Annotated in this window: 54 protein-coding genes; 31 read left to right on the top strand and 23 right to left on the bottom strand. The window is 55.3% G+C overall.

Annotated elements, in window-relative coordinates; all coding sequences use genetic code 11:
* Positions 1 to 153: 153 nt before the first annotated feature.
* Positions 154 to 1752 carry a solute:sodium symporter family transporter gene (locus BIS10_RS00275; RefSeq protein WP_253501142.1) on the top strand — a complete coding sequence of 533 codons (1599 nt, stop codon included), beginning with the start codon at positions 154 to 156 and terminating at the stop codon, positions 1750 to 1752.
* 96 nt (positions 1753 to 1848) lie between these two features.
* Here BIS10_RS00275 and BIS10_RS00270 read toward each other — a convergent pair whose 3' ends face one another.
* The 5 genes from BIS10_RS00270 to dctP all read right to left on the bottom strand — a co-directional run bounded on the left by BIS10_RS00270 (position 1849) and on the right by dctP (position 7672).
* Positions 1849 to 3372: a malonyl-CoA synthase gene (locus BIS10_RS00270; protein ID WP_253501139.1), complete on the bottom strand. Its 1524-nt coding sequence runs from the start codon at positions 3370 to 3372 to the stop codon at positions 1849 to 1851.
* Complete coding sequence (locus tag BIS10_RS00265) at positions 3369 to 4724, bottom strand: malonyl-CoA decarboxylase (protein ID WP_083024990.1); 1356 nt, start codon at positions 4722 to 4724, stop codon at positions 3369 to 3371. Before BIS10_RS00265 ends, BIS10_RS00270 begins: the two co-directional genes overlap by 4 nt.
* A gap of 13 nt (positions 4725 to 4737) precedes the next feature.
* Positions 4738 to 6072: a TRAP transporter large permease gene (locus BIS10_RS00260; RefSeq protein WP_253501136.1), complete on the bottom strand. Its 1335-nt coding sequence runs from the start codon at positions 6070 to 6072 to the stop codon at positions 4738 to 4740.
* Positions 6073 to 6074: 2 nt separating this feature from the next.
* A complete protein-coding gene (locus tag BIS10_RS00255; RefSeq protein WP_083024987.1) occupies positions 6075 to 6596 on the bottom strand; it encodes a TRAP transporter small permease subunit in 522 nt (173 codons plus the stop codon).
* Positions 6597 to 6676: 80 nt separating this feature from the next.
* Positions 6677 to 7672 carry a TRAP transporter substrate-binding protein DctP gene (dctP, locus tag BIS10_RS00250; RefSeq protein ID WP_159343310.1) on the bottom strand — a complete coding sequence of 332 codons (996 nt, stop codon included), beginning with the start codon at positions 7670 to 7672 and terminating at the stop codon, positions 6677 to 6679.
* Positions 7673 to 7826: 154 nt separating this feature from the next.
* Here dctP and BIS10_RS00245 point away from each other — a divergent pair, with 154 nt between their 5' ends.
* Entirely contained in the window at positions 7827 to 8510 is a 684-nt protein-coding gene (locus BIS10_RS00245; protein ID WP_253501133.1) for a GntR family transcriptional regulator, read from the top strand.
* An 8-nt stretch (positions 8511 to 8518) separates the two neighbouring features.
* Here BIS10_RS00245 and BIS10_RS00240 read toward each other — a convergent pair whose 3' ends face one another.
* The 6 genes from BIS10_RS00240 to BIS10_RS00215 form a co-directional block, all read right to left on the bottom strand.
* Positions 8519 to 8929 carry a hypothetical protein gene (locus BIS10_RS00240; RefSeq protein WP_083024983.1) on the bottom strand — a complete coding sequence of 137 codons (411 nt, stop codon included), beginning with the start codon at positions 8927 to 8929 and terminating at the stop codon, positions 8519 to 8521.
* A 91-nt stretch (positions 8930 to 9020) separates the two neighbouring features.
* The gene (locus BIS10_RS00235) at positions 9021 to 9467 is read right to left on the bottom strand and encodes an HAD family acid phosphatase (protein ID WP_253501130.1); all 447 of its coding nucleotides are present in this window, start codon (positions 9465 to 9467) and stop codon (positions 9021 to 9023) included.
* Positions 9468 to 9476: 9 nt separating this feature from the next.
* Entirely contained in the window at positions 9477 to 10559 is a 1083-nt protein-coding gene (locus tag BIS10_RS00230; protein ID WP_253501127.1) for an MBL fold metallo-hydrolase, read from the bottom strand.
* Positions 10556 to 11626 carry an ABC transporter ATP-binding protein gene (locus tag BIS10_RS00225; protein ID WP_253501125.1) on the bottom strand — a complete coding sequence of 357 codons (1071 nt, stop codon included), beginning with the start codon at positions 11624 to 11626 and terminating at the stop codon, positions 10556 to 10558. Before BIS10_RS00225 ends, BIS10_RS00230 begins: the two co-directional genes overlap by 4 nt.
* The gene (locus BIS10_RS00220; protein ID WP_253501122.1) at positions 11614 to 13314 is read right to left on the bottom strand and encodes an iron ABC transporter permease; all 1701 of its coding nucleotides are present in this window, start codon (positions 13312 to 13314) and stop codon (positions 11614 to 11616) included. The genes BIS10_RS00225 and BIS10_RS00220 overlap by 13 nt, the downstream gene beginning before the upstream one ends.
* A gap of 2 nt (positions 13315 to 13316) precedes the next feature.
* The gene (locus tag BIS10_RS00215; RefSeq protein ID WP_253501120.1) at positions 13317 to 14297 is read right to left on the bottom strand and encodes an ABC transporter substrate-binding protein; all 981 of its coding nucleotides are present in this window, start codon (positions 14295 to 14297) and stop codon (positions 13317 to 13319) included.
* A 58-nt stretch (positions 14298 to 14355) separates the two neighbouring features.
* On the opposite strand from BIS10_RS00215, the gene BIS10_RS00210 reads away from it, so the two are divergent.
* The gene (locus BIS10_RS00210; RefSeq protein WP_392567138.1) at positions 14356 to 15213 is read left to right on the top strand and encodes a DeoR/GlpR family DNA-binding transcription regulator; all 858 of its coding nucleotides are present in this window, start codon (positions 14356 to 14358) and stop codon (positions 15211 to 15213) included.
* Here the strand turns inward: BIS10_RS00210 and BIS10_RS00205 are convergent.
* A complete protein-coding gene (locus BIS10_RS00205) occupies positions 15210 to 15494 on the bottom strand; it encodes a YrhK family protein (RefSeq protein ID WP_253501117.1) in 285 nt (94 codons plus the stop codon). The genes BIS10_RS00210 and BIS10_RS00205 overlap by 4 nt on opposite strands.
* Before the next feature lie 200 nt (positions 15495 to 15694).
* Between BIS10_RS00205 and BIS10_RS00200 the strand changes: the two genes are divergently transcribed.
* Entirely contained in the window at positions 15695 to 16930 is a 1236-nt protein-coding gene (locus tag BIS10_RS00200) for a diguanylate cyclase (RefSeq protein WP_253501115.1), read from the top strand.
* Here the strand turns inward: BIS10_RS00200 and BIS10_RS00195 are convergent.
* Entirely contained in the window at positions 16878 to 17342 is a 465-nt protein-coding gene (locus BIS10_RS00195) for a DMT family transporter (RefSeq protein ID WP_083024976.1), read from the bottom strand. The genes BIS10_RS00200 and BIS10_RS00195 overlap by 53 nt on opposite strands.
* A gap of 13 nt (positions 17343 to 17355) precedes the next feature.
* Positions 17356 to 17784 (bottom strand): DMT family transporter, encoded by a 429-nt coding sequence (locus BIS10_RS00190; RefSeq protein WP_253501112.1) that lies wholly within the window; start codon positions 17782 to 17784, stop codon positions 17356 to 17358.
* 88 nt (positions 17785 to 17872) lie between these two features.
* Here BIS10_RS00190 and BIS10_RS00185 point away from each other — a divergent pair, with 88 nt between their 5' ends.
* Positions 17873 to 18805 carry a LysR family transcriptional regulator gene (locus BIS10_RS00185; protein WP_253501109.1) on the top strand — a complete coding sequence of 311 codons (933 nt, stop codon included), beginning with the start codon at positions 17873 to 17875 and terminating at the stop codon, positions 18803 to 18805.
* A gap of 144 nt (positions 18806 to 18949) precedes the next feature.
* Complete coding sequence (mtnK, locus tag BIS10_RS00180) at positions 18950 to 20212, top strand: S-methyl-5-thioribose kinase (RefSeq protein WP_083024971.1); 1263 nt, start codon at positions 18950 to 18952, stop codon at positions 20210 to 20212.
* Positions 20213 to 20415: 203 nt separating this feature from the next.
* Here mtnK and BIS10_RS00175 read toward each other — a convergent pair whose 3' ends face one another.
* From BIS10_RS00175 to mtnB, 3 genes are read right to left on the bottom strand one after another with little or no spacing between them, the layout of a single operon-like run.
* Complete coding sequence (locus BIS10_RS00175) at positions 20416 to 20964, bottom strand: acireductone dioxygenase (RefSeq protein ID WP_253501106.1); 549 nt, start codon at positions 20962 to 20964, stop codon at positions 20416 to 20418.
* A 37-nt stretch (positions 20965 to 21001) separates the two neighbouring features.
* Complete coding sequence (mtnC, locus tag BIS10_RS00170) at positions 21002 to 21688, bottom strand: acireductone synthase (RefSeq protein ID WP_253501103.1); 687 nt, start codon at positions 21686 to 21688, stop codon at positions 21002 to 21004.
* The gene (mtnB, locus tag BIS10_RS00165) at positions 21685 to 22275 is read right to left on the bottom strand and encodes a methylthioribulose 1-phosphate dehydratase (protein WP_253501100.1); all 591 of its coding nucleotides are present in this window, start codon (positions 22273 to 22275) and stop codon (positions 21685 to 21687) included. The genes mtnC and mtnB overlap by 4 nt, the downstream gene beginning before the upstream one ends.
* 104 nt (positions 22276 to 22379) lie before the next feature.
* On the opposite strand from mtnB, the gene mtnA reads away from it, so the two are divergent.
* Complete coding sequence (mtnA, locus tag BIS10_RS00160) at positions 22380 to 23399, top strand: S-methyl-5-thioribose-1-phosphate isomerase (protein WP_253501097.1); 1020 nt, start codon at positions 22380 to 22382, stop codon at positions 23397 to 23399.
* A gap of 45 nt (positions 23400 to 23444) precedes the next feature.
* Here the strand turns inward: mtnA and recQ are convergent, their stop codons facing one another.
* Both recQ and BIS10_RS00150 read right to left on the bottom strand, forming a co-directional pair.
* The gene (gene recQ, locus BIS10_RS00155; protein ID WP_253501094.1) at positions 23445 to 25565 is read right to left on the bottom strand and encodes a DNA helicase RecQ; all 2121 of its coding nucleotides are present in this window, start codon (positions 25563 to 25565) and stop codon (positions 23445 to 23447) included.
* A 58-nt stretch (positions 25566 to 25623) separates the two neighbouring features.
* Positions 25624 to 26565, bottom strand: a complete 942-nt coding sequence (locus BIS10_RS00150; protein WP_253501091.1) for an exopolyphosphatase — start codon at positions 26563 to 26565, stop codon at positions 25624 to 25626.
* A gap of 173 nt (positions 26566 to 26738) precedes the next feature.
* On the opposite strand from BIS10_RS00150, the gene BIS10_RS00145 reads away from it, so the two are divergent.
* Positions 26739 to 27845 (top strand): heparan-alpha-glucosaminide N-acetyltransferase domain-containing protein, encoded by a 1107-nt coding sequence (locus BIS10_RS00145; RefSeq protein ID WP_253501088.1) that lies wholly within the window; start codon positions 26739 to 26741, stop codon positions 27843 to 27845.
* 148 nt (positions 27846 to 27993) lie between these two features.
* Here the strand turns inward: BIS10_RS00145 and BIS10_RS00140 are convergent, their stop codons facing one another.
* Positions 27994 to 29136, bottom strand: a complete 1143-nt coding sequence (locus BIS10_RS00140) for a transposase (RefSeq protein ID WP_253501085.1) — start codon at positions 29134 to 29136, stop codon at positions 27994 to 27996.
* Between the two features lie 135 nt (positions 29137 to 29271).
* On the opposite strand from BIS10_RS00140, the gene BIS10_RS00135 reads away from it, so the two are divergent.
* The 8 genes from BIS10_RS00135 (at position 29272) to BIS10_RS00100 (ending at position 35365) form a co-directional block, all read left to right on the top strand.
* Positions 29272 to 30390 (top strand): serine hydrolase, encoded by a 1119-nt coding sequence (locus tag BIS10_RS00135; RefSeq protein ID WP_392567137.1) that lies wholly within the window; start codon positions 29272 to 29274, stop codon positions 30388 to 30390.
* Between the two features lie 56 nt (positions 30391 to 30446).
* Complete coding sequence (locus BIS10_RS00130) at positions 30447 to 30725, top strand: peptidylprolyl isomerase (RefSeq protein WP_016915098.1); 279 nt, start codon at positions 30447 to 30449, stop codon at positions 30723 to 30725.
* A 101-nt stretch (positions 30726 to 30826) separates the two neighbouring features.
* Entirely contained in the window at positions 30827 to 31762 is a 936-nt protein-coding gene (locus BIS10_RS00125) for an ABC transporter ATP-binding protein (protein ID WP_253501082.1), read from the top strand.
* Complete coding sequence (locus tag BIS10_RS00120; protein ID WP_054641238.1) at positions 31759 to 32520, top strand: ABC transporter permease; 762 nt, start codon at positions 31759 to 31761, stop codon at positions 32518 to 32520. The genes BIS10_RS00125 and BIS10_RS00120 overlap by 4 nt, the downstream gene beginning before the upstream one ends.
* Before the next feature lie 46 nt (positions 32521 to 32566).
* Positions 32567 to 33580 (top strand): nucleoid-associated protein, encoded by a 1014-nt coding sequence (locus BIS10_RS00115; RefSeq protein ID WP_253501079.1) that lies wholly within the window; start codon positions 32567 to 32569, stop codon positions 33578 to 33580.
* 73 nt (positions 33581 to 33653) lie between these two features.
* Entirely contained in the window at positions 33654 to 34154 is a 501-nt protein-coding gene (locus tag BIS10_RS00110) for a TerB family tellurite resistance protein (protein ID WP_083023499.1), read from the top strand.
* Positions 34151 to 34744: an exopolysaccharide biosynthesis protein gene (locus BIS10_RS00105; RefSeq protein WP_253501076.1), complete on the top strand. Its 594-nt coding sequence runs from the start codon at positions 34151 to 34153 to the stop codon at positions 34742 to 34744. Before BIS10_RS00110 ends, BIS10_RS00105 begins: the two co-directional genes overlap by 4 nt.
* A 57-nt stretch (positions 34745 to 34801) precedes the next feature.
* Positions 34802 to 35365: a YqhA family protein gene (locus BIS10_RS00100; RefSeq protein ID WP_083023496.1), complete on the top strand. Its 564-nt coding sequence runs from the start codon at positions 34802 to 34804 to the stop codon at positions 35363 to 35365.
* Between the two features lie 28 nt (positions 35366 to 35393).
* Here the strand turns inward: BIS10_RS00100 and BIS10_RS00095 are convergent, their stop codons facing one another.
* Positions 35394 to 36389, bottom strand: coding sequence for a serine hydrolase (locus BIS10_RS00095; protein WP_253501073.1), 996 nt, complete (start codon positions 36387 to 36389; stop codon positions 35394 to 35396).
* Between the two features lie 385 nt (positions 36390 to 36774).
* Positions 36775 to 37095 (bottom strand): hypothetical protein, encoded by a 321-nt coding sequence (locus tag BIS10_RS00090; RefSeq protein ID WP_253501070.1) that lies wholly within the window; start codon positions 37093 to 37095, stop codon positions 36775 to 36777.
* Between the two features lie 219 nt (positions 37096 to 37314).
* Between BIS10_RS00090 and BIS10_RS00085 the strand changes: the two genes are divergently transcribed.
* From BIS10_RS00085 to fliD (BIS10_RS00070), 4 genes are all read left to right on the top strand, one after another.
* Entirely contained in the window at positions 37315 to 38451 is a 1137-nt protein-coding gene (locus BIS10_RS00085; protein ID WP_253501067.1) for a transposase, read from the top strand.
* A 134-nt stretch (positions 38452 to 38585) separates the two neighbouring features.
* Positions 38586 to 39908, top strand: a complete 1323-nt coding sequence (locus BIS10_RS00080) for a UDP-glucose/GDP-mannose dehydrogenase family protein (protein ID WP_253501064.1) — start codon at positions 38586 to 38588, stop codon at positions 39906 to 39908.
* 177 nt (positions 39909 to 40085) lie between these two features.
* Positions 40086 to 41432, top strand: a complete 1347-nt coding sequence (gene fliD, locus BIS10_RS00075) for a flagellar filament capping protein FliD (RefSeq protein ID WP_253501061.1) — start codon at positions 40086 to 40088, stop codon at positions 41430 to 41432.
* 212 nt (positions 41433 to 41644) lie between these two features.
* On the top strand, positions 41645 to 43036 hold the full coding sequence (gene fliD, locus BIS10_RS00070; protein ID WP_253501058.1) for a flagellar filament capping protein FliD: 1392 nt from the start codon (positions 41645 to 41647) through the stop codon (positions 43034 to 43036).
* 162 nt (positions 43037 to 43198) lie between these two features.
* Here the strand turns inward: fliD (BIS10_RS00070) and BIS10_RS00065 are convergent, their stop codons facing one another.
* Positions 43199 to 43816 carry a cell division protein ZipA C-terminal FtsZ-binding domain-containing protein gene (locus BIS10_RS00065; protein ID WP_253501055.1) on the bottom strand — a complete coding sequence of 206 codons (618 nt, stop codon included), beginning with the start codon at positions 43814 to 43816 and terminating at the stop codon, positions 43199 to 43201.
* Positions 43817 to 44048: 232 nt separating this feature from the next.
* Between BIS10_RS00065 and BIS10_RS18850 the strand changes: the two genes are divergently transcribed.
* The 11 genes from BIS10_RS18850 (at position 44049) to BIS10_RS00005 (ending at position 56583) form a co-directional block, all read left to right on the top strand.
* The gene (locus BIS10_RS18850; protein WP_301281914.1) at positions 44049 to 45614 is read left to right on the top strand and encodes a flagellin; all 1566 of its coding nucleotides are present in this window, start codon (positions 44049 to 44051) and stop codon (positions 45612 to 45614) included.
* 134 nt (positions 45615 to 45748) lie between these two features.
* On the top strand, positions 45749 to 49411 hold the full coding sequence (locus BIS10_RS00050) for a glycosyltransferase (protein ID WP_253501052.1): 3663 nt from the start codon (positions 45749 to 45751) through the stop codon (positions 49409 to 49411).
* A gap of 10 nt (positions 49412 to 49421) precedes the next feature.
* A complete protein-coding gene (rfbF, locus tag BIS10_RS00045) occupies positions 49422 to 50195 on the top strand; it encodes a glucose-1-phosphate cytidylyltransferase (RefSeq protein ID WP_253501049.1) in 774 nt (257 codons plus the stop codon).
* The gene (gene rfbG / locus BIS10_RS00040; RefSeq protein WP_253501175.1) at positions 50186 to 51268 is read left to right on the top strand and encodes a CDP-glucose 4,6-dehydratase; all 1083 of its coding nucleotides are present in this window, start codon (positions 50186 to 50188) and stop codon (positions 51266 to 51268) included. Before rfbF ends, rfbG begins: the two co-directional genes overlap by 10 nt.
* Entirely contained in the window at positions 51268 to 51828 is a 561-nt protein-coding gene (locus BIS10_RS00035; protein ID WP_253501047.1) for a dTDP-4-dehydrorhamnose 3,5-epimerase family protein, read from the top strand. The genes rfbG and BIS10_RS00035 overlap by 1 nt, the downstream gene beginning before the upstream one ends.
* Positions 51825 to 53048 (top strand): class I SAM-dependent methyltransferase, encoded by a 1224-nt coding sequence (locus tag BIS10_RS00030; protein ID WP_253501044.1) that lies wholly within the window; start codon positions 51825 to 51827, stop codon positions 53046 to 53048. The genes BIS10_RS00035 and BIS10_RS00030 overlap by 4 nt, the downstream gene beginning before the upstream one ends.
* Complete coding sequence (locus BIS10_RS00025; protein ID WP_253501042.1) at positions 53045 to 53881, top strand: NAD(P)-dependent oxidoreductase; 837 nt, start codon at positions 53045 to 53047, stop codon at positions 53879 to 53881. The genes BIS10_RS00030 and BIS10_RS00025 overlap by 4 nt, the downstream gene beginning before the upstream one ends.
* A 9-nt stretch (positions 53882 to 53890) precedes the next feature.
* On the top strand, positions 53891 to 54952 hold the full coding sequence (locus BIS10_RS00020; RefSeq protein ID WP_253501040.1) for a class I SAM-dependent methyltransferase: 1062 nt from the start codon (positions 53891 to 53893) through the stop codon (positions 54950 to 54952).
* Positions 54949 to 55719, top strand: coding sequence for a cephalosporin hydroxylase family protein (locus tag BIS10_RS00015; protein ID WP_253501038.1), 771 nt, complete (start codon positions 54949 to 54951; stop codon positions 55717 to 55719). The genes BIS10_RS00020 and BIS10_RS00015 overlap by 4 nt, the downstream gene beginning before the upstream one ends.
* Before the next feature lie 309 nt (positions 55720 to 56028).
* Positions 56029 to 56385 carry a hypothetical protein gene (locus tag BIS10_RS00010; RefSeq protein ID WP_392567136.1) on the top strand — a complete coding sequence of 119 codons (357 nt, stop codon included), beginning with the start codon at positions 56029 to 56031 and terminating at the stop codon, positions 56383 to 56385.
* A 6-nt stretch (positions 56386 to 56391) separates the two neighbouring features.
* Positions 56392 to 56583 carry a hypothetical protein gene (locus BIS10_RS00005; RefSeq protein WP_253501172.1) on the top strand — a complete coding sequence of 64 codons (192 nt, stop codon included), beginning with the start codon at positions 56392 to 56394 and terminating at the stop codon, positions 56581 to 56583.
* The last annotated feature ends 217 nt before the right edge of the window (positions 56584 to 56800 follow it).

Here is a 56800-nt window from a genome sequence, read left to right as displayed (position 1 = left end):
CTAAAGGCTAATAGATGAATCGTGTCACCCGCTTAAAATCCCGCGATGCTTGGTATTTTTACCTAAACTCACCGTGTCGTATCGCTTGATACCGCTCTTCGTGCCCCTGTTGGGCACCGCTTCAGACGCGACCGCATCGAAGGATCCTCCCCCATGCATGCCCTAACCCTGGCATCGTTTCTGTTCTTTACGGGCCTGGTGGCCTTTGTCACATGGCGCATCACACGGCGTGATGACCACCGCAGCACCAGCGGCTATTTCCTGGCAGGTCGCACGCTGACCTTTCCGCTGATCGCAGCGTCCATGCTGATGACCAACCTCTCCACCGAGCAGATGGTGGGGCTGAACGGGTCCGCGTTTACCGATGGTTTAAGCGTCATGGCGTGGGAAGTGATCGCCGTGATTGCCCTGGTGGCGTTGGCGCTGTTCTTCCTGCCGCGCTTTTTGAAAAGCGGCATTGCCACGCTGCCGCAACTGCTGGCGATTCGTTTTGATACAGGCACGCAGCTGATTGCCAACGTTATCTTCCTGATTGCCTACGCGGTGGTGCTGCTGCCGATCATCCTCTACTCCGGGGCCATCGGCCTTCAGGGCATGCTGGACTTACAGGGCCTGACCGGCATTGAATCCAACACTGCGCTGCTCTGGGCGACGGTATGGGCGGTGGGCCTGATTGGTGCGGTCTACGCGCTGTTTGGCGGCCTGCGTACGGTGGCGGTATCGGATACCCTCAACGGGGTAGGCCTGCTGATTGGCGGCTTCGTGATCGTTTACTTCGGCCTACAGGCGGTGAGCGGCGGCACCGGCGTGATGGAAGGCTGGAATATCTTGAAAGAGAGCGACCCCAGCAAATTCAACTCCATGGGTGGCCCGGAACAGCAGGTACCATTCTCAACCATCTTTACCGGCGTGCTGCTGCTTCACCTCTTCTACTGGACCACCAACCAGCAAATCATTCAGCGCACCTTTGCCGCCAAGAACCTGGCCGAAGGCCAGAAGGGCGTCCTGCTGACGGGCTTTCTGAAGCTATTGGGGCCACTGTACCTGGTGCTGCCCGGCATCATCGCCTACCACCTGTATGCCGACCAGGGCATCCGCGCAGACGAGGCGTATGGCCACCTAGTATTCAACGTGCTGCCGCCCTACTTGACCGGCTTCTTTGCGGCGGTGATGGTCGGGGCGATTCTCTCCTCGTTTAACTCCGCGCTGAACAGCACCACGACGATCTTCAGCCTGGGGATCTACAAAGGCGTGCTGAAAAAGGACGCCACGGAAGAGCAGGTGGTGAAATCCGGCAAGGTGTTTGGCTGGATCATGGCGATTACCACCATGATCATTGCCCCGCTGCTGGCGGGCCAGGACAGCCTGTTCGGCTACCTGCAGAAGATGAACGCGATCTACTTCATCCCGATTCTCGCCGTGGTGCTGGTGGGCCTGCTGACAAAACGCGTGCCGCCCATGGCGGCGAAAGTAGCGCTGGTCGGCGGCTGTTTGCTGATTGCGGCGGGCTACTTCGTGCCGCCGTTCAACAAGCTGCCCATGGTGATGCACGAGTTCCACTTCGTCGCTGCGGTGTTCGTGCTGCTGGTGGCGGTCATGCTGGTGATCGGTAAGCTGCGCCCCCGCGCAACGGGCTGGGTGCAGGAAGACTCCGGCGATGTCGATCTCACTCCGTGGAAAGGCGCGGTGCCTACCGGTATCGTGCTGGTGGTTTTGGTGGTGATTATGTACGCCTCCTTTGCGGGTGGCTAATCACGCCAGCGTTTAAAAGCAGCATTTGAGAAAAAACAGCCACGCCCCGTTTTGCGGGGCGTGGCTGTTTTGGGTGGGGCGTTTTTAACGAATCGGCTAAGCGGCGTGGTAGGTGGTGTCGAAGCGTTTGCGCAGCTCGTTCTTTTGCACTTTGCCCATGGTGTTGCGCGGCAGCGAGTCGACAAAAAAGACCCGCTTCGGCTGTTTGTACTTGGCCAGCCGCCCCTCTAAATGATTCAGAATGGCGGCTTCATCCACCTGCTCCCCTGGCTGGGTTACCACTACAGCAGTGACGCCTTCGCCAAAGTCGGGGTGGGGCAGGCCAATCACGGCAGATTCCGCCACCTGCGGCAGCTCATCAATCACCTGCTCGACCTCTTTGGGGTAGACGTTATACCCGCCGGAAATCACCAGGTCTTTATCCCGACCCACGATATGCACGTAGCCCTGCTCATCGACCATGGCGAGATCGCCCGTGATGAAAAAACCATCTTCCAGCAGCTCTTCACGGGTTTTTTCCGGCATGCGCCAGTAGCCAATGAACACGTTCGGGCCGCGAATCTGCAGCATACCAATCTCACCCTGCGCCACTTCTTCGCCGGTTTCCCGGCTGGTAATGCGCATTTCAACGCCGGGTAGCGGCATGCCCACGGTGCCTGCTCGGCGTGCCCCGGTGTAGGGGTTGGAGATGTTCATATTGGTTTCGGTCATGCCGTAGCGCTCAAGAATGGCGTGGCCCGTTTTGGCTTCAAAGGCTTCGTGGGTTTCTGCGGTGAGCGGTGCCGAGCCTGACACAAATAGCCGCATATGAGCGGTGATCTCGGGGGTCAGGCGCGGGTCTTGAACCAAGCGGGTATAGAACGTGGGTACGCCCATCATCACGCTGCCTTTGGGCAGCTCATCGAAAATGACATCGGCATCGAATTTAGGCAAAAAGCACATGCTGGCACCGGCCATCAGCGTGACGTTGCACGCCACGAACAGGCCGTGGGTATGAAAAATAGGCAGCGCATGGATCAGCCGATCTTCAGCGCTAAAATGCCAAGATGAGACCAGCGTTTCCGCGTTAGAGGCAAGGTTGCGATGGGTCAGCATCGCGCCTTTTGAGCGGCCTGTAGTGCCCGAGGTGTATAGAATCGCTGCCAAATCTCGCTCGCCCAGCGTGACGATGTCGTCTCTTGGGTCACTCTGTTGCGCTTTCTCCATCAAGCTGCCATCGGCATCGGTGCCTAAGCTTTCGACCGCCGGGCAGCCGGTATCGCTGGCAATGGCGCGGGCGGTGTCGATGTCTGAAGGCCTGCAAACGAACAGCGCGGGCTCGGCGTCTTTCAAAAAATAGCGGATCTCATCGCCGGTATAGCCGGTATTGAGCGGTAAATAGACGCCGCCGATACGCAGGCAGGCGAGGTAGAGCAAAATGGCTTCCGGACTTTTATCCACCTGCACCGCCACGCGGTCGCCTACGTTCACGCCTAGCGCGGTCAGTGCCCCGGCAAGCTGGGCGCTGGCGCTGAGCGCGTCTTGGTAGCTGTAGTGGCGGCCCTCGCGGGTGGTGATAAAGGGGGCGTTGCCACGCTCGCGCATACGCGCGGCAAAGGTATCAAATAAGTTGTGGTTCATTTGGTGGTCTCTCCCTTGGCCAGCTTGCGGGCGCGGCGAGCTAGGTCGCGCACCTCGCTTGAACAGGCAACGGTGGCCTTTGCGGTATAGTTTTCGTGATTGCGCTCGATATCGTCGAGCACGTAGAGGTAGTTCACCATCAGCCCTGCCGCTTGCTTCATCCCTTTGGCAGACACATCGCCCAGCCAGTTGATGCGATGCAGCTCGGCACCGTTGCCCAAGTGGAAGCGGGCCACCGGGTTCAGCGGCAGGCCATGGCGGTTCTTCTGATCGACCAAATAGTGGGCAGCGAGCGGGCGAATGGCGGTTTTGAGGCGCTCTTCGCGGGCCTTGTCCTGCTGCCAGTTGGGCGTTGCTAGCGCGTCGAGCGCCTCACGGATGCTATCGGGCCACTGGGCTTCCTGCTGCTGTTCGGCAAGCCACTGGGCGAAGCCGGGCACCGGCGAGAGGGTAACGAAGTACTTGAGCTGGGGCAGCTCCTGGCTGAGCTCCTGCACTACCTGCTTGATGAGGAAGTTGCCAAATGAAATGCCGCGCAGCCCGGTTTGGCAGTTGCTGATACCGAAGAAGGCTGCGGTATCGGCATCATCTGGGTCCGCCAAGCCATCCTCAACGCCTGCCAAAATGGGTTGAATACGGCTGGGTAGCCCTTTGTGGAGTGCGACCTCCACGAAAATCAGCGGTTCGTCGCCAATCGCGGGGTGAAAAAATGCGAAGCAGCGGCGATCCCTAGCATCCAAGCGCCGCCGTAGGTCGTTCCAGTCCTGAATTTCATGCACCGCTTCATAGCGGATGATTTTTTCTAGGATAGAAGCAGGTGTGTTCCAGTCGATCCGCTTGAGCATCAAAAAGCCGCGGTTAAACCAGGAGCCAAACAGGTGCGCAAAGTCATCATCAATGGGCGCTAAGTTGGGCTCCTCGCGCAGCAGCTGCAGCAGATCCTCACGCATTTTGACGAGGTCGTAAGTACCGTCGGTGGCGAGGTTCAAGCGCCTAAACAGCTCCTGGCGACGCGGCTCACAGGCTTCAAACAGCGCCTGCAGCGTGTGGTTGTCTCGGGCCTGTTGATAGGCTTGGTAGGCGCTATCAATCTGCTGCGGTTCCGCGGCAAAGTCGTCGGCTAGGCGCTTAAAAAACTGGCGTTTTTCCCCTTCCGACAGCCGCTGGTAAATCGCCAGTGCGCGGCTGGCCAGCGCAATGCTGGAGGCTTCGCCGTCACTAGCTAGTAGCGCTTGGCAGGCTTTGACCAGCTGATGATGGTCGGGCGTCAGCGTTTCCGGGTGTTTGCGCCGCAACAGCGCGTCCCGCTGGGTGATGCTGTTAAACATCTCTTGGAGAAAGGTCATGTTCATGATGCGTCCCCCTTTAACCCATGATCAGGTTCGGTAGCCATAGCGCAATCCCCGGAAACAGGCAAAGCAGCAGAATGCCCAGCACCATGCACAGCGCATAGGGCAGGCTGCCCATCAGAATATCCCGCAGCGAGATATCGGGTGCGATGCCTTTAATAATGAACAGGTTAAGCCCCACCGGCGGCGTGATCAGGCCGATTTCCAAGTTGATGGTGAGAATGACCGCGAACCAGTAGGGGTCGAAGTCCGCCGCCAAAATGATCGGCAGCAGAATCGGCGCGGTCATCACGATGACAGCAACAGGGGGGAGGAAGAATCCTGCCACTAATAAGAACAGGTTGATGACGCCCATCAGCACCCAGCGATTCACTTCTAAATCGGCAATGGCCGCGGCCACGGTTTGGGTGATGAACATCGACGAGAGCGCGTAAGCGAACACCTCGGCGGTGGCGATCACCAGCATGATCATCACGCTTTCCCGCAGCGAGTCGCGCATGATCAGCTTGATGGGGCCCAGCTGCCACATGCGGTAAATTACAATCGCCAGCGCCAAGCAGAGAAATGCCCCCACGCCTGCGGCTTCCGACGGAGTCGCCACGCCGCCGTAAAGGGCAAATAGAATACCCGCGACCACACCCAAGAAGGGCAGCACCCGCACCAGCGCCTTCATGTTGCTATCGACGTTCTGCTTGATGTTCTCCTTCATCTTTTCAGCAGAGGCCGCCAGTGGGTTGTTGTAACCCCCGGCCATCTTGCAGGCGATCATGGTCCAGATCATAAACAGGCCCGCGAGCATAAAGCCCGGCACCACCCCGGCAATAAACAGGCGGCCAATCGAGGTTTCGGTCGAGATACCGTAGATAATCATGGTGACCGAGGGGGGAATCAAAATCCCCAGCGTGCCGCCTGCGGCGATACAGCCCGCCGCCACGCCATCCGGGTAGCCACGGGTGCGCATTTCAGGAATGCCCATTTTGCCGATGGCGGCGCAGGTGGCGGGGGAGGAACCCGAGAGCGCAGCGAAAATAGAGCAGGCACCGATATTAGAGACTGCCAGGCCGCCGGGCAGGCGACCCATCCACAGGTCTAGCGAGCGGTAAAGATCGCGCCCGGTGGGGGAGGAGGCCACCGCCGCGCCCATCAGAATAAACATCGGGATGGCCACAAAGCCAAACTCCGCGATGCGATCAAAAAACGTTTCGCCAAAGTAGGTAAGTTCCGGCAGGCCCCGGTCGTACAGCAGCGCCAGCAGTGACACACCGCCAAGCGCGAACGCAATCGGGGTACCAATCGCCATCAGCACAATCAAACCAATGGCCACGATAATGCCAAGCGTAATGGGATCCATGATTAGCCCTCCCCGCGCATAATTTCAGCCACGTACTGCAGCGAGAGCAGCGTGGCCCCCACGGCCATGGGCAGAATGGCGGGCCAGAGCGGTGGGTTCCACACCGAGCCAGTGGTCCATTCGCCGTGCAGCGCTTCAAAGACGTACACCCAAGAGGCGTAGGCCAGCGCCGCGCAAAAGAGCAGGCCAAACAGCGATGCGACTAAACGCATGGCTTTTTGCGCTAGGCCGCCGAGGGCGTCCGGTACGATGGTGATCGCCACATGGCCACCGGTCATCAGTACGTAGGGGCTGCCCATCAGCATGGCCCCGGTCACGGAGAAAATCGTGAATTCGGTCTGCCAGCTTGTGCTCATGCCCAAGGCGTAGCGGATAAAGACCATCTGGCAGATCACCAAAACGCCTGCCACGAACATGGCACAGGCTAGGTAAGCCGACGCGCGCGACAGCATATCCATCAAACGGATATAGCCGCCGATGACCCCGCTGCGTACGGCAGGGGGGTGAGTGGTTGAAGTTGCCATAGTTCCCTCGTCAAGCTCAGCAAGCAGCGGACAAACGTGGCCACTCAGCGAGTGGCCAGCACGGTCAATGGAGGCGCGCCTTACTCGACGGCAAGCGCTGCGTCGATGATGGCCTGACCGTTGGGAACGTTATCGGCAAAGTTTTTGTAGGAGGTTTCGCGGGCAATCTCAAGCCAGGCGTTGTAGTCATCCTCGCTCATACTGACCACCTCGACGCCGTTCTCCTCGTACACGTCGACCATCTGCTGGTCGATGGCGGCCGCTTCTTCCGCGAAATAGACCTCGGCGGCCTCACCGGCTTCCATGAGCGCGGCTTGCTGCTCCTCGGTTAAGCCTTGCCACACCTGCTCAGAGATCAGGATGGGCTCGTACATAAACCAGAGGGCGTAATCGCCGGGTTCCGTCAAGCACTCCACCTGTTCGTAAAGGCGGAAGGAGATGAACGACATAGAAGAGGTGTTGGCGGCTTCCAGCACGCCGGTTTGCATGGCGGTGTAGACCTCGGAGGAGGGCATGGAGGAGATCGACGCGCCGGCCGCTTCCAGCATCTCTTCAAACGCAGGGCCAGCGGCGCGGATGTTCTGCCCATTCACCGTTTCTGGGGAGGTAATGCACTGCTCGCTAGAGGCGAAACCACCCGATAGCCAAGCATCCGCTAGCACGCGTGCCCCGCCTTCGATGATGACGTCTTTAATCATCGTCATGTACTCGGAGTCGTTCAGCCGCTGGGCGTGGGCCTGGTTACGCACCAAGCCCGGCATCAGCGTGGCCGAAAATTCCGGGTGGCGACCGCTGGCATAATCCAGCGGCAGCGAGGTGATATCCAGGCGGCCGCGGGCGATGGCGCCCCACTGCTCACGAGCCTTAAACAGCGACTGGCCTGGGTAAACTTCGATGGTCAAGCCGACATCCGCATCGGCGACGTGGCGTGCCATCATCTGCACCATTTCATCGCGAATATCGCCTTGGCCCCCTGGGAACTGGTGAGAAGCGCGTAGGACGGTATCCGCATTGGCGTGGGAGGCTGCAATAGCGAGGCCCAGGGCCGCAGCGGTGGGCAGTAAGAAGCGTTTCATGTGGCGTCTCCAACAGTTGTTGTTGTGTGTTTGGATTAGCGTTGTGTGTTTATCAGGCGAGCTGATATATATTTCAATAGCGGTTATGTATGCTAATGTCAAATTTATGCCATATTTATGTCATAGCCTGCGGCGTTACCGAAGGAGGTCAGTCATGGCGGATACGAAGCGTTCCAACGCACAGCGGCTAAGGGATTCTTTAGAGGATGACATCATCAACGGGCGGCGCGCCCCCGGCGAGCGGCTAGACCCGGAAGCCCTTGGCCAAGAGTTCAATGTATCGCGCACCCCAGTGCGTGAGGCGTTTCAACAATTGGTGGCCAGCGGGCTGGTCACGGTCTCGCCGAAGAAAGGCACGTTCGTTGCGAAGGTGGGTATCGATCAGCTAATCGAAATGTTTGAAGTGATGGCAGAGCTTGAAGGCATGTGTGGCCGCTTGGCCGCGCGGCGCATCAGCGAGCCAGAGCTGGCGGCGCTCAAGGCCGCACACAAGCGTTGCGAAGCCGCCGCTCTGGCGGGCGACACCGATGAGTACTACTACGAGAACGAAGCCTTCCATGACTGTATCTACACCGCCAGCCACAACACGTTTTTAGCCAGCGAAGCCCGCCAGCTCAAGCAGCGCTTAAAGCCTTACCGCCGCTTGCAACTGCAGGTCCGCCAGCGCATGAACAACTCGCTCCATGAGCACCAAACGATCGTCGACGCCATCGAGCAGGGCGACGCCGCCCAGGCCCAACAGGCGCTCTGCGACCACGTGTTGATTCAAGGCGAGCGCTTTAGCGACTTCGTTGCCAGCGTGCGCCGTATGGAAGCGCCGATGGAGCGCACGGGCTAGTGTGAGCGTTAATCACAGCGGCTAAGCGATATCTGCTGGCGATCACGATCCAGATAAGTAAGGGTCAGTGTATTATCGCTTTCCAGGATGAGCTGAAGACGCTCTTCGCTGGTCATTCCCTCCCCTTGGCAGCTGAGTGTTGCTTGCCAAGTATGTGGTTCATCGCTCTCCTCCAATGCCATATCGCAACGGTTTTCACGTCCCTCAAACCTTCCTTGCGCTAACGTGATGGGGGCACCTTCTTGCCCCTCTTGGCACCATGTGGGTTCTGCCGCCCAACGCCCATACAGCATGTCTTGCGAGATGGATGCTTCATTGGAGCCACTACTTGCATCGTTACTTGTATCAGTACTGGCGTCGTTTCCACAGGCAGCTAACAGCACAAGCGTAGGTGCCCACATTAGTCGGTGTAAGCGCATGCAACATACTCCTTATGTTTTGGTTCATCCGTGAAATGTGTATTCGCGCAAAGACTTTATCGCTGAGTGGCAACAAGCGCTATATACGGCTTTAAAAATCCCCCGGTGCGCACTGTAGGCAGGTCAGCCCGAGTGCGCGCCACTGGGCGACGACGGCATCGCGGTCATCCAGCACGAGCCAGGGGGCGAAGCCGTCGCTGTGCATTTGGTTCAGTAGCGCTGATTTCACCTCTTCGTCATCCACATGGTCGTCGCCTTCCGGGCGTAAGTACATGGCGTCGAAAGGAATGTCATGGCGGGTGAGCCATGCCTGGGTGTGCTCTCGGTGGCTGTCTGGGCGGCCACTGCAGATGACGATCTGCTGACCTTGGGCTTTTAGCAGTTTGACCAGCCGGGCGACGGGCTCAATCACCGGCGCGTTCGCCATGTGGGCAAAGAAAGGATCCCACTGTTTGGCGGGGCCAAGTACCCACTCGTGGACATCGGCAGGGTGAAACTCGGCCAGCGTGCCGTCGACATCAACAATGACTGCGTTCATAGACGTTTCCTAATGCGTTAACAGAAGTGAAGAGAGCGGGCGCGCCGCTGACGGGGCGTTTAGCGAAGGCTGGGTGATGAACCGTTCGCCCAGCAGGGCACGCCAAGTGGCCTCAGCATCGGCATGGAGCGGCGTAAAAAGCGGAGCCACTTGGGTGGCCTGGAGCTGGTTGGCCAGGGCCACCAAGTGCGAGGCGCGCAAATGAACGTTCCAGCGCTGCCAAAGCACCTCGCCAGCGGCGAGCTGTTGGCGGCGCTGTGGGGTTAAGTAGCCGGTGTGGAGCAGGCGGTGATGCGGCCAATCGGCAGGGTTATCGTCACGGTCGCTGACCAGCCAAAGCGCCGGGTCGCGGGCATTAGGGCGTTTTAAAAGCGCTTGGATAGCCTCGTCTAACCCTTCACGGCGAAGGTCATTAGGCAACGCGAGTAGGGCGGCCAGGTTATCGCGAATGATCGAATCAATCGCCAAGGGCAGGTGGCGTTGGTCCGCCTCTTCCGCCAGCCATAGCGCCATTTCCAGGGCACGCCCCGTTTCCGGTACCGGCAGCACCAACGGGTAGTCTAACGCTTTGCCTATGGCGTGGATGCACTGCGCTTGGAGCTGGTCGTAGCGGCCGTAGGAGGCATCCAGCAGCGCCGTGTGTGCGGGTGGGGGCGCATCAAACGGAAACAGGCGCGACTCAAAACAGGCATCGCCGCTGTAGAAAATGCCGCCTGCAACGTCGAGATGTAGCCAGACACCGCCTAGCGAATGGCCCGCTTGCCCGGTGGTCACCGCAATCCCTTCGACGTTAATACGACCTCGGTAGGGCAGTGGCTGCCACGCCCGTTGTGGGGGCAGCGCCTTGGCGACTAACGGCGTGCAGTAAAGCGGAATCTGCGCGGGCAGTTCCGCAACGCCGCCAATGTGGTCCACGTGGTCATGGCTGATCAATACGGCGTCTACGTCCAGCCCACTTGCCCAGGTAATCGGCTCGCCGGGGTGCAGTGCGCCTCCGGCATCCAGCAGCAGGCGTTTGCCTTGCGTTTCCACCACGATGGCCGCCGGCCCTTTGCCGCCCAGCCCGCTGAGGATCTGAATCGCGGCGCTCATTGGTCAGGCTCCAGGCACCAGCCTTCCAGCAAGCGCACCGCGACGTGCTGACCCTCGTTGAGCGCGGTGTGATGATAGGCTAGCAGCGCTTCTCCCGTGGATAAGCGCAGGTGTAGCTCATAGCGTTCACCGCGAAAGGTGAGCCGCTCCACGCGTCCGGTTAAGGCGTGAGAGTTAGGCGATTGCGCGGACGACGGTGCAGGGGAGTGTGCCTCAATACGGATATGTTCAGGACGTACCAAAACGGGCTGAGTGCGGGCCTCGAGCGGCGCGGCCAAGCCTTGCATCAGCGCTGGTTCACTTAGTCGCTGGCCCGGTGCGCCGCCTGCGACCTTGAGCTGGCTACCTTGGCCGATAAACCGAGCCACCCATTCGCTACGCGGCTCTCGGTAGAGCGTTTCAGGCGTTGCCCACTGTACCAGCGCGCCGTCACGCATCACCGCAATGCGATCCGCCATCGCCATGGCTTCGCTTTGATCATGGGTCACATACACCATGGTGGCTTGAGTGCGGCGGTGGAAGTCGACAAAGCTGTGCTCCATGGACGCGCGCAGATTGCGGTCTAGGTTGGCGAGCGGCTCATCAAGCAGTACCACGTCTGGGTCGGTGACTAGGCAGCGCGCTAACGCCACCCGCTGGCGCTGGCCACCGCTGAGCTCCTGTGGAGCGCGCTGGGCGTAGGGGGTAAGCGCAACCTGCTCCAGCGCGTGGGCGACTCGGCGCTGATACTCGCTGCCCTGAATGCGGCGCAGTTTCAGCGGGTAGCCCACGTTGTCGGCCACGCTCATATGCGGCCACAGCGCGTACGACTGAAACACCATCGCCATGTTGCGCTGCTCAGGGGGCACATGGTGCTGGTCGCTGGCGAGTAGCGTGCCGTTGAGCGTGAGGATGCCGCTGCTGATCTGCTCAAACCCCGCCAACATGCGCAGCATGGTGGTTTTGCCGCAGCCGCTGGGACCGAGTAGGGCCACAAACTCGCCGGGGGCAATCTCCAGCGACAGATCATCAACCGCCTGGTGATCGCCAAACTGTTTGGTCACACGATGAATAGCTAGCCCTGCCACGGCACGACTCCTTTAGGTAGACGTGGGGCCAGCAGGCTGAGCGATAGCATCAGCGAGGCGACCATGATCACTACCAGCACGGAGACTGCTGATGCCAGCACGCTCTCGCCGCCCTCGTCTAAGTTGAAAATCAGTACGCCCAGGGTTTCATTCCCGGCGCTCCAGAGCAGCGCGGAGACGGTCAGTTCATTCACTGCCAGCAAAAATACCAGCAGCCCGCCGGCAAACAGCGAGGGCGCAATCAGCGGTAAAAGAATGGTGATGAGCCGACGCCAGGGGCCTGCGCCCGCCAACTGAGCGGCTTCTTCCAGTGAGGGATCTAGCTGGGCCAAGCTGGCACTTACCGGTTTCAGGCAGACCACCAAAAAGCGCGCCAGATAGGCCACAAAGATCAATCCGAGCGTGCCGTAAAGCGCTAGGTTGATGAGCGGTAACGGGCGGACAAACAGTAAAATACAGGCAATCGCCAGTACTACGCCGGGCAGCGCGTACGGCAGCTCAATGGCGCTAAGGGTGAGCTGCTGCAGGCGCGGGGGAAGGCGCTGTAGGCGGTAAGCGAGCGGCAGGCTGCATAGCATCAGTACCAGCGCGGCACCGCCTGCCAGCCAAAGACTGTTACGCACTGCCCGCCAAGTGGCTCCTTGACGGCCAATCACTTCGTGATAGGCATTGAGCGTAATGGACTCAACGCTCAGTGGCACGCCCATGGCAGGCACCAAGGAGCTCACCACCAGCGCGGCTAGCGGCGCGACCAGAATCACCAGCAGGACGCCGACCAGCAAAGCTGTCACGAGGGAGCGATAGCGGCCTAGCGAAAAATCGTGGGCGCGGCCGCTATGGCCGCCTAACCCAAACCGGCTGCGGTTCATCCAATACTGCTGCAAGGCCACGCCTGCCAGCGCCAGGATGCCGATCAACAGAGAAAGCGCCGCCATCTCTGCCAGTACGCCGGTGCCAAAGCTGGCCATGCGCTGATAAATCAGCGTGGGCAGCACGTAATAACCGGCGGGAATGCCCAGCATCGCGGGAATACCGAAGTTACCCAGGCTGGAGATAAACGCCATGGCGGCCCCGGCAATTAGGCCGTGGCGGGTGATGGGCAAGATAATATGGCCCCACACCTGGGTTTGGCGCGCGCCGCTGATGCGCGCGGCTTCAATCAATTCACGTGGCAGGGACAGCAGAGACGTGCGTAGCGCCAAAAACACCAGGGGCGCACTCTGGATGCCCAGCAGTAGCGCAATACCCTCTGCGGAGTAGAGCGGCTGCGGGCTGCCTAACGGTGGAGCCATGCCGATGCTTTTTAACAAGGGGCTGGCGGGGCCAAACAGCTGTAGCCAGCTCAGGGCGGTGACTTGGGGCGGGATCATCATGGGCAGCATAAAGCAGAACACTAGCCACGCTTTGCCGCGCATATCCGTCAATGTGATCACAAACGCGAACAGGCTACCCAGCACCAGCGCAATCAGCATACCGAGGCCCGAGGTATACACACTGTGCCACAGCGCACGCCACGTGCTGGCAGCGTTGAGCACCTTCCACAGCGGCGCTTGGCTACCCTGGCCAAGGTCGCTCAGTGCCTCGATGAGTAGCCGCAAACTGGGCGCGAGGCTGAGCAGTACGATGAGTAGGGTGATCAGGCTAAGCAGCCAGCGATGCTGGCTGCCAAGGTTGAGCGAAGGGGTCATGGTTAGCCGCCGAACAGATCGCTAAAGCGCTGCTTGAGCGTCTCTTCCTGTTCGAGCGCCTGTTCAATATCCACCGGCATGAGGTTGATCGTGCTGCGCTCAGGGAAGCCTTCCGGCGGCGTCACATCCGGGTGAGCAGGCAGGTAGCCCTGCTGGCTCACCAATTCTTGCCCCGGTTGGGAGAGCACGAAGTCGACAAATTTCTGAGCGGCGTCTAGGTTCTCAGCTTCTTGCATGATGGCCACGGGCTCGGTGACGGCGCTCACGCCCTCTTCAGGGAACACAAACGCCACGGGCGAGCCTTTCGCGGCTTCGCGGATGGGTAGGAAATCCACCACGATGCCGTAGGGCTTGGTGCCCGCGGCCACCGCATTGAACACGCCGCCGTTACCGCCCTGTGCTTCCGTGCGGTTGGCCTGTAGTGCCTCGTAGTACTCAAGCCCTAATGCCGGGTTTTCACTGATGGCTGCCATATGAATTAGCGCCGCGCCGGAGTACAGCGGGCTAGGCATGGTGACGAGGCCTTCATACTCAGGGCCGGTCAGGTCTTCCCAGCGTTGAGGCTGCTGCTCGGCGCCGGTGTTGTAAACGATACCGGTGGTGATGAGCTTGGTGCCGTAGAAGTAGCCTTCTGGGTCGTAAAGCGCTTCGTCGTAGGCATCGCGCTCAGGGCTGAGGTAGGGCTGCAGATGGCCCTCTTGTTTCAGCGAGGTCATGGTCATGCTATCGGCAATCAGCAGCACGTCAGGGTTGCTGACACCGGCAGCCAGCTCTGAACGCAAGCGTGTCATCAGGCGGGTGGTGCCATCGCGTACCCACTCCACTTCAATCTCCGGGTAGGCGGCTTGGAACGCATCGACCGTTTGCTGGGCATCGCTATTGGGTTGGCTGGTGTAGAGCACCAGCTTGTCATCAGCGAGCAACGACGTGGAGAGGGCAATGCTTGCGAGAGTCACAGCGGAACACAACGAGCGCTTCAACATCGGGAAAACCTCCAGTAGGTGAACAGCCACCACACTACTGTCATCGGCTTACAACATCGTGACACTACGCTTTCGTTTGATAGCGGTTAGCTTTCGCTGGCGGGAAAGTTTTTTTCGTTTTGCCAGCAAGCACGATAAAGAGAAAGGTAAGTACAGCATGAACGTGACAGAAAGGCGGCGTGCCGTGTTGGCTCGCGTGCGGGGAGAGGGGCGGCAAACGCTGGCGGCGCTTGCCCATCACTTTGGCGTCTCCGTGCAAACCCTGCGGGGGGATATTCGCGTCTTGGCTGAACAGGGGCTGATTCTGCGCCGCCACGGCGAGGTGATGCCTTTTCCCGATCAAGAGAATGTGGGCTACGACCAGCGCCAAATCGTCAATCAGGAAGGCAAACGGCATATTGCGCGGCAGGCGGCGTCGTTGATTTCCAATCACCAGTCGCTCTTTTTGGGGACGGGGACGACGGTAGAGCAGCTAGCCGACGCGCTGCGGGACAAGCAGGGGCTGCAGATTATGACCAATAATCTGCACGCCTTGATCAAGTTATGCGCGCTGGAGTGTGAGCTGGTGGTGGCCGGAGGCCGCGTACGCCGCCGTGATCAGGATGTGATTGGTGGCGACGCTTGGCGCTTTTTTCAGCGTTATCGAGTGGATATTGGCATTGTCTCTGTGGGCGGTATGGATAGCCACGGCCAGCTCTACGACTACAACGACGACGAAGTAATGGCCCGTGAGGCGCTGCTGGCCCACGCGGCATACCGAATTTTAGTGCTGGATAAGACCAAGTTCGACCTACCGCTGCGCTGCGCCGCCGGTTCGCTGGCAGACTATCACGCGGTAATTACCGACAGCCCGCTGCCTGATCGTTTAAGAAGCCCGTTAGCCGCCCAGGGTGTGCGCTTTATGAGCGGAGGTTAGGCATCGTGCTGCTCATCTGGCAGCCGCTTAAAATAGATGTAGCGGTGCAGGCGGATGGCTGGGCGCATCAGCAGTTGCAGGCTGCCAATCACGAAGAGCCAAACGCCGATGGTTTTGACGGTGCCGTCATAAAAGAAGCAGACGCTGCCAATGGCAAACCACAGTCCCAGCATGAAATCGTTGAGAATACTGAGCACTTCGTAGCGGCGGTGAATCACCAGTTCCTCACGCCCCATGGTGAAGGTTAAGTCTTGATGAGGGGCGGTAGTTGGGCGCGTCATAGGGTCTCCGTTACGGGTCATGGGGAAGGAATAGCGCGAAGAAAGCGTTGATCGTTCTGACGGTTGTGTGTCAAAAAGAGGTTAGCCTAACCCGCGTTAAGCGTAGTGAGTGTTTACCTACTCGTCAGTGCGGGTTTCGTGTATTCGTCACGTTGTTCCGTCAGGATAGACGAGAGAAGCCGGGACTCAACGAGGTATGAATGACCAGTGACTCCTTTAACAGCGCCATTGAACGTGAGCTGGTGCGGCCAAACTGGCAACTGCGTTTTGCGGATGAGGTAGAGGCGCGTTTTGAGTACGATACCCAGCCGCAGCGAAACCGACACATGGTGGTGGCTGGCCTGATCGCCGCGCTGATTTACATCCTGTTCCTCATTAATGACTATAGTTTTCGCCCTGATGAGTTTTGGCTCTCTGTGCTGCTCAGAGGCTTGGTGGTCATTCCGTTTGGTCTACCCGTCTTATGGGCAATCTATAAAGGGGTATCGGGCGCTAAACGCGAAGCACTGATGGCAAGTACGGTGGTGGTCGCCATGGTAGCTTCTTGTTTGATTTTTATTTCATCGAAGTCACCTTACTCCTATTTAGATATCTTCTCGTTCGGCCTGATTTTGGTCGTGGGTAACGTGCTCTACTCGCTGCGTTTTTCGTACGCCTTGGCCTCTTCTCTGATAAGCATCGCCATCATGGTGTGCTTCGTCGTGGGTTACGAGCCGATGCCGATTGAAATTAAACGGCTGGCGATTTTTACCCTATGTGCCAAGGCGGTCTTTACGCTGGTGGCCAATTACCGCTTGGAAGCCAGCGAACGCAAAGCCTACCTGCTGTTGCTGCGCGAAACCCATCGAGCCGGACACGCGCTGCGCAGTAACGCGGAGCTATCCAAACTTTCGCTGACGGACTCGCTGACGGAGTTAGCCAATCGCCGACAGTTCGATACCTTGTTTAACCAACATTGGCAGCAGGCTGTGGAAGAGCACGCCACGATTGGGCTCATGGTCATCGATATTGACTGCTTCAAGGCCTACAACGACTACTACGGCCATTTGCAGGGCGATCACTGCCTCAAGCAAGTCGCTAGCACGTTGCATGCCCACGCGGGCAATGCCTGCGTGGTAGCGCGCTTTGGAGGAGAAGAGTTTGTAGTGCTGAGTATGGGGCAGTCGCATCAGGCAGTGCTGGCCCAGGCCGAGCAGCTGCGCCAAGCCGTAGAGGCACTGCAACTGCCCCACCATGGCCGCACAGAGCCTGGGAACATCACTATTAGCGTAGGAGGGGCAATGCTGCAACCCAAGGTGGGCGTGACCGCTTCGCAGCTATTCCGAGCCGCCGATCAGGCGCTTTACGAGGCCAAGCGCCAAGGGCGAAACCGGGTGGTGATGATCAACTCGCTGGACGCGCTGAGCGGCGATGGCTTAGGTAGATCAATACAATAGCCAACAGCAAGAGCACCATGGCCAGATAGCGTGACCCATCCAGCGCGCGTTCAGCGTTATTGAGCCAGCCAAAGTGATCGATCAATAAGCTCATCAACAGCTGACCAGAAATCACCGCGACGGTTGCAGCAGCGGTTCCGACACGGGGCACTGCAAACACAATCGCGAGCATATACACCACCCCAAACAGCGCGCCGGTCAGCTGCCACTTGGGCACGCTAAACAGAGTCGCCTCGTGGGAAGGCTCAAAAAAGAACATCAGCAAAAAGGTCAGTACGGCACCCACGGCAAACGTTAGCCACGCACTTTCCAGCACGCCGGTGTGAGCACCTAAACGGCCGTTAATGGAGGATTGAGCGGCCAAGACCGCGCCGCCTGCTAGCAGTAGGGCAAATACGATGGGTAAAAGCATGGTGTCTCTCCTGTTACATCAACCAAAGCGCGGCAAGGATCATGGCAAGAGCCCCTAAACGGTAGCCATCCACTTGGCGACGTTCGCTGCCGAGCCAGCCAAAATGGTCAATGGCTAAGCTGGCCGCTACCTGGCCGCACAAAATGCCCACCATGGTCATGCCGACGCCCACCAGCGGGGTGGCCAACGTTAAAATAATGACGTAAATCGGCCCCATCACGCCGCCGGTTAACAGCCAACGCGGCTGTTTGAACAGCGCGCCCAACTGGCGCTTGGGCGAAAACAGCAGCGCCAGTGATAGCAGCAGCGCCCCCACCATAAAAATGGAGAGCGTGGCGGAAAGGTGACCCACCTGCTCGCCAAGCGGCCCTAACAGTCCCGCTTCCACCGACAGGCCCATACCGGCGATCAGTACGCCCACCAGAATCAGTGCGTGTTGCATGTGTTGCTCCCCTCTTATGAAGAGGCAGCACTCTAAAGAGGAAGCCTTATTGCTACAATGCGCTAAAAAGGCAAAGGACTATTGCATTTTGGACAACTCGATTCGTCTCTTGGCGCTGCGCCTGTTTGTGCGCGTGGCCGCCAGCGGCAGTTTCTCGGAAGCGGCGCGTTACTACGGGTTGCCTACCTCATCTGCTTCTCGGCACATCGCTAGCCTGGAGCAGTCGCTGGGCCAGCGACTGCTCTATCGTCACACCCGAGCGGTACGGCTGACCGAAGCAGGCGAGCGCTATTTTCACGAAGTGCGCGATGCGCTGGCCCGGTTGGAGCTAGCCACCGAGCAAGTGATGGGCGGCGCGCAGCATCCTCAGGGCGTGCTGCGTATCAATGCGCCCGTGGCCTTCGGGCGGCGTCATATCGCGCCGCACTTGGCGCGGTTTCAGCAGCAGTTCCCGGATATTCAGGTGGATTTAACGCTGGAGGATCGCTTTATTGATCCGGTGCAAGAGGGTGCCGACGTGGTGATTCGCGTGGGGGCGCTCGCGGATTCCAGTTTGGTGGCCCGCAGCATCGCCCGGCAGCGTTTTATCGTCTGCGCGTCACCAGCGTATCTAGCGGCGCACGGCGAGCCTGCTTCGCCAGGGGCGCTCAGCCAGCATAACTGCCTGCTGTATAAAGGCAGTAAGGGAGCGCAGCTATGGTACTTCCAGGAACCCCACACACCACGGGCGGTGCGCTACGCGTTATCGGGCAATTTGGTCGCTAACAATGCCGAAAGCTTGGTGGAAGCAGCGATGGCGGGGCAGGGCGTAGTGATGTTTCCCTCGTGGCTACTCTTTGAGCCGCTGCGCCAGCAAACGTTGGTGCCGTTACTGACGCAATGGGAAGCGTCTGAAGATGGCTATCTGGACAACATCTACGCCATTTATCCTGAAAATCGCCTGCGCTCGTCGAAGGTATCGGTCTTCATGAGTTATTTAGAGCACATCATCGGCGACAAGCCTTACTGGGATAGGTCTTAGAGAAGGTGTGTAGAAGCGTACTGAGCGAAATGCATTTTAAAAAGTGATGCAGCCAGTGGTGTAGCGCCCCCATCATGCTGCACTGAATTGACAACGTTGCCGGGGTATGACAAACACACATCCATTTTGTGTGAGGAATCATCGGTGGCAAACGAGCAGACTTATCAAGCGTTAGCAGTGGATACCCTGGCCCAGCGGCTAGGCGGTGTGGAGGTAGTCGCCAGCCGTGTGGGTGGCAACCCCGCCGAGTGGCACATCCGTGAGGTGGGCGATGGCAACCTCAATCTGGTGTTTATCGTGACAGGCAGCACTGGCAGCGTGGTGGTCAAGCAGGCGCTGCCCTATGTGCGCATGGTGGGCGAGAGCTGGCCGCTGCCGCTCTATCGCGCCCATTTCGAGTATTACGCCTTAGTGCGTCAAGCCAAGCGCGCACCGGGCGTGGCCCCCGAGGTGTACTACTTCGATAAGCCCCAGGCATTGATCGTGATGGAGTATCTGTACCCCCATGTGATTCTGCGGCGCAAGCTGATCAGCGGCGAACGCGTGGCGGAGCTGGGCGCTACTCTGGGTGAGTTTTGTGCGCGCACGGCGTTTCGCGGCTCTGAGCTTTCCATGGCTAGCCCGGATAAGAAAGCTGATGTCGGGCTGTTCTCTGGCAACGTGGCGATTCCGGCGATCACCGAATCGCTGGTGTTTACCGACCCCTACTACGGCGCGGAGATGAACCGCCACACGCCCGAGCTATCGCCCGTGGTGGACGAGCTGCGCCGCAACGCGCGCCTGAAAGCCAAGGTGCAGCGGCTGCTGATGAAGTTCACCGCCAACACCGAGACCATGCTGCACGGCGACCTGCACTCCGGCTCCATCATGGCCACCGACACCAGCGTGCGCGTCATCGACCCTGAATTTTCCCAGTACGGACCCATGGCGTTCGACTTGGGCATGGCGGTAGCCAACTTCTTCATGGCCTACTTTAGCCAGCCCGCCCACCGTAAAGAAGGTGACCTGGAGGAGTATCAAGCGTGGATTTTAGAAGTGATCACCGATTGCTTTACCCGCTTCGATGAGGAGTTTCGCCACCTCTGGCAAACCGAACGCACCGGCATTCTGTTCCCCAGAGCGCTGTTCGAAGAGCAGGGCAACAGCGCCGACGACGCCTGCGACGCGCTGCTGGAAGAGATCCGTGAAGATGCGCTGGCCTACTGCGGCATCGAAATGCACCGCCGCGTGCTGTCGCTTGCCCACAATGCCGACTTCGAAGAGATCGAAGACACCGCCCTGCGCGCCAAACTGGAAGCACGCAACGTGCTGATGGGCCAAGCGCTGATCATGGAGCCGAAAGCTTACTGCGATCTCAACGCGTTGGTAGAGCTGGCCAAAACGTTCAACCAGAAAGCAGTGTTGTAGGAAGAGGTTATTAACGACAGAACGGCGATGTGAGAAGGCCGGGACAGACCGTAGCGGGGGTCTTTCGCCATGGCCGGAAATAGCTCCATGCTATTCCGGCATTCTCGCCATCCATGGCGGTCAGATGGCGAAAGTAGCGCCCATGGATGGGTTCACAGCGCCCCCGCATAGGTGTGTACCGGCCTGGGATCAGTCTTTTTTATTCAAAGCTGATCTAAACGATCAAACTTCCCGGCGATGTCGCTGTCGGTCCAGTGGGGCACCCAGCCTTCCACGTTGTCGAAGAAGCGCAGCGCGGTGAACTCCGGTTCTGGGCCCATATCGAACCAGTGCGGGGTATTGGCAGGCACGCTGATCAGGTCGTTGCGGGTGCAGAGCACCTGATACACCTTGTCGTCGATATGCAGGCAGAACAACCCTTGGCCCTTCACGAAAAAGCGCACTTCGTCTTCATGGTGGCGGTGCTCGTTCAGGAACTTCTGACGCATCGCCTCTTTGTCCGGGTGGGTGGGCACCATGTGCAGCACGTCGACGGTTTGGTAGCCGCCCTTGGCTTTGACCCGGACGATGTCTTCCTGATAGAGCGCCAGAATCTCCTCCTGGGTGGCATCGTCGGCAATCTCGCCCGGCGCTGCCCAGCGCTCAAATAGAATGCCTACCCGGTTCAGCTCAGCGGTAATTTGCTCGCCGTCCGTGGTGTCCAGCAGCGCATCATTAGGATGTTGATCGGCAAAGACTTTCAGTTGGGACATAAAGACGCTCCTAAGAGGTAAGGGGTGAACATAGCCGTTAAAGGGCAATGTCAGCAAAGCTTTCGACACAGGCGTGTACAGTGCCTGCCTGAGTACCTTCGCGCACGAGTTGTAAGGTTTGCATACCCGCCTGCTTGGCTGCATCTAGTTCTTCGACCACATCCGACAGGAACAGTATCGACTCTGCAGGTAGATCGAGCGCTTCGACAATGCGCTGATAGGCCACGGCCTCGCGCTTATGGCCAATGTGCGTGTCGAAGTAGCCGCTGAACAGCGGGGTCAAATCACCTTCGTCGCTGTAGCCAAACAGCAGTTTCTGCGCCTGCACAGAGCCTGACGAGTACACATACAGCGCCACGCCTTCGGCCTGCCACTGGCGCAGCGCCGGAACGACATCTGCGTATAAATGGCCAGTGAAGTCGCCGCGCTGGTAGCCGTCGGCCCACACCATGCCCTGCAGGGCTTTGAGTGGCGTCACTTTCTGGTCGGTGTCGATCCAGTGCAGCAGCGTAGCAATTACCGCTTCCAACGTGGCGTAGCCGTCCTGTATGACATTGCGCACGGCGTCGATCTGCTCGGCCACCGCCGGTGCTTCTGCGTTCTCGCGCAGAAAGTCAGGCAACTTGGCGTAGGCATAGGGGAACAGCACTTTGTGAACGAAGTTGATATCGGTGGTGGTGCCTTCGATATCGGTCACGATGGCGCGAACGGTTGATTGACTCATTGGGTCCACCGGTTCTCTTCCAGTACACAGGCAAGTAAGAATTCGATTGCTTCCAGATGGCGGCGGCAGCTGGCGATACTGTCGCCCACGGCGTAAATACCGTGGCCCGCGACCAAAAAGCCCCAGGGCATCGGCCAGCCTTGGCGAACGTGCTTGGCTAACTCCTCCATATCCTGGGAGTTGGGCACCACCGGCAGGCGAATGGTGGCGTCATGGGTCACGTTGCCCGCCAGCGCCTTTTGCATCTCGAAGCCGCTCAGCTCAATGCCGTCGGGAAAGCGCCGCGATAGCACGGTGCTGGCCACGGTATGGGTGTGCAGCACGCAGTGAATGCTTGGGTCTAGCCGGTACAGCGCGGCGTGTAGGTCACTTTCGGCGCTGGGTTTGCCGTTGCCTTCCAGCACACGGCCTTCCAGGTCGCACAGCAGCAGATCATCCGCCTGGATACGGGTTTTATCCCGCCCGGAGGCGGTGACTAAATAACCCGCCTCGGTACGCGCGGAAAAGTTGCCGCCGGTGGCGGGCGTCCAGCCTTGCTGCGCCGCCCAGGAGATGGCGTCCAGCAGTTCGGTGTGTAAGGTGTTCATCGGGTCAGCATCGCCTCGTCTAGTGGCGGCCATTCTATATGATAAGCTTCGCGCCTGATAAGCCGTGCCGCCGTTCTGCTTGCCCCATTATCAAGGAGCCCCTCATGGTCAATTTACAGTCACGCAGTTTACGGGTGTATGCCGACTCGCTTGAGTATTTGGACCAAACCCGGCTACCCCAGGCCGAAGAGTGGGTGCGCTGCGACTCCCCCGAGGCGTGGCAGCACGCGGTTAAACACCTCGCCATTCGCGGCGCGCCATTGATTGGTTTGAGCGCTGCTTTCGTGCTGGCCCAGTACGCCGCTCGCCATCCCGAATCCGAGTGGCAAGCCGTCAGCGACCGCTTGCGGGCAACGCGACCCACTGCAGTGAACCTGATGTACTGCCTGGACGCCATGGAAGCCTGTTTTGCCCAGGGCGCTGACGCCTTGGCCGAACGAGCCAAGGCGCTGTTTGAAGAGGACCGCGCGCTGTGCCAACGCATGGCCGAGCGTGGCGCTGACTTGCTGGCATCCAGCGACCGCGTGCTGACCCACTGCAACACCGGTGCGCTGGCTACGGCCGGTGTGGGCACCGCGATTGGCGCGTTGGCCATCGCCAAACAACGCGGCATAGATCTGCATGTCTATGTCGATGAAACCCGTCCGCTGCTCCAGGGTGGGCGTTTAACCGCGTGGGAAATGGCCGATTTAGGCATTCCCTACCAGCTAATCACCGACAGCATGGCGGCCAGCTTAATGGCAGCGGGCAAGGTGGATAAGGTGATGGTCGGCGCGGACCGCATCTGCGCCAACGGTGACTTTGCCAACAAAGTGGGCACCTACATGCTGGCGGTGGCGGCACACTACCATCAGGTGCCGTTCTATGTGGTCGCCCCTTACACCACGGTCGACCCCGCCTGCGCGACCGGCGCGGCGATTCCCATCGAGCAGCGCGATGGCGCGGAAGTGCGCGGAGCCGCAGGCGCGTTTGGCGAGGTGGTGTGGGCACCCAGCGATGCGCCGGTGTGGAACCCGGCGTTCGACGTGACGCCCGCCAAGCTGGTCACCGCCTGGATTCTGGATACCGGCGTGTTCGACTCAGCGGCGATTGCACGGGGCGAGCATCTGCGGGGATGGCGCTAGGCTTTTACGAAAACAGCCTACGCTCGCCGACTTTTCGTAAAAAGCCTAACCCTTAGCAGCCATGGACGCCCGCACGCAGTGTAGAACCGGGTAATCAATACGGCCTTCCAGCGCTTCAAACACCACTTTCAACCCCTGCCCGGGAAACTGCTCAAAAGCCGCGCGAATCTGCGCCAGGGTCGCTGGGTCCAGGTTGACCACCTCTTCCAGTGCCAGTTCGCTGCCTTGAATGGCATCGCTCAAATGGCGGTACACGGTATTGGCGACCAGCCCGCGCTGCTCGGCGACCTGTTCCGGCGTTAGCCCTTGGCGCAGTAGCGCGGCAGATTCAAGAGCGCTGCTGCCCACAGGGGCGCTAGCGGCAGGCTCATCAGGATGCGCCAGAACCACCGCCAGAAAGCCTTCGCCATAATCCTCCAGCTTGCGTGCGCCGATGCCCGAGATGGTGCCCAGCGCCTGCAGCGTTTGCGGCTTTTGCTCTACCAGCTCGGCCAGGGTGGCGTCGTTGAAAATCACGTAGGCGGGTACGCCCTGGGCATCGGCGAGCGCCTTGCGATGCTGGCGCAGCGCTTCCCACAGTACGCCGTGGCCCTTGGCAGCGGAGGCGCCCTTACTGCTGCGCCGCGCGGGCTTGCTGGGTTTGCGAAGGGTGAGACTCTGCTCGCCGCGCAGTATGGGCTTGGCGTTGGCGGTGAGCTTGATGCCGCCATGGCCCTCCATATCCACGCTTAAAAAACCGCTGGCGATCAGCTGGCGGAACAGCGCTTTCCACTCGCTGGCGGTGAGCTCTGTGCCAATGCCGAACGTACTCAAACTGTCATGACCGAAGCGGCTGATACGTTCGTTGCGCTTGCCCAGCAGCACATCCACCAAGTAAGTGACGCCGAAGCGCTGCTCGGTGCGGTAGACACATGACAGCGCCTTCTGTGCAGCCACCGTGGCCTCCCAAGTGTCAGGCGGGGTGAGGCAGTTGTCGCAGTTGCCGCAGGGCTCGTCTAATGAATCGCCGAAGTAGTGGAGCAGCGCCTGACGGCGGCAGCTAATGATCTCGCAGAGCCCCAGCATGGCGTCGAGCTTTTGCTGCTCGATGCGCTTTTGCTGGTCGGCGGCACCGTAGTCTTGCTGCATCTGACGCAGAGTGATCACGTCCTGAAGCCCGTAGGCCATCCAGGCATCGGCGGGCAGCCCGTCGCGTCCGGCGCGGCCGGTTTCCTGATAGTAGGCTTCGATGCTTTTGGGCAGGTTGAGGTGTGCCACAAAGCGCACGTCCGGTTTGTCGATGCCCATGCCGAAAGCGATGGTGGCGACGATCACCACGCCGTCTTTGCGCAGAAAGCGGGTTTGGTGCTGCTGGCGCTGCTCGGCGGGCAGCCCGGCGTGGTAGGGCAGCGCGGTCAACCCCTGGCGAGCCAGCCAAGCGGCGGTTTCCTCCACCTTGCGGCGAGAAAGACAGTACACAATGCCCGCCTCGCCGTCGTGATGCTCACGGATGAAACTCAGCAGCTGCTCTTTGGCATTGCCCTGATTTTCAGCGATATGGTAGCGAATGTTGGGCCGATCGAAGCCGTTGTTGTAGAGCGCGGCGTCCTGAAGCTGTAGGTGCTCCATGATGTCGTGCCGGGTAGGCACATCGGCGGTGGCGGTGAGCGCGATGCGCGGCACGTTAGGAAAGCGCTGGTGCAGGTGGGAGAGCTGGCGATACTCTGGGCGGAAATCGTGGCCCCACTGGGAAACGCAGTGGGCTTCATCGATGGCGAACAGCGCAATGTGGGTCTGCTCCAGCAGCATCTGCATGCGTGCCGTTGCCAGCCGCTCGGGCGCGACGTAGAGAAGATCCAGCTCGCCCGCGCGCAGGCGGTTTTCCACGTCCATCGCCTCATGCATTTCGAGGCTGGAGTTGAGGTAGGCGGCGCGCACCCCGTTCTGAATCAGCGCGGCCACCTGATCCTGCATCAACGCGATGAGCGGCGAGACCACAATCGCGGTGCCTTCACGTAGCAGCGCAGGGATCTGATAGCACAGCGATTTACCGCCGCCAGTGGGCATCAGCACCAACGCATCGCCTCCGGCCATCACATGCTCAATGATGGCCTGCTGCGGGCCACGAAAGTGGTCGTAGCCAAAGACCTCCTGCAGTACCTTGAGGGCTGCCGAGTCGCCGTGCATCGCTGCTCTCCTTGTCGTGTGCGTGAAGGAACGGGGTTAAGGAGAGTAAGCCGTCGCCTTACCCATCCGCCCTAATCCGCTCAACAATCTCCGCCAACGCATTTTCTGCCTGGTCATTATCAACTTGGCAAGTGCCCGCATTCAGATGGCCGCCGCCGCCGTAGCTTAGGCACAGTTCGCCCACGTTGGTGTTGCTGGAGCGGTTGAGGATCGATTTACCAATCGCCAGCACGGTGTTCTGCTGCTTGAGCCCCCACATCACGTGAATTGAGATATTGCAGTCGGGGTACATGGCGTAGATTACGAAGCGGTTGGTTGCGTAGATGGTTTCCTCGTTGCGTAGATCCAACACCACCACGTTGCCGTGTACTGTCGCGCAGCGCTCGATTTGCTCCTTTGCTAATTGCTCGTGCTCACGGTAAAGCGTGGTGCGCTCCTGCACATCGTCAAGGGCGAGGATTTCATCGATGGTGTGCTCGCGGCAGTAGTCGATCAGCTTCATCATCAGCTGATAGTTGGAGATGCGGAAGTCGCGGAAGCGTCCCAGGCCCGTGCGGGCGTCCATGATGAAGTTCAGCAGTACCCAGCTCTGCGGGTTGAGAATTTCGTCTTTGTTGAACTGGGCAGAGTCGCTCTTATCGACGGCTTCCATCATATCGTCCCAGCGTGCGGGGAAGACCTCGTGGCCGCCGTAGTACTCCCATACCACGCGGGCAGCGGAAGGGGCGTCTGCATTAATGATGTGGTTGTCGGCACGCTCAACGTTGCGCACTGTTTCGCTTAGGTGGTGGTCGAACGCTAGGTGGCAGCCGGGCACATAGGGCAGGTTGGTGGTGATGTCGTTGGCATCGATAGCAATTTTGCCATCCTGCATGTCCTTCGGGTGCACGAAGGTGATTTCATCAATAAGCCCTAAGTGCTTGAGCAGGGCACCGCATACCAAACCATCAAAATCGCTGCGGGTAACTAAACGAAACGTGGGTGTTTGTTGCGTAGGCATTTGTTTTCTCGACACGGTGAATAGTCATCAAAAGATACCAGCAGTTATCGAGGGTTAAAATAAGCCCTTGATAATCGGCTGCGTTTAATCAAGCGCAATAGCTCACTAGGCAAATAGGCTATGGTAAAAGCAATGTTTCACTAACACGAATACCCTACAAGGACGTTGCTAACGTGTTTACCTGGCAAGAAGTGCCACGCCTGCCCCGTGCGGAAGGGCGTATAGACGCCATAGACCTCGCCCGTGGTATAGCGATTGGGCTGATGATTCTCAGCCATACGGTGAGTGGGCTGATTGGAATACGCAACGTCCCCGATTGGGGCATGGTGCCCGTCCATTTTCTCACTAAGTTCTCTTCTTCCCTGTTCATCCTGGTCTTCGGGATTGCGCTAGCCGTGGCCTTTTTAGCGTCTACCCAAACAGAGGCGTGGCCAAAACGGCGGCTAAAACTATGGGTGCGCGCGGTTGAAGTGTGGTTTTGGTACAAGGCGTTGACGGTCGTCGAGATGCTGCCCTATTACGCCCCAGGCGATATTGTTGATGCGCTGCTTTATCAGCGCTTTGCGATTTGGGTAGAAATCCTCGGTTTTTACGCCATCGCCCTGCTGTGGGTGCCGCTGGTACTTCCATTATGGGCACGTACACCGCTGTGGGGGCGGTGTGCGCTTATTATTAGCTTAACCACGCTCTCCGCTTGGCTGCAGGGGCTGAGCTTTGGCGGTAACGACACCTTAAAAGCGCTGCTGGTGGACCATGAAGACCATTACACCTGGGGCCAGCTCAGCCGCGCGCCTTTGATCTTGGCGGGCCTGCTAATCGGTGAAGCCTTGCTGCGCTGCTATTTTGATACGGCGCTGAGGCGAAAGCTGGTGCTGGCGCTGGTGGGCGTAGGGGCTGTCATGGTCGCCGCGTTCTATGGCTTGGCCTTTGCCGAAGGCGATGTTTCTGCTGCGATGCTGGCGGTGGCGAATAACGACGGCAAGCACCCGCCTGGGCTGAAATTCACGCTGTACAGCGTGGGCGGCGCGCTGGTTATTTTAGGCGCTGCACTCGCTGGTGGAGCTACGGCAGCCAAGGCGCTACGGCCATTAACGATGGTAGGGAGCGACGCGCTCAAAGCGTTTATTTTCCATATTGTGATGATTTTTCTGGTGCTGCGTTTTCTGCTGGAAGGCGAAGGCATGTACACCTATCCACAGGCGCTTGGTGTGGGTGGGCTGTTAATTCTTGGAGCCGCGTTGTGGATTTGGCTAACGCGCTGGATCGCCCGTTACAATTGACCTCCTTCCCTCCCTCAGCTTCTTAGGAAGCTGCCGCCTGAGGCGGAAAGGAAGGGGATTCCCTGGTTGTCGCCTTCCAGGTTCCTGCTTCGCTGTCCGTTGCCTTCAATGCCTTGGCATTGCCGGTCTTACACAAACTCAACAGGCGTCAATTCCCGAGGGCCCCTCGGTATTTGCTGCAACTCTCGGCACCGGCGAGTAGCGCGGTGCCGGCTTGTAGGATGTTTCGAGCGGCATTGAGGTCACGGTCAATGCCCTGGGTACCGCAGCCTGGGCAATCCCAGACGCGCACATTGAGCGGCAGTGCCACCCGCACAAAGCCGCAGCCATGGCAGCGTTTGCTGCTGGGGTACCAGCGGTCGATCTGGACGAACTGCCGTCCCGCCCACGCCGCTTTGTACTCAAGCTGGCGAACCAACTCCCCCCAGCCGACATCGCTGATCGCTTTGGAAAGGTGACGGTTTTTAACCAGGTGCTTCACCTGCAAACTCTCCGCCGCGATCACTTGGTTGTCGTTCACGATCTGGCGGGTGAGTTGATGCAGGTGGTCACGCCGAGTATCGGCAATCTTGGCATGGCATTTAGCCACTTTTAGCCGCGCCTTGGCACGGTTATTCGAACCTTTTTGCTTACGGCTCAATTGCCGCTGCGCCCGCGCCAGCTTGCGCGCATAGCGTGCCGTATGGCGGGGATTGTTGACCCGCGGACCCTCGCTGGTGACGAATAGGTCTTTCAGCCCCAGGTCGATACCGACCATCTTGGGCGTGATCGGCAGCGCTTCAGTGTCCACTTTGCACAGGCAGCTAATGAAGTAACGACCGGCGCGGTCTTTGGAAACGGTCACCGTGCTGGGTGCTGAGGGCAGGTCGCGGCTCCAGCGGATGTTGAGCGGTTCGCGGCACTTGGCCAGCGTGATCTGGCCATTGCGGTACGAAAACGCCGAACTGGCAAAGGTTGCTGACTGCCGGTGTTTCTTGGATTTAAAGTGGGGGTAGCGTGCCCGCTTGGCAAAGAAGTGTTTGAACGCGGTTTGCTGATGGCGTAAGCATTGCTGCAACGGCACCGAACTAACCTCGGTTAGAAAGGCGGTGTCCGGCTGCTTCTTGAGTTGCGTCAGGAACGCACTGGCGTCGTGATAGCCGATTTTCTCCTGGCGCTGATAGAATGCATCGGTGCGATAGCGCAGTACGGCATTCCACACAAACCGGACGCACCCGAACGTCCGCGCCAGCAGGGTTGCCTGCTCGGGCGTCGGATAGAAACGGTATCTGTAGGCGCGCTCGGTTGTCATGGCTTACACATTAGCCATCTAGCGGTAAGGAAACAAGGCGTCCTGGCGGACGCCGCGCTATCCATCCGCTCACTAAAAGTAAGCGGTTTTCCGCGCTGACTGATAACCCGCCACTCGCCGCGGTAGGAGGTAAGGTTGCGACATCTTCAACGCTGGCTAGCCGCAGCGCTGCTGTGCGCTTTATTGCCAGCCAGCGCGGCGGTATTGGCAAGTACGAACTGGTACTACGAGGTCGATAAACAGAGCCCTTGGCAAGGCGATCTAGATGTGCGAATAAGCGCCATTGAAGAAGTATTTGGCGGCGCGCTAGGTGTTTATGTTCAGAACCTCGCAACAGGCGAGGCGTACTCCTGGCAGGCAGACGACCCCTGGTATTTGGCCTCGCTGATTAAAGTGCCCGTAGCGGCTCAGGTGCTGGCTGAGCGCCAAGCTGGCTCGCTCTCTCTGGATGATCGTCTTACATTGGCACGCAGCGACTTTGTCGATGGCGCCGGGCCGGTCAACTGGCACGACCCCGGCACGCCCATTTCGATTCGTTATTTGCTTGAGCAGATGCTCACCGTCAGCGATAACACCGCCACGGATATGCTGATAGACCGTGTGGGCTTGGACGCCGTGAATGCCCGCGCCCGCCGCATGGTCGCCGCCAGCAACGGCCAGCCGGAGCACCTTGGTCCCATCAGCAAGCTGGTGGAAGTGCGCCAGGGTGTATATGGCCAGTTACATCCCGAGGCTCGCCAACTGGGCGGGTTAGATTTTATCGCCCTGCGCCAACACCGTGTGAACCAGCGCCCGGCCGCCTTAGCGCGCACATTGGGCATGGGTGAAGGGAGCTTCGAACAGCCCGACTACGACCACGCCTTCGATGCCTACGAAGCCACCGGTGAAAACGTGGGCACGCTGCGCGCCTATGGCGACCTGCTGGCCAGCCTGCATCACGGTGGTATGGAGGATGTGAATGCCGAACAGCGCCAAACGCTGCTGGCGATCATGCAGCGAACTAAATCTGGCGAGCGGCGCTTGAAACAAGGCATGGGCAGCGAGTTCACCTTTGCGCACAAAACAGGCACGCAGCACCGGCGAAGCTGCGATGCCGGTATTGCATCGCGTGCCTCTCAAGCAGGTGACGCCGCCAATGGCCCCTGGGTCATCGTGGCGTGTACTCGTGGGCCGCTCTCGGTGCAGGCCCATGAGCGTGCCCTGGCGAGTGTGGGCGAAGCGCTGCGTTATAGCGGTGCCTTGGGTCACGACTAGCAGCGAGCGTGATAAACTGGCCTACCGTATTGGGTTTTTTGATTAAGGAGTTCGTTATGGCACGTGCCAGCGCCCGTCATATTTTGGTAAGCAGTGAAGAGCAGTGCAACGCACTGAAACAAGAGATCGAAAACGGCCGTGACTTCGCGGACGTGGCCAAGCAGCACTCCAGCTGCCCCTCCGGCCGTCAGGGCGGCGACCTGGGTAGCTTTGGCCCCGGCCAAATGGTGCCAGAATTCGACAAAGTCGTCTTCAGCGGTGAGCTCAACAAGGTTCACGGGCCGGTACAGACTCAGTTTGGCTATCACTTGCTCGAAATCACCAGCCGCACTTAATACCTTTTAAAGGCCGTCATGCACCGCGGCAGCCATGTCGCGGTGCCATTGGCATCGCGCTGCGCCGGTTCTGCGCTGGCCCGCGATGTAAGGAGCACGCCTTGAACGACCCCATCATTACCATCGATGGCCTGAATAAAACCTACGAAGGTGGCTTTCAGGCGCTCACCCGCGTGGATTTAACCATCCAGCGCGGCGAAATTTTTGCACTGCTCGGCCCGAATGGGGCGGGTAAAACTACCTTGATCAGCTTGGTATGTGGCTTGGTCAATCCCAGCGAAGGTCATGTCATTGTCGACGGCTTCGATAGCGTGCGCGATTACCGCCAAGCCCGCGAGCGGATTGGTCTTGTGCCGCAAGAGCTCACCAATGAAGCGTTCGAAACGGTCTGGAACACGGTGAGCTTCAGCCGTGGCCTGTTTGGTAAGTCCCCCAACCCCGCCCATATCGAAAAAGTGCTCAAGTCACTCTCGCTGTGGGATAAACGCTACAACCGCCTGATGACCCTCTCCGGCGGTATGAAGCGGCGGGTGCTGATTGCCAAGGCACTTTCCCACGAGCCACGCATTCTGTTTTTGGATGAGCCGACCGCCGGGGTGGATGTCGAGCTACGGCGGGATATGTGGAACGTGGTGCGCGGGCTGCGGGACGATGGGGTGACGATCATTCTCACCACCCACTACATTGAAGAAGCCGAAGAGATGGCCGACCGCATAGGCGTCATCAATCGCGGCGAGATCGTGCTGGTGGAAGAGAAAGCCGCGCTAATGAAAAAGCTGGGCAGCAAGCAGCTCACTCTGCAGCTACACAGCCCGCTAACGGAGTTGCCGCCTGCGCTGGCGCAGGAAGAACTCAGCTTAACCGCCGACGGCTATGAGCTGGTCTACACCTACGATGGCCGCCAGGAAGAGGAGGGGCGTGGGATCTCTACCCTGTTAACGCAGCTAGAGCAGGCGGGGATCAGCTTTAAAGATCTACACACCCGGCAGAGCTCGCTGGAAGATATCTTCGTGGACCTGGTGAAGGAGCGCTCATGAACCTCTATCCCGTTCGTGCGATTTATATGGCGGAAATGGCCCGCACTCGCCGCACGCTGCTACAGAGCGTTGTCTCACCGGTGATCTCTACCTCGCTCTACTTTGTGGTGTTTGGCGCGGCGATTGGCTCGCGGATTACCGAAATTGGCGGGGTGAGCTACGGTGCGTTTATCGTCCCTGGTTTGATTATGCTGATGCTGCTGACCCAGAGCGTCTCGAATGCCTCGTTTGGCATCTTTTTTCCCAAGTTCTCCGGCAGCATCTATGAGATTTTGTCGGCACCGATCTCCTATTTGGAGATTGTCGTGGGCTACGTAGGGGCGGCGGCCTCGAAATCGATACTGCTAGGGCTGATCATCCTCGGCACGTCCAGCTTCTTTGTGCCGCTTGAGATCGCCCACCCGTTCTGGATGCTGACGTTTCTGGTGCTGACCGCCGTCACCTTTAGCCTGCTGGGCTTTATCATCGGCATCTGGGCAGATGGCTTCGACAAGCTGCAGCTCGTGCCGCTGCTGGTGATTACCCCACTCACGTTCCTGGGCGGCAGCTTCTACTCCATCGATATGCTGCCTCCGTTTTGGCAGAGCGTGACCCTGGCGAATCCGGTGGTGTATCTCGTCAGCGGTTTCCGCTGGAGCTTCTACGGCATTAGCGATGTCAGCTTAGGAGCTAGCGTGGCGATGATTTTGCTGTTTTTGGCGGCCAGTCTTGCCACCATTGCCTGGATTTTCCGCACCGGTTACCGCTTAAAGCCCTGATGCTGAAGTGACCTCTTCGACGTTTTTATAAAGGTAATGTCTGTTTATGCCGCTACTGCAAAGTACTGTTTACCGCCTTGAGCCATCTCTCGATGGCGAACGCTTAAGTGTCACTGCCCCGCCTGCGGAAGCGGAAGCTGCCGGCGATGACGCGGTGATGGCCAGTCTAGTGAATGCGCTAAACGACACCTACAACACCAAAGCGAAGGGCTGGGGGCGCTTTGCCGAGCAGGGAGAGCAGGCCGGGCCGCTGGTGGCGTGGCTCACGGCGTATCAAGCCGACGAGCAAACCTTTGCCCAACTGGCGAACGCGATGGCCGAGCGACTGGCCCAAACGCTGCAGGGGCAGCTCTCCGTTGGCGGTTACTTGGTCATCGCTCATCTACAACAGGGCGATACGGAAACGCTGCTGATGGCCCTCATTCACCAGCGGGAAGGTATCGGCTTTAACGACGCGCACCAAGCGGTGCCCGCCGCCCAACTGAACACGAGCCAACTCACCCTGGCAGCCCGCATCAACCTGACCCAGTGGCAGAGCGGTGGGGAAAGTACCCAGTACGTCTCGTTTCTAAAAGACCGGGGCGGTAAAAAGCTCGCCGATGGCGTAGCGGCGCTGCTGGGCATGGAGGAGGGCATTGATGCCCCCGCCGAAACCCGCACGCTGCTGAAAGCCTTTAGCGACTACGTCGAAAAAGAGGACCTGGACGACGACGCCAGCCGGGAAAAAACCGATACCCTGGTCGATTACGCCAACGAGCAGCTGCGCCGTGGTGAACCGATGACGCTGGAAGAGCTCTCTGGGCTTGTGGATGAGAAGCAGCCCAAGGCGTTTTACGACCATATTCGCAACGCCGACTACGGCCTTTCGCCGGAAATCCCGCCAGATAAACGTACTATCAGCCAGTTTCGTCGCTTCACCGGGCGCTCTGGAGGCGTCTCGATCAGCTTTGATTCACACCTGCTGGGTTCCAGCATTGAGTATGACGAAACCCAGGATCGGCTGATCATCAAGCAAGTGCCCAAACAGCTCAAAGAGCAGCTTGCCAAGCGGAAAGAGTAAACGGCGAGGCCTAGGGCGGCACTCTTAAGGTGTCGTGTAGTCCTAGGTTAGCCACTGATATGAGGAGACCGCCGTGCTGGATGCCATTCACTCTTTCTTCCAACAGGTACTTTCCGTGCCTGAACAGCGTGATAACAAAACGCTCACCCTAGAGCTAGCGTCGGCAGCGCTGCTGTGTGAAGTGATGCGCGCCGATTACGACAACAGTGATGAAGAGCGCGCGGCGCTGAAGCAAATGCTGATGGCGCGCTATCGGCTCAACGAGCAAGATGTCAGCGAGTTAATGGCACTGGCAGAGGCGGAGGTCGACGACGCGGTGGATCACTATCAGTTCGTCAGCCTGATCAAACAGCACTATGGTTACGAGCAGCGCCTGGAACTGGTCAATTTAATGTGGCAACTGGCCTGGGCCGACGGCACGCTGGATCCTCTCGAAGAGCATCGGATTCGTCGGCTGGCAGATCTGCTGCATGTCAGCCATAGCGACTTTATTCGCAGCAAGCTTAACCAGTCACCGGAAGAACCCTCTTTCAATCACGACACCCACGGCAAAGGAGCGCCGAAACGCCCATGAGTAATACGCAGGAAGCGACGAACTTAACCGAGCTGATCCATACCATGGAGAAGATGGAGGGGGAAAAATCCCAGGTCAGCGTGGATGACGTGGTACACGCGGTGGGGAGGCGCTCGTTTGGGCCGCTGCTGCTATTAGCGGGGTTGATTACCCTGGCCCCCATCCTGGGCGATATCCCTGGCATGCCGACGCTGATGGCCTCCCTGGTACTGCTAACGTCGGTGCAGTTATTAATCGGGCGAGAAACGTTCTGGCTGCCCGGATGGTTGCTTAACCGCTCCCTCTCCCGGAAGAAGTTCGATAAAGCGCTGCACTACATGAAAAAGCCCGCTAAGTGGGTAGATAGCTTGTTGGGTGTGCGCTTGGCTTGGATGACCGGCTACATCGGGATTAGGGTAACGGCCGTTGCCTGCCTGCTCGTGGCCCTGGCGATGCCGCCGATGGAGTTTATTCCGTTCAGCGCTAACGGTGCCGGGCTTGCGCTCACGCTGTTTGGGCTGGGGCTGGTGGCCAGAGATGGCCTGATGCTGGCGCTGGGGTTTTTGCTTACCGGCGTGACCTTCACGGTAGTAGTGATGAATCTCATCTAATGCTTTACTAGGCACTTTCGCTATTGCCGTAAAGCAAGAAGGAGCTATGTGCCTACGATGAGTAACTCGCCCCATTTACCACCTCCACCCAAGCCACCTCACCAGCAGTCGGCGTGGGAGCGGCGGATTGAAACCGCGCTGTGGAACTCGCGCTTTTTGGTCATGCTAGCGGTGGTGCCAAGCCTATTAGGCTCGCTGATGCTGTTTATCGTCGGCACGCTGGATATCCTTAAAGTGGTGGGCGATGTACTGCACTACTACTTGGTGGATGACACCCATAACATCCACGACACCCTGGTGCCCGATATCATTATTGCGGTGGATATCTATCTGATCGCCATCGTGCTGCTGATTTTTGGGCTAGGCGTTTATCGGTTGTTCGTTTCGCGTATCGACCAAGCAGAGGTGCGTTACCCTGCACACCCCTTCAACGTTGCCTCGCTGGATCAGTTGAAAGACAAAATCGCCCGTGTGGTGATTTTGGCCGTGATTATCGAATTCTTCCGAGCAGTCGTCGATATCCGCTTCACCACGCCCTTAGAAGCGATTTATTTAGCGCTCTCCGTACTGGCGCTGGCCGCCGCGCTCTACTTGATGAGTTTGGCGCATAAAGGGGAGTAGTCATTAACAGGAGGAGTGGCGCGCGCCGTTACTCCTCTGCCAATAAATCGGCCACCAGCGCGTTAAGCTGCTGCTGGAACTGGCCACCGGGCGATGGCGGGGTTGGGTCTGAGGTGATCACCACCGTCATCTCCCGCTCGGGAATCACATACAGCGCCTGCCCGCCGTATCCTCTCCCGTAAGCGACGTGTTCACCCGCTAGCGTCGTGATAAACCAGCCAAAGCCGTAGCCATCGCCCGTCCAGGGTGATTGGCCTCTGGGCGTCCATGAATCTTCTACCCAGCCTTCAGGCAGCACGCGCTGGCCATTGGCCACGCCGTCGTTGCGGTACAGCTCCCCAATCGCAATGAGCGCGCGAGGGGAAAGCTGCATATCGTTCCCTCCAAAGTAGATCCCTTGAGGGTCCTGCGGCCACGGGGGAATCGCAATACCGAGCGGTTCGCCTAACAAGCGCTGGGCAAGCGCGAGGGTGCTTTCACCGCTGGCCTGAGTCAGCGCCGCCGAGAGCAAATGGCTGGTGCCGGTGGAGTAGAGCATGCGCCCGCCTGGGCGGTCCACGAATGGGCGAGTGAGCGCATCGTTTACCCAATGGGCGCTGGCCACCCAAGCGCCGTAGTTGCTGCCCGATGTACGCTCTAAGCCAGCTTGTTGTGCCAGTAAGTGCGCCACTGTGATGTCGTTCACCTGTGGGGCAGCAGCGCTGGGCACACTATCTAGTAGCGCCACCAGCGGCCGGTCAACGGATTCAATGACGCCCGCCTCGATCGCCGCCCCGGTCACGGCGGCTAACACCGTTTTCGATAGCGATTTGACGTTGGCAGGTGCCGCAACCCCTGGGCCGCCTTGGTGATGTTCATGAATAATATTGCCGTCGTAAGCCACCACTACAGTATGTAAGCGATCAAGCGCCTGAGCTTGTTGGTTGAGTGTTTGTAGCGCACCCGATGATGGTTCTGAGGCCTCAGCAGCGGTAACAGGCAAAGAAGTCATCACACAGGCAAATAAAAAGGCAGTTGTTTTCATCACAGCACCAGGCAAGGAAGTCGTAAACTTCGAGATACGTGAGGAGGTAAGGTTCCATTGAGAGGGCAGCAACCACGATTACGCAAACTGAGAAAAAGCCTGCTACGCTAGGAGAGATTATTGAAGGGAAGCAACCCTTTGATTTCCATGAAACGCTAAAGCAAGGAGTGCCGTTATGCGTAACATTATCTATATCGTAGGTCTGATCGTTGTTGTTCTGTTTATTTTGTCGCTGTTGGGCCTGCGTTAATCTCTGCCATGAATAACCCACGACCTGCATGATGCGATATTAGCGCTTCTAAACGCCCGCTCCCCCAGCGGGCGTTTTTTCTATACATGCCTCAAACTCTACACGTCTCAAACTCTATACATTCTCAACCAGAGGCTAGGCGCAATCCGCTGCCCCTTGGCCAAACATATCAAACATCAGCTCGCGGCCCATGGCTGTTAACACAAAACGGCCATAGTCATTAAAAGTGGCGGCATCACTCTCTTCCAACACTTGCTGGCAAAGCGCCCAACGGGGGTGCTGATGGCTCAGAGAGATCAACTCCTGGCGCGATAAACCACGCTGTATCAGGGTGATGGTTTCAAGCACATGGCCGCTCTCATAAAGCAGTTCCGCTACGCTAGAAAGGCAGTGGCGCAAGCTGCGCTGTACGTGGAAGGAAGCAGTGGTCGCGGGGGATAATGCTTCAGCGGGCATGGTAGGTTGCTCCTGCAATCGCAGCAAAATGGGTGTGCTGCAGTACATTATAAAGCAGTAGGGATGTTAGACCAAGGTCTATGTATTGGGCTGAGTTTTGCGTGTCATCTGAATTACCAAACAGCGCGTAAAGCATCGCCCAGTCGGGCGGTGATACAAGCGCGCACCGCGTAGCGGTGCCAGATTGACTTCGCCTCATTACCCTGATATTTATACAGCATGACAAAGCGTGCCTACAAAGAACGGTTCTACCCCACCTCTGAACAGGCTGAGCTGCTGGCGCAGTCATTCGGGTGTGCCCGTTTTGTCTGGAATAATACCCTGGCCTATCGCACCGAGGCGTATCAGCAGCGCGGTGAATCGGTCTCGCACTCATCGGCGGAAAAGCGACTGGTGGGCTTAAAGGCGGAGTTTCCGTGGTTGCGGGATGTTTCCAGCGTGATCCTGCAGCAAACGCTCCGCGACCAGAAAGCCGCCTTCGACAACTTCTTCAACCCAAAGCTCAAGGCGCGCTACCCACGTTTCAAGCGCAAGGATTGCCGGCAGTCGATCCGGCTGACCAAGGCCGCGTTCCGCTATCGGGATGGTGAGATCACTATCGCAAAAGCGAAGACGCCGTTACCCATCCGGTGGAGCCGGTCACTACCCTCTGCACCCTCTACCATCACGATTTCACGCGATCGTGCTGGACGCTACTTCATCAGTTGCCTGTGTGATTTCGTGCCAAAAGCGCTTCCGGTCACGCGCAAAACGGTCGGCATTGACCTCGGCTTGAGCGATTTGTTCATTACCAGTGACGGCGCAAAATCGGGCAATCCGCGTCATCTGAAACGCTACGAGGCGAAGCTGGTCTGCTTGCAGCGCCGGTTGGCGAAAAAACAGACAGGTTCAAACAACCGCAACAAACACCGTTGGAAAGTGGCACGGCTACATGCCAAGATCGCCGACTGTCGCCGTGACGCTACCCACAAAGCGACCCGCGCACTCATTAACGAAAACCAAGTCCTGTGCGTCGAGTCACTTAATATCATTGGTATGATCAAGAATAGACGGCTTTCTAAATCCATTAGCGATGCCGGGTGGGGTGAGTTCGTCCGGCAACTGGAATACAAGGCCGCCTGGGCGGGGCGCCAACTGGTGAAAGTGAGCCAGTGGTTCCCCAGCAGCAAGCGGTGTCATGGCTGTGGCTACAAGGTTGAGAAACTGCCGCTGTCGCAACGTCACTGGCACTGCGAAAGCTGCGGCTACCCCATTGACCGCGACATCAACGCGGCCAGGAATATACAAACCGCCGGGCTGGCGGGGTTAGCCTGTGGAGCGACCGGAGCGGAGGGCAGCGGCCTAGCTGCTGTCTAGTGAAGGCGTGTGGAAGCAGGAAGGTTCTGGGGGTGATCTCAGAACCCTCGCCCAAAGCGCGAAGCGCGGCGGGCGGGGAGTGTCAGAAAAAAGGTGTGGTAGTCTCGCAAGACTTCTTTTAGGGCTGGTTGATTATGCAGATTAGTGTCTTTGGTACCGGATATGTAGGGCTCGTGGCAGGTGCGTGTTTGGCGGATGTGGGTCATCAGGTCATCTGCATGGATATTGATGCTAACCGCATCGCACAGCTTAGCCGTGGTGAGATCCCTATTTTCGAGCCAGGCCTGAGCCAGCTGGTAGCGCATAACGTTGCCGCTGGGCGTTTGCGATTTACCACAGATACCGCACAGGCGGTAACCGAAAGCGACACGCTGTTTATCGCGGTGGGCACCCCGCCAGACGAAGATGGCAGCGCTGATCTGCAGTACGTATTAAGCGTTGCGGAAAGTATCGGCCAGCACATGCAGGACTATAAGCTGGTGGTTGATAAATCGACGGTGCCGGTAGGCACAGCCGAGCGTGTAAGCGACACCATCAGCCGCGTGCTACAGCAGCGTAAGGTTGAACACCCTTTTGATGTGTGCTCCAACCCTGAGTTTATGAAAGAAGGCGCTGCCATTGATGACTTCACCCGCGGCGCTCGCATTATCGTAGGCACCGAGAGCGAGCGGGTAAAAGAGCGCATGAAAGCCTGCTACGCGCCCTATAACCGCAACCACGACAAGCTGATGTTTATGAGCGTGCGAGCGGCAGAGCTGACGAAGTATGCCGCCAACGCCATGCTGGCGACCAAAATTAGTTTCATGAACGAAATGGCGAATTTAGCGGAGCGCTTAGAGGTTGATATTGAAGATGTACGCCGGGGAATCGGAAGTGACCCGCGCATTGGCTATCACTTTATTTATCCTGGTTGTGGTTATGGCGGCTCCTGTTTTCCTAAAGATGTGCACGCCCTTGAGCAAGCCGCTTTGCAATTAGGTTGCACGCCGGAATTATTAAAAGCCGTAGAAGCCGTTAATCAGCGCCAAAAACAAACGCTTTACACAAAACTGCAAGAGAGCCTCGGTAACTTAGAGGGGAAAGTAATTGCTATTTGGGGGCTAGCATTTAAGCCCGGCACCGACGATATGCGCGAAGCGCCCAGCCGAGCACTGATGGAAGCCCTGTGGGCAGCAGGCGCAAAGGTGCAAGCGTTCGACCCGGAAGCGATGGGTGAGTGCCGAAGGCTTTATGGCGAGCGTGACGACCTGATGCTCGCAGGCGATCGCATACAGGCAGTAAAAGGTGCAGATGCACTGGTTATTTGCACAGAGTGGAAAGAATTTCGCACCGTTGACTTCACTTGGTTAGCAAGCCAGCTAAACAATAAATTAGTGGTAGATGGGCGTAATTTATATGCGCCCAGCGCGTTGAGTGAGGCGGGTGTTTGCTATGTGGGTGTCGGTAGAAAGTCTTAATAAACAGAAGTTTATAGCTTTGGTTTGCTGTTTCTGATAAATGGGTAAGCCCAGGGCTAATAAATTTGTTAAAGTTAATAGTCTCAATGCCGAATAAATAACTAATTAGCTAACTTGAATAATGGCTGCCGCAAAATCGGTAAGACGGCCGCACAACGCGAAAAAGGGACGGTACGCATGGCTTCCATTTCATCACTTGGTATCGGTTCAGGGCTGGACCTCAACGGCTTGCTAGATCAGTTGCAAGAAGCTGAGCGTGGCAAACTTGCACCCATCGAGCAGCAACTGGAAACCCAGCAAACCAAAATTTCTGCCTACGGGCAGCTGCAGAGCGCCCTTTCTGAATTTCAAAGCGCCGCAGGTGCACTCAACGACAGCGCGCTCTATGAAAGCCTCTCTACCAACGTAGGGGGCGAAGCAATCACCGCCACGGCCGATGGCGAAGCGCAGCCCGGCAGCTACAACGTAACGGTGGAAACGCTAGCAACCCGCGGCACCTTAGCTTCTGAAGGCGTTACGGCTGCGGATGAAGCGCTCACCACAGCAGAGCAAACGCTTACTTTTACCTTTGAGGATGGCAGCACGCAGGATGTCACCATTGCGGCAGATAGCACTCTCGAAGATATGCGCGACGCCATCAATGCCAATGAAAATGCAGGCGTTAACGCCACTATTGTGAACGACGGCACTAACTACCGGTTAGCGCTTAGCTCAAGCGAAACAGGCGCTGATGCCTCGATTGCGGACTTCAACTTCTCAGGCACTGCGCCGTTTGCAGCGGATACCACCAACACGCTTCAAAAAGGCACAGACGCCGCGCTGAATGTGAATGGCATCGCCATCACTAGTCCTACCAACCAAGTAGAGGGCGCCATTCAAGGCGTCACGCTGAACCTTCAAGCAGAAGGGGATAGCACCGTTTCAGTAGAGCAAAACACCCTAGCAGTGCGCGAAGCGGTCACGGGCTTTGTGGATGCCTACAACGACCTAAAAGGCACCATTGGTGAACTCACCAGCTTTAATGCTGAAACCGGTGCCGCCGGTGACTTGTTGGGCGATAGCGCCGTGCGCACAGTAGAATCCCGCCTGCGCAGCGTGCTTGGCAGCGGCATTGAAGGCCAGTTCTCCATGCTGACTGATATCGGCATTTCACTACAACGCGATGGCACGCTGGAGATCGATAGCGGCAAGCTAGACGACGCCATTGCCAATAACCAAGATGCGCTCTCGGCGTTTTTTGCAGGCAGCGCAGAAGATGAGGGTATGGCGGGCCAGCTAAACCAAACCGTTGAGCAGCTGTTAGGCACGAACGGCGCAGTGGCTGGGGCGAAGTCGGGGGCTGAAAACCGTATTGAATCGCTCGGCGAACGTTATACCCGCATGGAACAATCCATCGAGCAAACCATATCCCGCTACCGCACCCAGTTTGGTCAGTTGGACGGCATGATCTCCCAAATGAACCAAACCAGCGCCTACCTCACCCAACAGTTTGATGCGTTAGACGCACAGCTAGGCCGAGAATAATACCAATTTTGTTTAGCTATCTCCAAAGCGCCTGCGATAAGCAGGCGTTTTTATTAGGGTAATAAGTGGGTACTACCTAAAGCACGAAAAAGCGCTAAATTTAGGCGTTGTTCCATCGATAAAAATGCTATTAAATTTCAATAAACACGCCGTACCTGGCTAAGTGTTTTAGATGACTGTTGGTTTAGCCTTTTGCATCGAGGAACATCGGCATGGCGACAATAACTTCCCTAGGCGTTGGCTCTGGCTTAGACCTCACTGGCCTATTAGACCAGCTTCAGGAAGCGGAGCGTGGCAAGCTCGCGCCTATTACCCGCCAAAAAGAGCAGCAGCAAGCCAAGATCTCTGCCTATGGCCAGCTGCAAACATCGCTAAACGCATTCCAAGACGCCGTGGCGAAAGTTAACGACCCAGCGCTTTACCAAAGCCTCTCGGCTAACGTGCAGGGCGATGCGATTAAAGCCACGGCCACGGCTGATGCACTGCCGGGCAGCTACCGCGTTGAAGTAACAAAACTCGCCACCACAGGCTCCCTAGCATCTAGCAGAGTCACCGAGAGCGATACCGCGCTAGATTTGCAGAGCGCCACCGCCATTCAGCTCACCTTTGGCAATAGCGATACGGTCAGCATTGATATTGCGGCAGACAGCAGCCTAACCGACATCCGCGATGCCATTAACGCCAACAAAGAGGCTGGGGTAAACGCCACCATTATTAACGATGGCACAGGCTACCGGCTGGCGCTTAGCTCTAAAACGACCGGCGCGGATGCCTCTATTGCCAGCTTTGGCTTCGTAGATGCAGCTGGAGCCACGGTAGCAGGCCCCTTTGCAGAAGATGCCGCCACCAAGCAAACCGGTGAAAACGCCGCGTTAACGGTAAACGGCATTGCCATTAGCAGCGCCAACAACCAGATCGAAGGGGCCATTCAGGGCGTTACCCTCAACCTAGCGGAACTCAGCATTGCCGATGGTGAAACCGCCTCCAGCACGGTGAACGTAGAGCGCGATACGCTCAAGCAGCGCGAAGCCATTAGCGGCTTTGTAAAAGCGTTTAACGACCTGAAAGGCACCATTGGCAAACTCACCAGTTTTAATGGCGACAGCGAAACCGCCGGTGATCTGGTAGGCGACAGCACCGTGCGCACCATTGAAAGCCGCCTGCGGAGCGTACTGACTGGCGGCGTAGCCGGTGGTGAACTTTCCACGCTTAACCAGCTAGGCATTACCCTGCAACGAGATGGCACGCTGGAAATGGATGAAGACAAAATCAGCGACCTAGTCGCCAATAACCCCCAAGCACTCAGCGACTTTTTCGTCGGTGGCGAAGCAGGCAATGGCCTGGCAGCCCAGCTCGACAGCACCGTAGAGCGAATGCTTGGCGATAACGGTGTAGTAAAGCTAGCGATTAGCGGTGCCGAAAGCCGTGTAAAAAGCCTGGATGAGCGCTATGAGCGCATGGAAAAAACCATTGAAGGCACCATCTCCCGCTACCGCACCCAGTTCGGCCAGCTAGATAGCATGATTGCCCAGATGAACAGCATGAGTTCCTACTTAACCCAGCAGTTTGATGCGCTAGATGCTCAGCTAGGCCGTAAAAAGTAGCCAACGTCACGGTAGCCAATAACGCCAAAAGCGGCCTCAACGGGCGATAAAGTGAACCGCTCAGAAAGAGGCCGCTTCAGCGGGCGACGGGTTTTAGCACCATTCTTAATATGCCCCACGCGATTGCAGGGCACAACGACAAAGCAACCTAACCCCTTCCAGCTACTCTCCCTCTCGGTACATGGCCGCCAAACTCTCTTCCGTGATGGGCTTACGCTTAGCATCCAAAATTTTGCCACCCAGCGCCGCCACCTCATGGGTAAAGGTAATTAAATCCTCCGGGTTGCGCGACACCTTCCGCGTGTTCAAAAAGCGGATCAAGATCGACACCCCCTGCACCGGCGTATGCTCCCCCTCTTTATGCTCTTTATGTAGCGGCGGCAGCTTACCCGGCGAGGTAGCGCTAGCCAGCATAATCGGGTAACCCTGCGGCCCCGGTGGAAGGTGGAAGGCGCCTAGCTCCGCCTCGTAAAAGGCATTTTTCGCGGCAAGCATTTCCCCCAGCGCTTGGTTAATGGCTTGGCTGGGGGTATCAAACATCACAAACAAACACTGCTGGGTCGGCTTTTTGCTTTGCTTGCTGGATGTTTTAGGCTGGCGTTGGTAGCTGGTGGTATCCGCCTGCTCTGCTGAGGAAGTAGGTGAGGGAGTGGGGGCCTGCTGAGAGGAAGGCTCGGCCTTGCGTGGTGCAATCACCACCTTATAAAACAGCGCAAAGCTTATCAGCCCTAGCACAACAGCGATGCCGCCCAGTAGCAATGGTAGGTAGGTTGTTATCATGATGCATCCTCTCCTGCATTCGTATGAACGTACAATACCCCTCTACGCATAAAAATGCAGCGCCTCGGCCAGCTGTGTAGTGCCATGTTGGGGTAGTGTTCACCAAAAATTACATAAATTTTTACTATTTACCCTAAAGGTTCTCTCTTTCGAGCCGTTAATTAGGACAACGGCACACACAGTGGCCGAAAAGCGGGCCTTCTAGGCCAGTGTTCCAGCAAGGAGAATCACCATGTCAGTGATCAATACCAACATTACATCGATGATCGGTCAGCAGAACCTGCGTGAATCGCAAAATTCTCTGCAAACTTCTATGGAGCGTTTGAGCTCTGGCCTGCGCATCAATAGCGCCAAAGACGACGCTGCTGGCCAGGCGATCGCTAACCGTATGAGCAGCCAAATCACTGGCCTATCTCAAGCACAGCGTAATGCCAACGACGGTATCTCTGTGGCGCAAACCGCTGAAGGTGGTTTGAACCAAATTAATGACAACTTGCAGCGTATTCGTGAATTGACTGTTCAGTCACAAAATGGCACCAACTCTGCAGATGACCTGCAGTCAATTCAGGACGAGATTACACAGCGTCTTAGTGAGATCGACCGTATTTCCGCCGAGACCAACTTTAACGGCACAGCGGTACTTGCAGCTGATCGGGGGTTGGATATTCAGGTAGGCGCCAACGACGGTGAAACTATTTCAGTCAATCTGCAGGAAGTTACGGCCAGCGCGCTTGGGCTGGGAAGCTTTGATGCTACCAGTACTTTCCGTATTAGTGATCTTGAGACAACGGCAACACAAACGTTAGAATCTTCCTCTCTTAATCCTAAAGATGCTTTCTTTACTGATAGTAGTACAGCAGCTACAAACTACGATCTTTATAAAGATGAAAACGGCAATCTTTTCGCATATGACGCTACCGCTAATGAAGGTTATGCCGTAACTTATGATAATGCTACGGGCGAACTTGAATTTAGCTCAACGTCCGCAGCAGCCATGAACGCGACTGATGCTAGTGTCTTCACTCAGATAAATGACGGCGATGATGTAGTAGTTGGTAGTGATGCCGAGGGCAATGATGTGGTGGTTGCATATGACCCTGCATCACTTGATGATAGTGCTAATCCTGAACCAGAGCTATATGTAGATAATGGAAATAGTACAACGCCTGCAAATGATTTCTATGTGAAAGATGGTGAAAGCTATTATGCTGCAACTATCGATTATGATACAGGTGAAGTCACCTACGACAGTTCCGTGGCTGGCTCTACAGCCGGCGACCTTGATGGTGAGACCTTAGTAACGGGGGCTATCGTCAGTAATCCAGAGGACGCGGTTACAATTAATGTAAGCGGTTTGGATACTGCGAAGGTAGGCGATACTGATAATGTGGAGGTCTTTGCTTATAACAGTGAAAGTAATCAGGAAGGTTATGTAGTCAAGGGCAGTGTAGATGGTAAGGATGTCTACTATAGCGCCACAGTTAACGAAACTGACGGTACAGTCGAGCTAGGTAAGCAACTAACTGACGACCCGCTGAAGAAGCTCGACGCCGCACTGAATCAGGTTGACAGCTTTCGTTCTGAACTGGGTGCTGTGCAGAACCGCTTTGAGTCTGCAATTACTAACCTGAGCACCAATGAGACTAACCTTTCTGCGGCACGGTCACGTATTGAAGATGCTGATTATGCAGTTGAAGTTGCCGAGATGACACGTGCACAGATCCTTCAACAGGCCGGTACTTCCGTACTGGCACAGGCTAACCAGCTGCCGCAGAACGTTCTTTCTCTGCTGGGTTAATTGCTGGCGTGATAACTGGGTCAGCATCTTGCCCCAATGCTTTAATAACCGGCCCTTGTGGGCCGGTTTTTTTATAACTAGAAATCCCAGGCATCAGGTATGCTGGCTGGATAAATTGGGTGATAGGTAAAGTCATGGCAAAGCCAGTACGTAAAAAGAACCTTCGCAGAGTGCATACTACCAGGGGAAAGAATTTCATCACGCTGGAAGAAGCCGAAAGAAATGCGTACAAGAATCCCGATAATGCCGCCGCCTGGCGCAGGCTGGGGGTTATCCAGATGCGTAAAGGGCGGTTGCACGAAGCTATTGCCAGCTTGGAAACATCAGGGCAACTGAACCCTAACGAGCATAATAACCTTGCTTGGCTTGGGTATACACACACGTTGCTGGGTAATATGGCGCAGGCGCAAAAATACCTGAACAGTGTTTTGGAAGACAATCCACAACACCTTCAGGCGTTAATTGGTTTAGTGGCGCTACAGTTCCATAGTGGGCAACATGCACTTACTCTTGAAACTCTTGAAACTGCCGAGGCACTAAGCCCTGATAATCCTGAGCTATTGGAGTACAAGGCGCAGAACCTGATGAAGCTGGCGCGCTACGAAGAGGCTCTCGATGTTTATCACCATATTCTTGAGCAAAGCCCCGATAATGTGAGGGCGTGGAATGGTGCAGGGGTTGTGTACCGGGATTTAGGGGATTTTGACAAGCTAGTGGAGTATCACAAGAAAGCGATTGCACTGGATAAGGATAATCCCCTCCCGTTTGCTAATTTGCTAACGGCGGTGCATTACTCGCCTGATTGGGGTAGTGACGAGATCGCTGAATTGTGCAAAGAGTGGCAAACACGCTATGCGCCTCGCCAGCCGCCAGCCCGGCCCGTACCCAGTAACCTGTCACCGGCTAAGATACTGCGTATAGGCATGTTTTCGGATGGCTTCAGAAGTCACCCTGTTGGCAACATGATCATTGAAGCAGTGGAGCGGCTGCATCCCGAGGAGGTTGAACTCTACTGCTACCCGACGCACAGTGACGAAGACCACATTACCCAGCGCTTCAAGAAGATTGCTGCCAAATGGCAGCCGATCAAACACCTGGCTAGCGACACATTTGCGCAATGTGTTCGCGATGACGGTATTGATATACTAATTGATATGTCTGGCCATAACAGTGGCTCGCGCGCTTATTCCGTAGCTCTGCAGCCGGCACCGTTGCTGGTTAAGTGGGTAGGTGGATTGATCAATACAACTGGTATTGAAGCCATAGACTACCTACTGAGCGATAGCATTGAAACGCCTCCAGAAGAGGTAGTCGATCAGCGTTATGTCGAAAAGCTTGTTCGCTTACCCGATGACTACATTGTCTATCATATACCGCGTAATGTGCCGCTAGTTCGTTCTCTGCCCGCTAAAAAAAATGGCTATATCACCTTGGGGTGTTTCAATAACCCAACCAAGCTAAATGATACAACATTGAGAGAATGGGCGAAGCTCATGCATGAGCTGCCGGACTCACGCCTTTTCCTTAAGAACAAACCCTATACCAGCAAGGCGCTTTGTGAGCGTATTTATGCCACTTTAGAACATGAAGGTATCGCCAGAAAACGTGTACTTATCGAAGGCCCGGCTAAGCACCTAAAGCTACTAGAAGCCTATGGTAAAGTGGATATTGCCTTAGACCCTTGGCCTTATTCTGGTGGCCTGACCACCTGTGAATCATTACTGATGGGCGTGCCGGTAGTGACTCTACCAGGGCCGACCTTTGCAGGACGTCACAGTGCAACACACCTGATCAACGCAGGTTTGCCTGAGCTGGTGGTGGATAGTTGGGAGCAGTACCGGGAACGAGTTATAGAGCTTGCCAGCGACCTGGAGAGTTTAGCTACGATACGCACACATTTGCGTGACATTCTCAAGCAATCTCCAGTGTGCGATGGCGCGCGTTTTGCCAAGCACTTAATGATAACACTGCGTGCCATCTGGCAACGTTACTGCGAAGGCAAAGCTCCGGAGGCGCTTACCTTCAATAAAGATGGCCAAGCATGGTTCAAGGGCGAAAGTGAACCGGTTGATGTCGTTGTGCAGGAAGTGAAAAATACCCAGCAAGAAAGCAGTGGCTTTAATTGGGAGATAAAAGGTCAGATCGTTACTATAGATAATGCCTGTAAAGTATTGCGCAATCGGGCATTGTCGCTCATGATCAAGTCACGTGCCTTTGCGATCATAGCCTTTGATCCGCAAAGTTTGGTCCAGAAACCTGAAGTGTATGCAAATAGCGAGAATATACAGCTATTCCAGCACGTATTGTTAGGCGACAACCAGCCCGCTACCCTGTATGTCTGTATGTCCCCTACCCTGAGTAGCACGTTAAAGCCACTGCCAACAGAGCAACAACCACTTGGGAAGCGTGAAGGCACCCGGTTATTAACTACGCTTCCCATTAATACGATTGCGTTGGATAGTATCAAAGGGATAGCTAGCTTAGATTGGCTGGTGTTAGACGGATTAAGCGATGCTGCCACCATTCTTGAGCATGGTCAAAGAGCGCTCACTGATACGCTAGTGATTGAATTATCCGCGGTTTTCCAACCAACTCATGAACGCCAGCCCAGCCTTGCTGAATTGCAGCATTGGGCCAGCCGTAACGGTTTCCGCTTTTATTGTTTAAATACACCGCGACATATCAGCCACTTACCAGAAAGTATACCCGCCAAAAAGCGCCAAGCCACCGAGCTGGAAAGCGCCGATGTCCTGTTCCTACCCAGCCATGCGCGCATGACAACATTATCTGATAACCAACGAATCAAACTCGCCTTCCTGCTGCACACGGTGTATGGCATTAAAGATATGGCGTATGAGTTGTTGGCTGAGGTGAGTCAGGAGAAGGCTGAGGAGTACTTGGTGGAGGAAGGTTTGGCTGAGAAAATGAAAAAGCCAGCTGTGACGCGTGAAGTTATTTATGACCCTAGTCAGCTTGAGTGTAATCAATGTGAGTTTACCCTGTGCGTAGGGGTTCCAGTTTATAATGAAGAGAAGTATATTCGTGAGACTCTACAATCTCTAAAGAGACAAGATTTTAAAGACGTTAGATTTTTAGTTTCAGATAATTGCTCTACGGATAATACGTTAAATATTATCCGTGAAGAGGTGGCAGGGGATGATCGGTTTGAAATATTTCAGCAATCCGAGAATATAGGTGCTGGAAGGAATTTTGAGTTTGTTTTTAATAATAGTAAGTCGAAGTACTTTATGTGGTTAGGAGCCCATGATTTTTTATCAGACTCATATCTGTCTTTGGTTGTTGAAGATATACAGAAAAGTCCTGATGCCTCTATGGTAATGGGTAAACCTATGGCAGTAGATGAAAAGTCATGTGTGAAAGGTGTCGTTCACAGCGCAATCTATGATTTTTCAAATAACAAAAAAGAGAGTCGTTATTTAAAGTCAGTTGCTGAGCTTGCAAACTGTACGGTTTTTCATTCTGTTTTCTTACGTAAGTCTCTAGATGACTTTGTGTTTAGAACAACAATCTCTAATGACCATGTTTTAATAAGCCATTTGCTTTGGCATGGGAAGTTGAAGAATATAGAAGATGTTTGCTATTTCAGGCGCTATTTTTACAAAAGAAGTGAAAGTCAAGAGGAGAGGCTTGCAGGCAGTAATGTTAAGTTGGAAAGAGAAGGTTTTTATAAATATTACTTAGATGATTTGAGGGGGCTGTCTAGATATATGAGTGAATTAAGTTCGAATCAACTTTTAAGTAAAGCAAACGAGATTATTAGATCAAGGTTTGGTTAGAGGGGTGGTTATGAAATGCGTTATATTAGCCGGTGGGCTTGGTACCAGAATATCTGAAGAAACACACTTAAAGCCAAAGCCGATGATTGAAATAGGTGGTAAGCCTATTCTTTGGCATATAATGAAGCTGTATTCTTTTTATGGGGTTAATGATTTTATTATTTGCTGTGGTTATAAAGGATATATTATCAAAGAATATTTTGCTAATTATTTTTTGCATATGTCAGATGTTACGTTTGACATGTCAAGCAATACAATGCAGGTGCATGAAAAACATGCCGAACCATGGAGGGTGACATTGGTTGATACAGGGGAAGAAACTTTGACAGGTGGGCGCCTCAAGCGGGTCGCAAAATATGTGCGTGATGAAGTATCTTTTTGTTTTACCTATGGTGATGGAGTGGCCGATATAGATATCGGCGCTCAACTTGCTTTTCACCAGCAACATGGAAAGCTCGCTACTGTAACGGCAGTACAGCCTCCAGGTCGTTACGGGGCATTACTTCGGGATGAAACTTCGGTAAGTGGTTTTCAGGAAAAGCCTCCAGGTGATGGGGCTTGGATTAACGGTGGTTTTTTTGTACTCAATCCGAAAGTTCTGGAATTTATTGATGGAGACCAAAGTTCATGGGAAGGCCGTCCACTGGAAAGCATTGCTAAAAGTGGACAGTTGGAAGCTTTTGAACATCTTGGATTTTGGCAACCCATGGATACTCTGCGTGAAAAAAATTATCTAGAGCATCTTTGGGATTCAGGTAAAGCCCCTTGGAAACTATGGTCATGAATAAGGCATCATCGTCTTTTTGGCAGGGTAAACGAGTGCTAGTGACCGGCCACACAGGTTTCAAGGGGTGTTGGTTGGTCTTGTGGTTGCAGCGCTTGGGAGCAAATGTAACAGGGCTTGCTTTAGCGCCTAATACAAACCCCAACTTGTATATGCTTGCCAATGTAGATAACAACTTGAAGAGCTACGAATGCGATATCCGCGATGCTCATAACGTCTCGCGCATTGTGCAAGAAGCTAAACCAGAAATAGTATTTCACTTGGCTGCACAATCATTAGTGCGTGCTAGCTATAAAGACCCGCTGGCTACCTATGCTACTAATATTCAAGGGACAGCCAATGTGCTGGATAGCCTGCGAGAGATGGAGCACGTGCGTGTAGTTGTAGCAATTACCACCGATAAAGTGTATCGCAACCTCGAGCAGCCATATCCTTATCGCGAAACTGATAATCTTGGTGGGCATGATCCTTATAGTGCTAGTAAGGCTGCTGCTGAGCTGGTCGTTGCCAGTTATCGGGATGCTTTTTTGTCAGAGCAAGGGGTTGCTGTGGCGACGGCTCGGGCCGGTAACGTAATTGGCGGTGGCGATTGGGCTGAAGATCGCTTATTGCCTGATGCCGTGCGCGCCTGGAGTGCCGGACACCCATTATATATTAGACGGCCGTCAGCGGTTCGCCCCTGGCAGCATGTGCTAGAGCCGCTTTCTGCGTATTTGCGTCTGGCAGAGAAGCTCTATGAGGAGCCCAAAAAAGCAGGGGCTTATAACTTTGGCCCTCGCCCTCATGATGCAGCTACCGTGGAAGATGTTATTACAAAGGCGCGCAAATCATTTGGGAGCGGTGAGATTGAGTGGGGTAATGGTTGTGGAGGGCCGCATGAAGCGAATTGGTTGGCTCTAGAGACAGCAAAGGCACGTACTGCACTAGGTGTTGAGCCGCGTTGGGACTTGGGGCAATCTATAGCCTGTACGATGAATTGGTATCGGCGCCAGCTTGCAGGGGAGTCAGCGCAAGCGCTTTGTCTAGAAAATATCACTGCCTATGAGTCACATATCGAAGGTATGAAATCATAATGGGCCTACTGACCGTGAGCCACACCCCATTAAACGGGCTGATGCTTATGCAAAGGAATCAGATTGGAGATCATCGGGGCTTTCTTCAGCGACTTTTTTGCGCTGAATTTTTAAAGCAGGCTGGTTGGCATACTCCTATTATGCAAATCAATCATACCTTTACACGTCACAGTGGCACTGTGCGTGGCCTACATTTTCAATATGCTCCCTATGCTGAAATGAAATTAGTGACTTGCTTGAAAGGTGCGGTGTGGGATTTGGCTGTCGATTTACGTCCCGGCTCCCCTACTTTTCTTCATTGGCACGCGGAAGAATTGAGTGCAATTAACCAGAGATCTTTGATGATACCGGAAGGGTTTGCACATGGGTTTCAAGCCTTAAGTGATGACGTTGAGATGCTCTATTGTCATTCTCAAAGTTACATGCCTGCTATGGAAGGAGGGTTGCATTCACAAGACCCTCGTCTAGCGATTAATTGGCCACTCCCTATTAAAAAATTGTCGGATCGAGACGCTTCCCATAAGCTGATTGATAATAATTTTGAAGGAGTTGTACTTTGAACTGTCGACATTGTGCAGTACCTTTAAGTCACACGTTTCTTGACCTAGGTTTTGCTCCACCCTCCAATGCCTATCTTACGGCGGCTGATCTTGCTAAACCCGAAAAATATTTCCCGCTAAGAGTTAAGGTTTGTGATCAATGTTGGCTAGTACAGACTGAGGATCACGCCCAGGCGAACGAACTCTTTAACCCTGATTATGCCTACTTCTCCAGTACCTCTAGCGGCTGGTTGGCACACGCTGAACAATATGCTGCACAAATATCTAGTGAACTGAACCTTAATGCTAACAGCCTAGTTATCGAAGTGGCGTCTAATGATGGTTATTTGCTTAAAAACTTTGTTGCCATGCGGATACCATGCCTTGGCATTGAGCCAACCGACAGCACTGCTACGGCGGCGGAAGAGAAAGGCATTCCTGTTTTACGGGAGTTCTTTGGTGAAGCGCTGGGTAAACAACTGGCTCGTGAGGGCAGGCAGGCTGATTTAATTATCGGTAACAATGTTTATGCTCATGTGCCGGATATTAACGATTTCACGCGCGGACTCAAGTCAGTACTTAAGCCAAGCGGCACTATCACTCTAGAATTTCCCCATCTAATGCGCTTGCTTGAGCATTGCCAGTTCGACACTATCTACCATGAGCACTACTCTTATTTGTCGCTTTCAACTGTAAGTCGTATTTTTAAGGCTGCAGGCCTACGTATTTGGAAAGTTGCAGAACTGGATACTCATGGAGGAAGTTTACGTATATACGGTTGTCATGATGAGGATGATAGGGCAGATCATCAATCAGTTGTGGCAATGCTGCAACTAGAGTCAAACTATGGCTTGCAACAATTGGATACTTACCTTGACTTTCAGGCTCGCGCAAACAAAATCAAGGATGACCTGCTTTGTTTTCTTATCAAACAAAAGAATGCAGGGAAAAAAGTTGCTGCTTATGGCGCAGCTGCTAAAGGAAACACCTTGCTCAATTATGCTGGAGTGAAGCCAGATCTGCTTCCTTTAGTGTGTGACGCTGCACCAGCCAAGCAGGGAAAGTTTATGCCGGGCAGCCATATACCGATCTTGGAGCCAGTGCATTTGTCGGTAGATAAACTCGATTATGTATTAATCCTGCCCTGGAATATTGCAGAAGAGGTCAAACATCAGAATGCATCTTTGGAGGCAAGCGGTATCCAGTTTTTTGTTGCAATTCCAAAGATTTGTATCTTATGACTAGAGTGCTATTAACTGGCGCGACTGGTTTTGTGGGACAGCACATTCTGCAAGCGCTATGTAGGATCCCTGAGGTAAAGGTGGTACCTGTTATTCGCGAGGTAAAAGAGCCATTAATGGCCTCTTCACCTAGTGTGGAGAGGGTTGTGGTAACTACTGATCTTTTTTCAGAAAGCGAAGCTTGGTGGGCAGAACAATGTCGAGATATAGATGTTGTTGTACATGTGGCTTGGTATGCAGAGCCGGGAAGGTACTTGCAGGCATGTCAAAATATGGACTGCCTTATTGGTTCGCTTAACCTTGTGAAAGGTGCAGTAGTCGCTGGAGTAGGGCGCTTTGTTGGTATTGGGACTTGTTTTGAATATGATTTAGAAAATGGTGTGGCTTCTTTGAGTACGCCGCTTAAGCCATTAACACCTTATGCTTCTGCGAAGGCTGCTTTGTTTTTGAGCTTGTCACAGTGGCTGCCAGCCCAGTCCGTCCAATTCGCTTGGTGTAGGCTCTTCTATCTTTACGGTGAGGGAGAAGACGAACGTCGGCTAGTGCCTTACATTCGCAAGCAAATCGAAAATGGAAAATCAGCAGAGTTGACTAGTGGTAAACAAATTAGGGACTTTCTTGATGTTGCTGAAGCGGGGAAGATGATAGCAGATATTGCCTTAAGTAATTGTGAGGGACCATTCAATGTTTGCTCGGGAATTCCAATTACTGTTAGAGAGCTAGCGGAGAGAGTTGCTGATGAATATGGGCGTAGAGATTTGCTTATGTTTGGAGCACGCCCTGATAATTTAATTGATCCACCATGTGTACTTGGTATCCCAACTAGTAAATAGGGTGTTCTCATGACAAACGTTTTATATCGGCAAGATCGGTTTCCGATTCTGCAAAATCGAGTTTATGAAACAGTATCAGAAGCTAAAAGTTGTACTTTAGGAGATATTTTAATCATTGAGGATCAGCAAACTGGATTGGTTTATAATTCTGCTTTTCAACCTGAGTTGATGGTCTATGATGAGAAATATAATAATGAGCAGAGCCTGAGCGAGTGCTTTAGATTGCATTTAGACGAAGTAGCAACATTGGTTGAAAGCTTTCTTGGTGAAGATAAGTTGATTGAAGTTGGTTGCGGGAAGGGTTTTTTTTTAGAGATGCTCCTTGAACGGGGTGTCGATATAACGGGGTTTGACCCAACATATGATGGCATCAATCCTAGGGTTATCAAAAAGTATTTTTCTCCTGATGTTATCGTTGGTAATCCTAAAGGGTTTGTTCTTCGGCATGTTTTAGAGCATGTGCCAAATCCTGTTGATTTCCTTTTTCAGTTGCAATCGGCAAATATGGGTGGTGGGCTAATTTATATTGAAGTTCCTTGCTTTGATTGGATTTGTGAAAGACGTGCTTGGTTTGATATTTTTTATGAGCATGTCAACTATTTTCGATTAAGTGATTTCTCTAGAATGTTTGGTAGGGTTATAAAAAGTGGCCATTTTTTTGGTGGTCAGTATATTTATGTTATTGCTGATCTGGCTTCGCTAAGAGAGCCTGTTTTTGATGAAGACGATGCCGTCGCGTTTCCATCAGATTTTCTGTCCGGCCTTGACTTTAAATTTCAAAAGGATGGGGGAGAAGAATACCCTGTGTGTGTTTGGGGTGGATCTTCAAAAGGCGTGATATTCTCGTTATTACGTAAACGAGCAGGTTTAAAGGTAGATGTTGTTATCGATATTAATCCAGCAAAGCAAGGGAAATTCTTGCCTGTTACGGGTTTAGAGATACAATCGCCTAATGAAGGTTTGCGTGACCTACCAACGGGTGCACCTTTACTTGTTATGAACTCGAATTACCTTGACGAGATTAGTGGTATGTCGGGTCACAAATTTTTTTATATTGGAGTTGATCAATGAATGCTTTTGAAAAAGAAGTGAAAGAGCGTGTTCAGAGTTATTCAAAAAGTAATGGTTTACTAAATGCTGCTCGACAGTTCCGGCTTGAATCAATAATTTCTAGGTATTCTTATAATTTTTCGGCGCTTGGGAGACCGATCATCCAGTATCCCCAGGATATGGTCGCTATGCAGGAGCTAATCTGGGAAGTTAAGCCAGATTTGATTATTGAAACAGGCATCGCCCACGGCGGCTCTCTGATGTTAAGTGCATCTATGCTCGCACTACTAGATATGTGCGAAGCCATCGAGACAGGCGTAACGATTGACCCCAATCAGTCTAAACGCAAAGTGCTGGGTATTGATATCGACATACGCGCACATAACAGGGAGGCTATTGAAGCTCACCCAATGTTCTCACGCATCGAAATGATTCAGGGCTCCAGCATTTCGCCTGACGTGGTTGAGCAAGTTCAACAAATAGCTAAGGGCTACGAGCGCGTGCTGGTGTGCCTAGATTCCAACCATACCCATGACCACGTACTGGCCGAGCTGGAAGCTTATGCGCCGCTGACGAGTGTTGGAAGCTATTGTGTAGTCTTTGACACCATCGTAGAAGATATGCCTGCTGATATGTTTCCTGACCGTCCTTGGGGGCCAGGTAATAACCCAAAAACGGCTGTCTGGGAATACCTTGAAAAACATGACGGATTTAAAATAGATAAGGATATCCATAATAAACTTATGATTACTGTCGCGCCAGATGGGTATCTGAAGCGAATATTTTGATTTAAGTTTTTCCTGTCGTGAAGCTGTTTGGTTGGATAAGCTGGATGACCATAAAAGCTCCCATGGGCAGCATGCCCTAACTGCCTGTGGGATACGAGAGCGGTACATGCTTACATGCTGTAGTTCGCTGCCCAGAAGGACGGGTAAAGACTCTGTCTGGAGGGTAAGCCACTGAACTACTTCAACCCCGCAGAAAAACTCAAACCTCATTTTGTGGTGTGGGGGGTATTAGTGGGATGATAGCCGTTTTTGCGATTATTGTGCCGAATGCGATAAAAAAATAGAAATTCAACAAAGCCAGGAATGAACGTGACGCAAACCAGCACCACCATCTCAGCCCGAGAGGTCGTCAAGGATCTTGTCCCTAAGCTCAATGCGGTTGAAAAGCAGATTAAGCTAACGATTAGCGCCGTTGTGGAAGCCAGCAGCACAGCGCCTGAGAAAAAAGAGCGTTATGCCAAGCTGAAGGCGGAGTTCCAGCTGGAACTCACCATGATTCGTATGAACCTGGAGCATCTGCTAAAACGCTACCGTAACGAGCTGGAAGCAGCGATGAACGACCCGCGTAAAGATATGCTGCTCACCCTAGATGCTTACGAAGCCACAGCGGTTGAAAACGCCAAGCAGCTATATGCGCGGGTGCAACGCCTGCAGCAAGGCCATTAAGTGAGTATGCAGCCCGAGGAGCATGAACAAGTAGCGCTCGCGTTAGAAACGCTGATTCGTGAAACCCAGGCAACGATAGCGCGGGTAGAGCAACACGGGCTGGATATCACCATGCCGGAAGATTATCAGGCGCTGTTGGATATTTTAGACAGCGCCATCAAGCAGCAGCGCGAGCATACCAAGATGGCGTTAGGATAAACTCTGTCACTGCTATATTCGAATAATTCGAATAAATTTCAGCCTGTGCGCTTTACCCAGCGCCATTAAGAAGCCTGCTGATTCACTCTCTGGTCATTGCGAATGCAGGGAGTCGGTCTGGGTTGGTTGCTGTGTCTCCACGTCAAACGCGACTATCTGCCGCTTAACGCTTGAAAACTCAACGCCCACCAAATGGATCGGCTTGCCGCTGGCGCGG

This window comes from Halomonas sp. 707B3 (assembly GCF_024158645.1).
Taxonomy (GTDB): domain Bacteria; phylum Pseudomonadota; class Gammaproteobacteria; order Pseudomonadales; family Halomonadaceae; genus Vreelandella; species Vreelandella lionensis.
The sequence above is the reverse complement of the archived record's forward strand: the minus strand, read 5'-3'. Positions and strand labels throughout refer to the sequence as shown.

Excerpts from the sequence above, each read along its gene's own strand:
- BIS10_RS00275 (WP_253501142.1), top strand. The coding sequence starts at position 154 with ATGCATGCCCTAACCCTGGCATCGTTTCTGTTCTTTACGGGCCTGGTG.
- BIS10_RS00270 (WP_253501139.1), bottom strand. The coding sequence starts at position 3,372 with ATGAACCACAACTTATTTGATACCTTTGCCGCGCGTATGCGCGAGCGT.
- BIS10_RS00265 (WP_083024990.1), bottom strand. The coding sequence starts at position 4,724 with ATGAACATGACCTTTCTCCAAGAGATGTTTAACAGCATCACCCAGCGG.
- BIS10_RS00260 (WP_253501136.1), bottom strand. The coding sequence starts at position 6,072 with ATGGATCCCATTACGCTTGGCATTATCGTGGCCATTGGTTTGATTGTG.
- BIS10_RS00255 (WP_083024987.1), bottom strand. The coding sequence starts at position 6,596 with ATGGCAACTTCAACCACTCACCCCCCTGCCGTACGCAGCGGGGTCATC.
- dctP (WP_159343310.1), bottom strand. The coding sequence starts at position 7,672 with ATGAAACGCTTCTTACTGCCCACCGCTGCGGCCCTGGGCCTCGCTATT.
- BIS10_RS00245 (WP_253501133.1), top strand. The coding sequence starts at position 7,827 with ATGGCGGATACGAAGCGTTCCAACGCACAGCGGCTAAGGGATTCTTTA.
- BIS10_RS00240 (WP_083024983.1), bottom strand. The coding sequence starts at position 8,929 with ATGCGCTTACACCGACTAATGTGGGCACCTACGCTTGTGCTGTTAGCT.
- BIS10_RS00235 (WP_253501130.1), bottom strand. The coding sequence starts at position 9,467 with ATGAACGCAGTCATTGTTGATGTCGACGGCACGCTGGCCGAGTTTCAC.
- BIS10_RS00230 (WP_253501127.1), bottom strand. The coding sequence starts at position 10,559 with ATGAGCGCCGCGATTCAGATCCTCAGCGGGCTGGGCGGCAAAGGGCCG.
- BIS10_RS00220 (WP_253501122.1), bottom strand. The coding sequence starts at position 13,314 with ATGACCCCTTCGCTCAACCTTGGCAGCCAGCATCGCTGGCTGCTTAGC.
- BIS10_RS00215 (WP_253501120.1), bottom strand. The coding sequence starts at position 14,297 with ATGTTGAAGCGCTCGTTGTGTTCCGCTGTGACTCTCGCAAGCATTGCC.
- BIS10_RS00205 (WP_253501117.1), bottom strand. The coding sequence starts at position 15,494 with ATGACGCGCCCAACTACCGCCCCTCATCAAGACTTAACCTTCACCATG.
- BIS10_RS00200 (WP_253501115.1), top strand. The coding sequence starts at position 15,695 with ATGACCAGTGACTCCTTTAACAGCGCCATTGAACGTGAGCTGGTGCGG.
- BIS10_RS00195 (WP_083024976.1), bottom strand. The coding sequence starts at position 17,342 with ATGCTTTTACCCATCGTATTTGCCCTACTGCTAGCAGGCGGCGCGGTC.
- BIS10_RS00190 (WP_253501112.1), bottom strand. The coding sequence starts at position 17,784 with ATGCAACACGCACTGATTCTGGTGGGCGTACTGATCGCCGGTATGGGC.
- BIS10_RS00175 (WP_253501106.1), bottom strand. The coding sequence starts at position 20,964 with ATGTCCCAACTGAAAGTCTTTGCCGATCAACATCCTAATGATGCGCTG.
- mtnC (WP_253501103.1), bottom strand. The coding sequence starts at position 21,688 with ATGAGTCAATCAACCGTTCGCGCCATCGTGACCGATATCGAAGGCACC.
- mtnB (WP_253501100.1), bottom strand. The coding sequence starts at position 22,275 with ATGAACACCTTACACACCGAACTGCTGGACGCCATCTCCTGGGCGGCG.
- mtnA (WP_253501097.1), top strand. The coding sequence starts at position 22,380 with ATGGTCAATTTACAGTCACGCAGTTTACGGGTGTATGCCGACTCGCTT.
- recQ (WP_253501094.1), bottom strand. The coding sequence starts at position 25,565 with ATGCACGGCGACTCGGCAGCCCTCAAGGTACTGCAGGAGGTCTTTGGC.
- BIS10_RS00150 (WP_253501091.1), bottom strand. The coding sequence starts at position 26,565 with ATGCCTACGCAACAAACACCCACGTTTCGTTTAGTTACCCGCAGCGAT.
- BIS10_RS00140 (WP_253501085.1), bottom strand. The coding sequence starts at position 29,136 with ATGACAACCGAGCGCGCCTACAGATACCGTTTCTATCCGACGCCCGAG.
- BIS10_RS00130 (WP_016915098.1), top strand. The coding sequence starts at position 30,447 with ATGGCACGTGCCAGCGCCCGTCATATTTTGGTAAGCAGTGAAGAGCAG.
- BIS10_RS00120 (WP_054641238.1), top strand. The coding sequence starts at position 31,759 with ATGAACCTCTATCCCGTTCGTGCGATTTATATGGCGGAAATGGCCCGC.
- BIS10_RS00115 (WP_253501079.1), top strand. The coding sequence starts at position 32,567 with ATGCCGCTACTGCAAAGTACTGTTTACCGCCTTGAGCCATCTCTCGAT.
- BIS10_RS00105 (WP_253501076.1), top strand. The coding sequence starts at position 34,151 with ATGAGTAATACGCAGGAAGCGACGAACTTAACCGAGCTGATCCATACC.
- BIS10_RS00100 (WP_083023496.1), top strand. The coding sequence starts at position 34,802 with ATGAGTAACTCGCCCCATTTACCACCTCCACCCAAGCCACCTCACCAG.
- BIS10_RS00095 (WP_253501073.1), bottom strand. The coding sequence starts at position 36,389 with ATGAAAACAACTGCCTTTTTATTTGCCTGTGTGATGACTTCTTTGCCT.
- BIS10_RS00090 (WP_253501070.1), bottom strand. The coding sequence starts at position 37,095 with ATGCCCGCTGAAGCATTATCCCCCGCGACCACTGCTTCCTTCCACGTA.
- BIS10_RS00085 (WP_253501067.1), top strand. The coding sequence starts at position 37,315 with ATGACAAAGCGTGCCTACAAAGAACGGTTCTACCCCACCTCTGAACAG.
- BIS10_RS00080 (WP_253501064.1), top strand. The coding sequence starts at position 38,586 with ATGCAGATTAGTGTCTTTGGTACCGGATATGTAGGGCTCGTGGCAGGT.
- fliD (WP_253501061.1), top strand. The coding sequence starts at position 40,086 with ATGGCTTCCATTTCATCACTTGGTATCGGTTCAGGGCTGGACCTCAAC.
- fliD (WP_253501058.1), top strand. The coding sequence starts at position 41,645 with ATGGCGACAATAACTTCCCTAGGCGTTGGCTCTGGCTTAGACCTCACT.
- BIS10_RS00065 (WP_253501055.1), bottom strand. The coding sequence starts at position 43,816 with ATGATAACAACCTACCTACCATTGCTACTGGGCGGCATCGCTGTTGTG.
- BIS10_RS18850 (WP_301281914.1), top strand. The coding sequence starts at position 44,049 with ATGTCAGTGATCAATACCAACATTACATCGATGATCGGTCAGCAGAAC.
- BIS10_RS00050 (WP_253501052.1), top strand. The coding sequence starts at position 45,749 with ATGGCAAAGCCAGTACGTAAAAAGAACCTTCGCAGAGTGCATACTACC.
- rfbF (WP_253501049.1), top strand. The coding sequence starts at position 49,422 with ATGAAATGCGTTATATTAGCCGGTGGGCTTGGTACCAGAATATCTGAA.
- rfbG (WP_253501175.1), top strand. The coding sequence starts at position 50,186 with ATGGTCATGAATAAGGCATCATCGTCTTTTTGGCAGGGTAAACGAGTG.
- BIS10_RS00035 (WP_253501047.1), top strand. The coding sequence starts at position 51,268 with ATGGGCCTACTGACCGTGAGCCACACCCCATTAAACGGGCTGATGCTT.
- BIS10_RS00025 (WP_253501042.1), top strand. The coding sequence starts at position 53,045 with ATGACTAGAGTGCTATTAACTGGCGCGACTGGTTTTGTGGGACAGCAC.
- BIS10_RS00020 (WP_253501040.1), top strand. The coding sequence starts at position 53,891 with ATGACAAACGTTTTATATCGGCAAGATCGGTTTCCGATTCTGCAAAAT.
- BIS10_RS00015 (WP_253501038.1), top strand. The coding sequence starts at position 54,949 with ATGAATGCTTTTGAAAAAGAAGTGAAAGAGCGTGTTCAGAGTTATTCA.
- BIS10_RS00005 (WP_253501172.1), top strand. The coding sequence starts at position 56,392 with ATGCAGCCCGAGGAGCATGAACAAGTAGCGCTCGCGTTAGAAACGCTG.